This window comes from Legionella feeleii, assembly GCF_001467625.1.
Classification (GTDB): domain Bacteria; phylum Pseudomonadota; class Gammaproteobacteria; order Legionellales; family Legionellaceae; genus Tatlockia; species Tatlockia feeleii.
In genome coordinates this window covers 1-57,671 of record NZ_LNYB01000023.1, presented here as the reverse complement: position 1 = coordinate 57,671, position 57,671 = coordinate 1, and the positions used below count along the sequence as shown (strand labels likewise).

The following is a 57,671-nucleotide window of genomic DNA, read 5'->3' as shown; positions in this document are numbered from 1 at the left end:
TGATATCTGGGCGTTTAGATTGTTCTGCTGGATTAAGAATAGTTTTCATGCTTTGATTCAGTCTCTAACCTGGGTTACCATCTTTTGATTATTTATCACGGGAGAGAGCATGCAAGCTGAGGATGTTCCTGTACCTCATTTGACCACAGCACATTACGGTCCTTTACATCATGTAGAAAAAATTATCTTGAATCAGGTAGCGACAATCGAGACATGGTTCCGGCAAAAATGGCGGGAAACGCCGCCGCCACTGACTTCTTCAGTGGATTTGCGCCATGCAGGGTTTAAATTAGCACCGGTAGATACCAATTTATTTCCTGCGGGTTTTAATAATCTGAATCGTGATTTTCTGCCCTTGTGTGTCCAGGCTGCCCAATCCGTCCTGGATGACTACCTGCCCACTTGTAAAAAGATTTTGTTACTGCCGGAGAGCCACACGCGTAATCGTTTTTATTTACAGAGCCTCGCTGTCTTGCGTGATATTTTTATGAAAGCAGGTTTTATAGTACGTATAGGCAGTTTGGATCCGGAGTTAACAACACCTACAGAAATGCGTACCGATGAGGGTGTAAGCTTGCTCATTGAACCTATACAGCGACATGGCGATCGAGTTGAGTTAGCTGATTTTAATCCTTGCATGCTATTGTTAAATAATGATTTATCCTCAGGAATACCGGAAATTTTACAAGGATTAAAGCAAGCGATAAGACCAACAGCAAAATTAGGTTGGTCTTCAAGATTGAAATCCAGTCATTTCCATTTTTTTGATCAGGTCGCTACAGAGTTTGCGCAATTAGTGGATATTGATCCCTGGTTTATCAATCCTTATTTTTCTGCGGTGGATGGTGTTGATTTTATGGCTCAGGAAGGGGTGGATAATTTAGCTGAACAAGCTGATAAATTGCTCGCTTTAATCAAAGATAAATACGCAACTTACGAAATTTCAGAGAAGCCTTTCCTGGTTGTCAAAGCAGATAATGGTACCTATGGAATGAGTGTGATGATGGTGCATGATGCGGAGGAATTACGCCAACTTAATCGCAAGCAGCGTACCCGCATGGCTGTCAGTAAGGGAAGTCGAAAGGTAGACCGTGTAATGATTCAGGAAGGCGTATACACCTTTGAAACCATGCCAGATGGCGCAGTAGCAGAACCTGTTGTGTATATGATTGGCCAATTTGTGGTGGGCGGTTTTTATCGTGTCCATCAAGGGCGAGGAACGAACGAAAATCTGAATGCACCCGGTATGCATTTTGAACCATTGGCGTTTGCTCAGGCTTGCAATATGCCACGTAATGATTTGGCGGTAGTTGACTGTCCTAACCGTTTTTACGCTTATGGCGTTATAGCGCGTCTTGCTGCTCTTGCTGCAGCAAGGGAAATTGCAGCGGTCGGAGGAGAGTAGACATGAAACTTGCTGTGCTGATGGATCCTTTGCACAAATTAAAGCCCTATAAAGATTCAACCATTGCTATGCTTAAGGGCGCACAAGCTCTGGGGTGGTCTTGTGTCTATTTTACTCTTGCCGATTTGTATTGTAAGGGGGGGCGTGCCTATGGACAAATGTCTACCATTAAAGTGGGAGATGAAACCAGTGAGAATTGGGCGGAAAGCACTTCTTTGGGTGAACGCGCTTTAGCAGAGTTTGACATTATCTTAATGCGTAAAGATCCTCCATTTGATATGGAATACATCTATGCAACCTATGCCTTAGATTTAGCGGAGAATGAAGGGGTTTTGGTAGCCAATAAACCGCAAAGTTTACGTGACGCCAATGAAAAATTTTTTACACTCAATTTTCCGCAGTGCTGTCCACCTACCTTAGTTAGTCGGGATATGAATCGCTTACGTGCTTTCTGGCATGAGCATCGCAATGTTATTTTTAAACCCCTTGAAGGAATGGGAGGGAGTTCAGTTTTTCATGTTAATGAGAAAGCTCATAATTTATCGGTAATACTGGAGGTGCTGACTAAAGGGCAACAGATTAGTGTGATGGCACAGCAATACATTCCGGAAATTATTAGTTCTGGTGATAAGCGCATCCTATTAATTAACGGTGAGCCTGTGCCGTATGCACTGGCACGTATTCCTGCAAAAGGGGAGTTACGTGGTAATCTTGCTGCAGGTGCTCAGGGTAAGGTTGTAGCGATTACAGACAGAGATCGTTGGCTTTGCCAGCAAATTGCGCCAACGCTCAAAGCCAAGGGATTATATTTTGTTGGAATAGATGTGATAGGGGATTATTTAACCGAAATTAATGTTACAAGCCCTACCTGTATTAAAGAAATAGAAGCGGAAACCGGGTTAGATATTGCAGGGGATTATATGCGTTGCCTGGCTACTCTAGTTTCCTCTTAGGTTGCTATCTTGGAGGAGATGGTTTTCTCCTCTTTTTTCTAGCTTAAACGCTACCCTTAAACTGCAATTGGCGCCATGCTTCAAAAAGAATAATCGCCACAGAATTAGATAAATTTAAACTTCGGCTGTTCGCACACATTGGAATACGGATGGCTGTATAGCGCTCTCTTAAATCGGCCGGTAAGCCTCTTGTTTCAGGTCCAAAAAGTAAAAGATCCTCATCTTGATAGTCGACTGTACTATAATTTTTTTGACTTTTAGTTGTGCAGGCGAAGATCCGACGCTGTTGATTTTTTTCTATAAAGCATTGCTCATCAGGATAGTGGATTACATTGGCCCATTCGTGATAATCCAGACCAGCACGCCGCATGCGCTTGTCATCCAACTCAAATCCTAATGGATGAATGAGATGAAGCTGTGCGCCGCTGTTAGCGCACAGACGAATGATGTTACCTGTATTGGGTGGAATTTCAGGCTGGTAGAGTGCTATGTGCAGCATGGCTATTTCTTTTTAGATTCTTTTTTAGATGCTGCCGGGGCTGGCTCTTCTTCGTCATCAATATAGTCTTCCCCGCCTTCCTCATTCTCATCAACATAAAGAGAACCATTATCTTGTTCACCAGTGATGCGGAATTGACGATGCTGCAAATAGGCATCACGGATAAAGGCATATTTATCCAAGGCTTGTTCCATTAAACGCTCATTTTCAAGTAATTGCGAGCGTAGATCGACATACCTCAGTCCAGCTAATGCATAAATAATCCCATCACTGAAAAGATAGGGATAAGGAGTAAACACTGTATAATCGAAGACCATACCCATGCCATCACGGATGGTGCTGGGCCCCAAGAAAGGTATAACAATATAGGGGGATTTTTTATCGCCCCATTTGGCAAAAGTTAACCCTAAATCATTATAGTGCGGCGGCAAACTAAAGCGTTTATCCGCTACATCAAAAATACCCACTACTCCGATGGTGGAGTTTATCAAAAAGCGCCAGCTGTCCTTGATCGTATAGCGCCAGTCAGCCTGGAGTACATCATTCGCGACGGTCGGCAGCATTGCTATATTATTGTAGGCATTATTGACGCCCAGTCGCACCAGTGGAGGTACCACTGCTTTATAAAATTTTGCTGGGGGTTTTAAAAAAGTTGCATCAAACGCCATATTAAATTTGTGGACTTCGCGGTTAAGCGGCTCGTAAGGATCGTCAGGATTTGGACCTTTGTGTACACAGGCAGATAAAATGAACGAGCTGATCAAGGTCGCGAAGATACCAATTAAGCGCATGATTATTTTAATTTTTGATTGCGAGAGTTGATGTTACAACACTTTCCGTGTCTTGAAAACGATTCCTGGCAGACAAATCACAGGAATAACCGCATCTTGCTATTAATTCCAGGGTTTGTTGACATTCTGCTTGCATGAGTCGAAAAGCATTGATTTACGGGCATCGCAGCGCGGTTTACATGGTTGCATACGAGCAGCGAAGCGCAGGAAAGCAATGCTTTTCGGCCATGATAGTCGCCATGCAACAGACCCTAGAATTGCAGTAAAAAAGTGACTGGACCATCGTTACAAAGATGAACTTGCATATCAGCACCAAACTGGCCACTGGCTACCTTAGGATGCATTTTAAAAGCTAAATGCAGGAGTTGATTAAATAGTAATCGGCCTGTTTCTGGTGTTGCTGCTTTGGAAAAGCTGGGGCGTAAGCCTTTCTTTGTGTCCGCTACTAAGGTAAATTGAGGTACTAATAATAAACCACCTCCTATCTCCTTAAGGCTTAAATTCATTTTGCCTTGCTCATCACTAAAAATGCGATAATTAAGGCATTTTTCCAGCATATGAAGCAGTGTAGATTCTTGATCCGCCCTTTCAAAACCACAGAGAATTAATAGGCCTTGAGCGATTTCACCCGCAATCTGCTGATTAATAACGACTTTTGCTTCACTAACCCGTTGAACTACAACTAGCATACATCCAAACCTTGACGAGAAATTTCTTTGCTGGCAGCAATAAGCGCATCAATAATCCCTGTTTCTTGATCCGAATGACCTGCTTCTCTCACTATTCTTAAGTTGGAAGCAGGCAGAGCCTGATGTAATTCCCAAGCCCCAACCAATGGACATATCATATCGTAACGACCGTGAATGAGATAAGTAGGCAGATGTCTAATTTTATGTACATTAGCCAGAACCTGATTTTCCTCAATAAAAAAGTGATTATTAATAAAATGCGATTCCAGGGTGGCAAGTGCCAGAGCAAAATGGGGTTCGCTATAGTGCTCAATAACATTCACATGGGGTTGTAAACTACTGCAGCGTGCTTGCCACAATGCCCAGTGTTTGGCAGCGGCCATACGAGCGACTTCATTGTCGCCTTGTAGGCATCTGGCATAATAATCAGTAATGTGATTTTGCTCTTCCACGGGAACCAGGCTAATGAATTCTTGCCAATAATCCGGATAGATTAGATTTGCACCCTGGCGATAAAACCAGTCTATATCCCTTTGTCTGCCTAAGAAAACATGATGTAACAATAAGGCGTGTACCTGCTGGGGATATAATTGAGCATAGAGCAAAGCCAGCAGCGAACCCCAGCCACCACCAAATAATACAAAGCGGGTGATGTTTAAGTAATCACGAATGGTATCGATGTCATCAAGCAAATTTTGCGTGTTATTATTTTTAAGTTCAGCATGGGGCGTTGAGCGCCCGCAACCACGCTGATCAAATAAGACGATGCGATAAATTTGCGGATCAAAAAAACGACGCAGATGGTTGGCTCCCTCGGCTCCTGGCCCCGGATGTAGCACGAACACTGGTAAACCAGCTGGGTTACCGGTTTCTTCCACATAAAGTACATGTGGTTCACTAACCGGTAATTCGCTGCATTTGTAAGGCTTAATGGGAGGATAGAGAGTATGCATAATAGGCTCGCTAATTTTTACTATCATCTTATACTTGCACAGGGATATTGAAAAGATACTCTCAGGACTTACGAAAAAATCCGATCTGTTCTAAAATTTGGCGTTTTTCGTAAGTCCTGCCCCTGTGAACCGGATAAAATTAGCATAGCAAAACTTTGTCTTTGACTGCTAAATTTAAGATAATACTTTTTTTTGAAATCTAATGCGTCTACAAGAGGGGATTAATGAAAGCACTGCTTGATGGATTAAATGAGAAACAGCGTGAAGCGGTGACTGCGCCTTTAGGCAATATCCTTGTTTTGGCTGGTGCAGGAAGTGGTAAAACACAAGTACTGGTTAGTCGTATTGCCTGGCTTATTGAGCACCAGCAATTATCTCCGCATGCGATTCTGGCGGTAACTTTTACCAATAAGGCAGCCGGTGAGATGAAGGCACGGCTAAACGCCATGCTTAAAACACCCTTGTTGGGGCTTTGGGTTGGTACTTTTCATGGCTTATGCCACCGCTTACTGCGTCGGCATTACCAAGCGGCTAAATTACCTGAACAATTTCACATTCTGGATAGTGAAGATCAGGCGCGCATTATTAAGCGGGTGATTGCTGCTTTGAATCTCGATGATGAGCAGTGGCCGGTAAAACAAGCCCAGGCATTTATTAATAGTAAAAAAGATGAAGGTTTAAGGCCGCAGCATATTAATGCGCTGCCTTATGGCCCAACTCGCACGCTAATACAGATTTACAAGGCTTATGAACAAGCATGTCAGACTGCCGGAGTGATTGATTTTGCTGAGCTATTGTTACGTACCCATGAATTATTGCGCGATAACGCTGATCTCTTGGCTCATTACCGCCAACGGTTCCAAGCTATTTTGGTGGATGAATTTCAAGATTCCAATACAATACAGTACGCTTGGATTCGCTTACTTGCAGGTGAACATGCGGCGGTAATGGCAGTAGGTGATGATGATCAATCTATCTATGGCTGGCGTGGTGCTAAAGTAGAAAATATTGAGCAATTTTCGCATGATTTTAAAGGCACCCAAATTATTAAACTGGAACAAAATTATCGTTCAACAGCGACAATTCTGGATGCTGCAAATGCGTTGATTACCAACAATAATTCACGGATGGGCAAAAGTTTGTGGACTGCTGGTGCTGCTGGCGAAAAGATTGTTGTCTATAGTGCTTTCAATGAATTGGAAGAAGCGCGTTTTGTCAGTGAACGCATTACGATGGAAATTAATCAGGGTCGTGGTGCACATGAAATTGCAGTTTTGTATCGCTCCAATGCCCAATCACGTGTTATAGAAGAAGCGTTATTGCGTGCCGGTATTGCTTACCGTATTCATGGTGGTGTACGTTTTTTTGAACGGGCAGAGGTAAAAGATACACTCGCTTACCTGCGTCTCCTGGCTAATTGTGATGATGACACAGCGTTTGAGCGCATTGTGAATTTTCCTACCCGTGGTATCGGCGAAAAAACGCTGGAGGAGTTGCGTCAGCAAGCGAAAACAGAACAGATTTCTTTATGGCGCTCGGCCAAGCTTATCTTGCAAAAAGAGCTTTTGCCGCAACGTGCTGCCTCCGCTTTAGCTAATTTTATGGCACTCATTGAAAAACTGCAGACCCATACTCTCCATATGGAGTTAGACGGGCAAATCGAGGCCGTCATCGAACTCAGTGGTTTGTATGCACACTTTGCAAAAATAAAAGGTGATAAATCAGAATCACGTTTGGATAACTTGCAAGAATTGATCAATGCCGCCAAACAGTTTCGTTATGAACAAGATGCTGAGGAAGAATTGCCTTTATTGGTTGCCTTTCTGGCCCATGCTTCTTTGGAGGCAGGCGAGATGCAGGCTGAGGAGCATGAACGTTATGTGCATCTGATGACCTTGCATGCCGCCAAAGGTTTGGAATTCCCATTGGTTTTCTTGGTTGGTATGGAAGAAGGTGTTTTCCCAGGCAGACAGTCTGTAGAAGAGCCTGGCCGTTTAGAAGAGGAGCGTCGTTTGTGTTATGTGGGTATGACGCGAGCGATGGAGAAACTAGTCCTGTCATATGCCGAAGTTCGCCGTCAATATGGACGCGAAGAGTATCATCGACCCTCACGTTTTTTACGGGAATTACCCGAAGGTTTGTTAGATGAAGTACGTGTCAAATCACGTATGCAAACACCCGTATCGCCAAAAAACTTAGCCTCTGCCGTTGCAAAAGAAGCGGGCTTAAAGCTTGGCCAAAATGTAACCCATGCTAAATTTGGCCAGGGAGTGGTACTTGCTGTTGAAGGGAGTGGTGCTCAAACACGGGTGCAAATCAAATTTGCAGAGGAAGGCAGTAAATGGCTAGTTTTAGCGTATGCTAATTTGACCATACTTGAGGATTGCATGCCCTTTTAAGTAACGTAGGTTCGATATAAAAACAGATTTCTGTTTGAACGTTATCCCATAAAATGCATCGTACTTATACAAGATCAAGGGGTAGGGATGAAGCAATAGGCCGCTACAGCCCAGTTTCGAAAAAAGTCTATTGAATTTAGCGTAAGCTGGTGCTACGTTTCTGTTGTCAAAATAAAGGATAGTCCTAACGAATCTGAGTTCGATATTAACAGACTCCTTTCGAGGAGGCACGAAGCGCAGAACCGCAGCGTACATACTAGTACATGAGGATTCGAGCATCGTACCACGAAGCAATTGCTCTTTGCAGTAGAGTTTCGAAAGAGGTCTAAGCTCAGCTACGTAGGTCTGACAATCTAATCATCAATAAGGGGAAAGGTGTGAAACTTACAAGTTTATTAACAGCGGGCGCATTGATCACAGCAATGAACTCGCCGGTAGTAATGGCTGCCGATACTGATACTATGACTGACTCGCAGAAGAAAGCGATTGAAAAAGTAGTCCATGATTATTTAGTGAATAATCCTGAAGTCTTAATAGAAGCTTCACAAGCGTTACAGCAAAAGCAGCAGCAAACCATGCAACAGCAAGCACAGGCAGCGATTAAAGATAATGCCAGTCAGTTGTTTAATGATAGTATGGCTGTTGCCGGCAATCCCAAAGGTAATGTAACCCTGGTTGAATTTTTTGATTACCAATGCATTCATTGCAAGAAAATGGCCTCTGTACTGAGTGATTTAGTCAAGAAAGACAATAATGTCCGTATCGTTTATAAAGAGTTTCCTATTTTCGGTAAAAGTTCCGAACTAGCATCCAGAGCAGCTTTGGCAGCTGGCATGCAAGGAAAATATCAAGTGATGCATGATGCTTTACTCAAGCAAGAAAAGCGTTTGAATGAACAACTGATATTGAGTACCGCAAAATCACTCGGCCTGAATATGGCAAAACTTAAAACAGATATGAACAGCAAAGCAGTGACTGATGCTTTAAATGCTAATCGTGAGCTTGCAGAAAAACTGCGTTTGATGGGAACACCAGCGTTTATTGTTGCTGCTACGCCAGCCGGTAAATTCAAAGAAGGCAGTACGCCATCATTTATTCCAGGTGCTGCCAGTGAAGAAGCCTTGCAAGAATTGATTAAGAAAGCAGCTTCTAATCAATAAACCGGTTGAATTCTCTGGTTAGTAAAACAGAGTCATTGCGTTAAGGATAATTAGCAATAAACTGCTGCTAAAGCAGATACTGACTAAGCCTGTTATAATGGGATATGTAATAGGCTTAGTCCTTGGATTATCTTCCGAAACACGACTGAATTCGATGTGGCGCTCAAATCCTGTACATCATGGTTCCGCGCTCCGTGTTTTCTTTTTCTGCCTTCAATGCAGCAAGTTTCGGAAGAAGTCTACTTATTCCTTCTGGTGTGAACGGAAAGAATGATAGTATCTTGCCATTCATAAAGAGCTTTACTCGTTATTTTGAGATAAACATGACAAAACCCAGTACTTTCCAGGATATTATATTAGCCCTGCAGCAATTTTGGGCTGCAGAAGGCTGTGTACTATTACAACCTTTGGATATGGAAGTAGGGGCTGGGACTTTTCACCCGGCTACTTTTTTACGAGCTATAGGCCCTGAACCATGGTCAGTAGCCTATGTGCAACCTTCGCGACGACCAACTGATGGGCGCTACGGGGAGAACCCCAACCGGGGCCAGCATTATTATCAGTTTCAGGTAATTTTGAAACCATCTCCCCTTGATATACAAGAAAAGTATTTGAATTCTCTACGTGCCTTGGGTGTTGACCCGTTGGCGGATGATATTCGTTTTGTCGAAGATAATTGGGAATCACCCACCTTGGGGGCCTGGGGACTAGGCTGGGAAGTTTGGCAAAATGGGATGGAAGTATCGCAGTTCACCTATTTTCAACAAGTCGGTGGTTTAGTATGTAAACCAATTACCGGTGAATTGACCTATGGTCTTGAACGATTGGCCATGTACGTGTTAGGCGTGGATAATATGTTTGATTTGCCTTGGTGTGAAACGGCACAGGGTGTAGTCACCTATGGTGATGTGTTTCATCAAAACGAAGTTGAAATGTCAGCTTACAACTTCGAACACGCCAATGTGGATGCTTTGTTTAAACAGTTTGATTACTACGAAGGGGAGGCGGAAAAGCTGGTTGCTTTGAATTTGCCTTTACCGGCGTATGAAATGGTCATTAAAGCGTCTCATGCCTTTAACTTGTTAGATGCACGACGAGCGATTTCTGTAACGGAAAGGCAGCGCTATATTTTACGAGTACGCCATTTATCCCGATCGGTGGCACAAGCTTATTATGAGGCGCGCGAGGCGCTAGGATTCCCTATGCAAAAGGTGTGTGATGGCAAATGATTTTTTATTTGAATTAGGTTGTGAAGAGCTTCCTTCTGCGGCTGTTTTGCCTTTAGCTGATGCTTTGGCAAATAATTTTTTAGCTATGTTGGAAAAAGCGAAGATTCATCATGCTGGGATAAAGTCTTTCGCTACACCAAGACGTTTGGCTATTCTTGTGTCTGGTCTGCAAGATGAACAACCTAGCCAAATTATATGTCGACGTGGTCCTGCTCTGACCGCTGCTTATGATACAGAGGGCAAACCTACAGCAGCCTTATTAGGTTTCGTTAAATCTTGTGGTGTAGATGTACGTGATTTAGTCACCAGCAAAACGGATAAAGGTGAGTGGCTGGTTCATGAATCTACGGTCAAAGGGGCAAAAACAAGTGAATTGTTGCCTGCGATGATTAACCAGGTTCTAGCAACTTTACCCATTGCTAAACCCATGCGTTGGGGGAATGGTGATGCTGAGTTTGCGCGGCCAGTCCACTGGGCGGTTATGTTGTTCGGAAATGAAGTGATAGCCTGTGATATTTTAGGGGTAAAGACTGGATGTCATAGCTATGGCCACCGTTTTCATCACCCGCAAGCAATAGAAATAAAAAAACCACAAGATTATGAAGTATTATTACAAGAGGCGTTTGTAATTGCTGATTTTAGTGAGCGTCGGGCATTGATTGTTAAACAAGTAGAACAACTTGCCAAAGAACAGGGTGCGCAAGCAATCATGCCAGATGATTTGCTTGATGAAGTCACCTCAATTGTTGAATGGCCGCAAGCACTGAATGCCAGTTTTGATCAGGATTTTCTGGAGGTACCAGCAGAAGCATTGATTGCCTCCATGCAGTCACATCAAAAATGTTTTGCTTTACAAAATAGCAGTGGAAAATTGCTGGCAAATTTCATCACGGTTAGTAACATTCGCAGTACCAACCCCAAGCAGGTTATCAACGGTAATGAGAAGGTGATGCGTGCCAGGTTAAGTGATGCCGCTTTCTTCTTTCGCAAGGATAAAGAGCTGGCGTTGAGCCACCATATTGAGGCCACTAAGAAAGTTGTTTTTCAGGCACGTTTAGGTAGCCTGTATGATAAAGCCAAACGTATGCAAGGTTTAATGACTTATTTGGCTTCGCCACTTCGATTAAATGAAAAGGAAGCCCAGCGAGCAGCAGAATTAAGTAAATGTGATCTATTGACCGGGATGGTCGGTGAATTTCCTGAGTTACAAGGTTTGATGGGGTATTATTATGCTCATCATGACAAGGAAACAGAGGGCGTGGCAATTGCCTTGAATGAACAATATATGCCTCGGTTTGCAGCGGATGAATTACCTAAAACGGATTTAGGCCTTGCCTTATCCCTGGTTGAACGATTGGATACTTTGGTTGGTATTTTTGCTATTGGTCAAAAACCTTCTGGTGTTAAAGATCCGTTTAAGTTACGTCGTCACGCGCTCGCCATTGTACGATTGTTGCTTGCTACGCCAGTAAAACTTTGTTTGTCTGAGTTAATAGAAAAAGCAGTTACAATGTATGCCGATACCTTGCCGGCAGAAGCAAACGTATCTTTGGCAGAACTGCAGCCATTCATATTGGAACGGATGCAGTCTTATTATCAGAGCCACGATTTGGCTATCGATTTGGTTCACGCGGTTCGTGCCCGTCAAGATGATTGGTTGTATGACTTTGATAAACGGATTAAAGCGCTGGCAATTTTTACTAGACAACCGGAAGCAGTTGTTTTATCAGCAGCCTGTAAGCGTGTAAATAATTTGTTACAGCAAGCGGAGCAAAGTGGCTTTTCAGCCATTAATGAAGCGTTGTTGGAAGAAGGCGCTGAAAGGGCACTTTATACCCATTTACAAGCAATGGAAAATATTGTGCAGCCTCTTTACGCAACAGGTGATTATGGGGATATTCTTACCCAGCTTGCCAGTTTGCGTGAACCAGTAGACGCTTTTTTTGAACAGGTCATGGTGATGGTTGATAATAAAGACGTCAAAATGAATCGCTTGTGTTTATTGGCTCGTTTGCAAACACTGTTACAAGGTGTTGCAGATATTTCTCTCCTACAAATTGACCTATGAATAGACTTCTTTCGAAAGTAGTTCTGTTAGACAGAGATGGCGTAATTAACCAGGATTCTCTTCACTATATTAAATCAGTTGATGAGTTTATCTTTTTACCTGGTAGTGTTGAGGCGATCGCTGCTTTAACCAAGGCTGGCTATCGTATTGGTGTTGCTACGAATCAATCGGGTGTTTCCCGTGGTTATTATAATGAGGAAGCCCTTGCAGCTATTCATGAAAAACTCTTGCAACATGTACGTGCTGCAGGAGGCGAAATTGAAGCTATAGAATATTGTATCCATATGCCTGATCAAGGTTGTTTTTGTCGCAAGCCAAATCCTGGGATGTTATATGCATTAGCTAGAAAATTAGAGTGTACTTTGATTAATACGCCATTTATTGGAGACAGAGTATCTGATATTCAGGCGGCAGAAGCTGTAGGAGCAAAACCACTACTGGTTTTTTCACCCATGACCGATAGAATTGCTTTACAAGCTTATTCCCATGTCCCTGTTTTTAATTCGCTTGCGCAATGTGTCGAGCAGTTATTAGCACCATGAATGAGCAGTTGGCAATTGGCTACGAAAATGAAGCGCTGCAGGAGGAAGCTCAGCAGCTTGCTATACAATTGGGACTCGAGATAAATAATCAAGCTACCAAGCAATTGTTAGTGACCAGCGAGAGATTGGTTCTTAAAATTCCTGCTTTTTCCCCTTTGTATGCTGATTTTACCACGTCGACCTGGCAAAAACGCCGTGATGCGGGGAAACAACAGGGATTGGTACGTGCTTGCAAACCGGGTCCAGGGACGCGAATTATTGACGTAACGGCTGGGTGGGGGAGAGACGCTGCTGTACTCGCCAGTTTCGGTGCGGAAGTGCTTATGATAGAGCGCCAGCCGGTAATGGCTGTCTTACTCGCTGATGCTTTGATGCGCCGCGATGAGCATTCCAAAGAGCGCTTGAAACTCAAAATAAAACACTGTGATGCGCTTCATTATTTACAAGCTTTGCCTGTGAATGCTTACCCAGAAGTCATTTATATGGATCCCATGCATCCACAACGGCAAAAAGCGGCACTGGTCAAGAAAGACATGCAAGCTTTACAACAGCTTATTGGTACTGATGAAGATGCATTAGCGCTTTTAGAGTTAGCCAAAACCAAGGCTCTTAAAAGAGTAGTCGTTAAATGGCCGCAACATTTGCCTGCCCTTTTGCCACCGACTAGCAGTATTGCAGGCAAAACAGTTCGGTTCGATATCTATGCAAATGCTTCTGCTTTTGACAATAAAACTTAAAGGCTGTTGACAACTCTGCTATCTGAGTACTTAAACTTTGATTTTCTGTACCTCACAGATTAGCGTATATGCTCCGCTATAATTCGAAAAGCAACGCTTAGGTACCCAAGCTAGCACTATGTCTCAATGGGCCTTTAAGCCAGATCGAATTCGCCCAACTCTTCGCGCAGACGTTTTTGTTCAAAAATGTCTTCAATACGCCGACGTCGTTCCAATTTGGTACTTAGATGAGTTTCAGTGCTCATTTCCGTTGAGTTAATATTTTCTTCAAGCCCTATCTCAAAATCATCAAAACGTTGAGTACTCATGGTTGTCCTCCTTTACTGGGCTGTATTAGACCTCTTGCATAACGGTGTCTTTGCTCCCATTACAGCGTTGTAACGTTCTGCAGTACTTGTAAACTCTGCTTCTCGAAACGTTTATGCCTTGCGCAAAAACAAAATACACAGTTATGCAAGAGGTCTATTGAATTCCATAACAACATTTTGGGTTGTGGATCTTTAGCATCTTGGCAAGGCGCTCCAGACTTCAGTGTTTTATCTACTCAAGTATCAGGAGTAAAAAATCCAGTAATAATCCTCTGAATTTTCTAATAAAAATAACAGAATTCCACTGCCAGGGACAGTGGAATTTTTTAAACATTGGCATGCAAGAGGTAATCAGAGCGTGTGGGGCTAAATAGTACCGCCAAGACTAGGTGTCGTACTTGGTGTTGGTGGAGGCGTAGTCGTCCGCATTTCCTGGAGTTTTTGCTTGATGCTGACTGTTTCTGTTTTAGCGCCCGGTGAGTTAAAGACTCGTCCTTCACGTTCCTGAGCAATTTTAGCGGCTTCACTTTTAGCTTTTCGCAGCCGACCGGGTTCATCGTCAAACAATTTATCTTCTTCTTTGAGCTTTCCTTTTTCATATTTTTCGGTAAGCGATTTACCATTGACTACGATATTGATATCTCTTGGCTCAAAACCCGCCTTAATAGCGGCTTCGTAAGCTTTTTTACCTAATTCTTTTGCTTTATCAGGATCTGCGGCAGTGAGTTCCATGGTAATCGTTTCGGCACCGGTCGCTTTGACAGTATGCGCGAGACTGGCTAAATCCTTTTCAACACTCTTTGTTAGATCACGGGCTTTACGATCAAAGAAAATCCAATCCTTGGATAGTTTCATTGAATAGGAACCATCCGTATTCTTGGTAAGAGACCTGCCAGTTAAAGTATTGATTGTGTCTAAATCCTGAACTTTAATTCCTCTCAAAATCGCGGTTGACTGATCCGCCTGGATTGAAACAGTGGTACTTCGACGTGGTTCATTTGCTGCTCGTTGTGCAGCAAGCGTATCGATTGCTGCCCTCATTTGCTTATCACGCTCATAGCGATCACCGAGGAATGCAATACGATCGAATTCCTTTTGCATGGCAGAATAAAATTTTTTAACACTGTGGTTAAACTCCGCTTCAGCTCGCTTTATTTGTGAAGCATGGGATGCTTTCGTCGCTTTAAGCATATCATCCTTAACTTTGTCCACCTGTTCTTCGGTGGTGCCTGGTCCCATGGCGGCTTTTATTTTTTCGCGAAATTCATTACGAGCAGGGGGATTAGCAGGGGCAAACTTATCATTAAGCCTCTCAAGCTCTTTTGCTTGTTGAGCCTTGATTGTGGCCAATGCGTCAGATTTCTTTTCTTGTAAAACATTGGCTATTCCGGCAGCACTATATTGAGGAGGATTTGCCATCACTAACGTATGTAAGTTAGTGACATCTTTAGTAAAATCACTAATCGCTTTCTCAGTGGCTGGAGTTTTGGCAAATACTTCTTTTATACCATTGACAAGATCTGGATCCGATCCAAATTTTTCAGTAATTGATTTACCATCGGGTGTCGTGGTTTTAAGCGGTTTTTTATCGGCATCTACTATTTTATCGAAATCACTCAGATCCTTAAGCTTTTTTGATGAGTAATTTTCCATAGTAGTGCGAGCAGTGATACCTCCCTCAATACCCACGCTTTTTCTGTGTTCATCCCAATAGGCAGCCTGCTGTTCTGTGCTCATTGCTCCCAGGGTGAATGCATTCTTGATTTTTTGCCCTCTGGTCTTAATATTTGTAGGGTCAGCCATAATGTCTATCTCTGTAAAGGTAGTAATTCAGATAAGAAAAGTATAACACCTAAATAATTAAAATAGGATTAAGGCGATTCTTCTTAACTTTTTCTTAACATATACAGAATAATCGGGGGGTAAAGTATCTTATTTTTGTTTTAATAGTTAAGATTGGATTCGCGGAACCAGCGCAGTACATAGCTGCTTCCGCGAATGCAGGAGGTTACCAGGCTGGTATTGCTGCATCACCAAAAAGCTCTTGCGCTTTATTCTTTACTTCCTTGGAGTTCATTGCTTTAACAAACTCTTCCAGTTGAGCCTTTTTAGGACTGTCGCGACGAATCACAATTAAATTGGCATAGGGGGAATCTTTTCCTTCAACATAGATTGCATCGCGGGAAGGACTGAGACCTGCTGGAATTGCAAAGGTGGTATTGATAACGGCTGCATCCACATCATCTAAAATACGTGGTAATTGAGCAGCATCCAATTCTTTAATGGCGAGGTGTTTGGGATTGCTGGTAATATCACTCACACTAGCCAAGTCTGTTTTTTTCAAGGTGATTAAACCGGCTGTTTGCAGTAGTAATAAAGCCCTCGCTTCGTTGCTAGGATCATTAGGAATAGCAATGGTGGCTTTATCGGCTAACTGGTTTAGTTTTTTGATTTTTTTGCTGTAAATTCCAGTGGGGTAAACAAAGGTTTTACCTATTGCTTCGAGATCATAGCCATGTGCTTTGTTAGCGGCTTGTAAATAAGGTAAATGTTGGTAAACATTGGCATCGAGGCTACCATCTTGCAAGGCTTCATTGGGCAAATTATAGTCGTTAAATTCGACAATTTTGATGGTTAAGCCGTATTTTTGCTCCGCTACCTCTTTTGCTGTTTCAACCAAATCAGTTTCAGGACCTGCTATAGTACCGATGGTTAGGGTATTGGGTGAGGGTTTATGGCATGCTACTAAGCTGACTAACAAAACTAAGATACTAAAAAAACGCATGATGACTCCTAAATTTCTACCAAATACTCCAGGACTACTTACATTTCGCTAGCTTGAGTGCTTATGGCTTGGTTTTCGAGCATCGCAGCGGAGCATACACTAGTATGTGAGCAGCGAAGCGCAGAAAATCAAGCCATAAGCGCCTAGATAGTAGGAAGGTAAACAGTCCTACCTAATTGTGCGAAAACCGTCGTGCCAATCGATCGCCACCCATTTGGAGTAATTGGACAATTAATACCAAAATAAAGACGGTTGCCAACATGACACTCACATTAAAACGTTGATAACCGTAACGAATTGCCAAATCACCTAAACCGCCTCCGCCTACTGTACCTGCCATGGCGGAGTAATTCACCAAGGTAATCGCAGTAATAGTGACTGCATGAATTAACGCAGGGAAAGCTTCTGGAAACAAGAGATGACGAATCATTTGCCAGGTATTTGCCCCCATGGAAAAACCAGTTTCGATAAGACCATTGGGTAAACTTTGATAGATGTTATCCACTAAACGAGCAAAAAAAGGAGTGGCGCCAAGAGTAAGTGGAACCATGGCGGCATGTAAACCAATCGAGGTCCCCACAATAAAACGGGTAATTGGAATCAAGGCAACAAGCAGGATAATAAAAGGAATGGAGCGACTCATGTTGATGATTGCAGCAATGAAGCGATGCAACCCTGGATGGGGTTTTATTTTTGCAGAGGTGAAAAGAAGAGTACCTAAAGGTAACCCTAGCAAGACGGCAAATACAGTGCTGGCAATCACCATGTAGAGCGTTTCACCACTGGCTACAAGTAAATCATAAAACATCGTCAGTGACATAACCTAAAATCTCCACAGTTAAATTAGATTCTTCGCAACGTTTGATAAATTTTTGCAGCAATGCGTGATTAGCAGCTAATTCGACTATCAGCACACCGCAGGTAACTGCATCAAATCGGTCAATATTAGCAAGGAGGATATTAATATCTAAATTCAGCTCACGACTGGTTTTGCTAATAAAGGGGATAGTGGCATTATCACCCTGGAAAAAGAGGCGTAACAGGGGTTTATTATTGGCTACGCTGGATAGTGAACTCTGTAAGCAAGCTGGTAGTTGCGGGCTTAACTGATTATATAGCATGCTGCGCGCTTGACTGGCTGTATTACTGAATACGTTCGCCAAGGAGGTTATTTCAACAATCTCACCAGCCTCCATGACAGCGAGGCGATGGCAGATTCGTTTTACTACTTCCATTTCATGAGTAATTAACACAACAGTAATACCGTACAAGGTATTAATCTTCTTTAGTAATTCAAGAATGGCATTGGTTGTTTCCGGATCCAAGGCAGATGTTGCTTCATCACAGAGAAGAATTTTAGGTGAGCAGCTGAGGGCCCGTGCAATGGCAACGCGCTGCTTTTGTCCCCCGCTAAGCTGCCCTGGATAATGATGTATTTTTTCCTCAAGCTCAACAAGAGGGAGTAATTCATGAATTTTTTCATGGATAACCGATTCGGCTATTCCCTGGATACGCATAGGCAACGCAATATTGTCATAAACCGTTTTGGAATTGAGTAAATTAAAATGCTGGAAAATCATTGCCATTTTGTGGCGGGCTTTACGCAAACCCTGAGTAGACAGGTGTGTAATATTTTCATTATCAACAATGACTTCTCCACTACTCGGTCTTTCCAGTAAATTAATGGAGCGCAATAAAGTGGATTTTCCAGCACCACTTTTGCCAATGATGCCAAAAACCTCACCTTCCTGAATGAATAAATTGATATCACGCAAGGCAATGTTCGTTGCATAGGATTTGGTTAATCCATTTAATTCTATCATTACATCAACCTAAGGGTATTGCAGCATGCGGAGGCAAGGAGGGAAAATTACCCGCTTTAGCCGTATTTACAATAAAATGAGCCTAGACCAAATTACTGAGCGCCCGCAAGCTGAAGTTTCAAATCGGCGCAAGCGCGTATCATACAATATCTCTTTAGTGAAAGAAACTAAAAGCGTGTCTCTGACTCTTGATGGTTTAATTTTTTTGTTTTCTGGGCACTTTGAGTTTGTGTAATTTTCCTTTCTTTAAAAAACAATAAACCAGACCTAAAACTAAACCATAAACCAAGTGGCCAACTAACGGTTGTATATTGCTTTGCAGACCAGCAAGATTCCATTTTACAAATAGAGCGTCACCTGCAGATAAAGTCGGTAACAAGGTCATAGGGCCTGTTACCCACATGCCTATACCAAAGAGGAGTCCCCAGAAAATCGCACTAAACCAGGAATGGATTAGCCAGCCGAAGACAAAAGCGAAGACAAGTCCCGCGATAATAGTGATTATAAAGTGAACTATCATCCCGCCTAATTTATTAGGCATGCCGATGATACTGCCCAGGGTTTCAGACATACCGCCTAGAATTAAAAAAAAGGCAAAGACAATACCAGCCACTACACCCGAAAGCACGCCATTGGTAAAGCATTTACGATCGCACATCCAAATCTCCTTATAAATTTCTTTTTACCTTTTAACAGATATGGCTACGTGTTAGCTTGATTATCAGGACTTACCTGGAACTCCGATCTCCTTTGTTAAAATTTAATTTTAATGAGGGAATTTAGCGCTCACTAAATGACCGAATTAAAATCAAATTTCGCCTCGACCTCGACGTTTTTTCGTAAGTCCTGTTTATTATAGATCCGATTTTCATAATAGGAGAAGAATCAAAGATTGGAGGTTAAATTGACAAGCCTTAAATTTATTGGCAACCTCAACTCTCACTATTGATTGGATGAAGGAGCTGTGTTAGTGAAAAAGCAATTAATGTCAATTCTTGCGCTGTTATCATTCTCAGTACATGCCAGTGAGCTTAGTACTTTTGCTGAAGTAGCAGATGCTGTGGTTCAAGGGAAACAACTAAGTTTTGTAGTATCCTTCAAGGATTGTGAATCAGAGAATCCACCCCCTAATATTAAAGCATCCTTCAGGCCTCATGCGCTGATGTTAATTGCTAATAACCGAGTTACTGCCTCTGATAAGCATTTCACTTTGGATAATCTTGGAAATCCTACTATCGAGTTCGTGAAGTACAATATTCATGCAGATACTCGCGTTGAAGTACAAGTGGATGTGATGAGCGCCAAAGATTATCATCCTGTAGAGCGCCATCAAATCAATTGTCAATTAGGAAAGAGTTTTCAAGTGTTTAGCAATGAGCGCCAAATCACTTAAGACTATTTCCAGATACCGATGGCTTGGTTTTCTGTGCTTATTGCAATACCTGAAATCATAACTCTTGGTTTGGGGTTAGCCTGGTGTCGTTGCCCTCTTCATCCTTGTTTCTCGTTGTATGAATTTTCTCGGCACAGTGAGGTTTGGCTTTAGAAGGCGCAAACAGGGAGAGATAAGGTGGTGGTGGTGAAATGTCTGGCAACTCCCTATCATCTTCGACTGCCTCTTTCTGTTGTGATTTACTCAAAACATCATCCATGGCAAAAAAGGAAAACTGGCTTGTTGTAGAGGCGGCTCTTCCTCCTGTTGCTAATGTTGACGGACAGCCGTAAAACATGGGGTCATAGTCTTTGACAGGGGAGGGAGATTCAGATGGCGCTATGTAGTGAACTCTCTCGAAGGGATTACCGAAAGCAAAAAAAGAGCATGAACTCTCCCGATCAGCCTCATATCCCTTTGTTATTGCTTCCATTTCAAGCTGATTTTTTAACCGATACAGTTCTATGACAAAATGACCGAATTTATCATCCTTCTCTATATAGGGGTAACAAATTGGTATGAAAGGCTGAAAGGAATTGAGCATTGCCTCGATCAGTTGAAGTGATTTTCTTTGAGTAACAATCATTAAAATATGGGCTAAATCAACTTCTAATGAATTTTTATGTAAGGGGTTTGAGGTGTCTATGACAGTAAATTTTTTCAGAATAATGCGTTCTATAAGATTAATCCTGGCTAGAGGCGCCTTTCTGGCGAATCGTTTATCGTTGCCAAAATTAAGGGCAGCAAACATTCTTTCCTGGTTAATAAAATCAATAAAGAGAGTGTTCTTAATAAGATGGTCATCGGTAATTTTGATGTAAAGGATACTAAGACCTAAAAGATCTCGTGTAAAAGCTGCTAGATGAACCGAGTTATTGCGTCTTAAACCGTATTTGGCGTACATTTTCTCATTAACACCTAATAGCAGTTCAATAGGCAGTGGTTGATAGAGGGTGTCTAAAAAAAGAAATAATTTTTCAATAAAATAGCGGGCTGCTTTTCTCTTATGATGAAATACCTTGGATGTTAGGGACATAAGGAGTTCTTCATACCACATCAGATTGCCTATAATGTGTAAAATTTTTTTCTAGAGACGATATTTTACTTTAATCGTACTAAATTTGTCATTGTTGCTGTGAGTCTGCTTAAACGGTAGTGCCCCTGATAAGCCAGGGGCTGCTTTTTGATCCTGTCGAATTAATCATCCCGACATCCAGGGTTAGTCAGCTAGTTCCTGACGATTCTTAAAATCGTTTAAGGCTTCCGGGTTGGCAAGGGATTGGAGATTGTTAATCGTCTGCCCATGGACCGTTTGCCGTACAGCGACTTCCACTGTTTTACCACTCATCGTGCGTGGTATATCGTTCACTTGCAGGATTTTGGCTGGGACGTGGCGGGGAGATGCATTATGGCGTATGGTTTGACGAATGGTATTAATTAACTCTTCATTTAACTGTATGCCTTCTCTTAATTTAACGAATAACACCACACGAACATCTTCTTGCCAGTCTTGACCTATTACTACACTATCGATCACTTCAGGAATTTTTTCTACCTGACGATAAATTTCAGCGGTTCCTATGCGTACACCACCTGGATTTAATACAGCATCGGAACGACCATAAATAACAAGCCCCTGGTGCTTGGTCACTTCGGCAAAATCACCATGGGCCCAGACACCGTCAAAACGATCAAAATAAGCGCGTTTATAAGCTTTTTTATCTGGATCTTGCCAAAAACCCACTGGCATGGATGGAAAAGGTTTAGTGCAGACTAACTCTCCACGTTCTTCAAGGACTGGTTTCCCCTGTTCATTGAAAACCTTAACAGCCATGCCAAGCCCCAAACATTGTAATTCGCCGCGATAAACAGGCACAATCGGATTACCCAATGCAAAGCAGGAAACGATATCAGTTCCCCCTGATATGGAGCTCAATTGCACATCGGATTTCACATGTTGATAGACAAAGTCGTAGTTTTTAGGCAACAGTGGTGAGCCAGTAGAGAGAATTGTACGCAGGGTTTTTAAAGAAAATTGTTGATTTGGCTTCGTATCTGCTTTTTCTACGGCTGAGATAAATTTGGCACTAGTACCGAAGACAGTAATTTTTTCATTCTCAATTAATTGAAACAGACGACTCGCATCTGGGTAGGTCGGAGCCCCTTCATAAAGCGTCAGTGTGGCACCAAGCGCTAAAACCGACACCATCCAATTCCACATCATCCAGCCACAGGTTGTGTAAAAACAGAGGTTGTCCTCTGCTTTTATGTCGGTGTGCAAGCCCAGTTCTTTTAAATGTTGCAAGAGGGTTCCACCGGCACCATGCATGATGCATTTGGGTTTACCTGTTGTTCCTGATGAAAAGAGAATATACAGTGGATGAGCGAAGGGTAGGGCCTCAAACTCACAATCTTTAACCGGCTTAACAAACTTATCAACAGTGATCGCTTTGCTGAGGGAATCAAAGTTAGCATTAGTATGAATAACGGGACAAACAACTATTTTAACCAGTGAAGGAATCGCTTTACTCACCTCTATTATCTTGCTGGTGGCTTCATGCTTTTTACCCAGGTATTGATGACCATCACAAACGAACAAAACTTTGGGCTCTATTTGACCTAAACGATCTATAGCAGCCTGAGCACCAAAATCAGGGGAACAGGAAGACCAGATAGCGCCGATTGAAGCTGTTGCTAACATGGCGATAATGGTATAAGAGACATTCGGCATGATGGCGGCAACGCGATCACCCTTGACAACACCAACCTGCTTTAAGCCAGCTGCACAGCGAGCAACTTCTTGATACAGTTCTTGATAACTTAAAACCTGGCGTTCTCCCTCTTCATTAACGCTGATCAAGGCTGGGTGTTCATCACGTCGAGTTAATAATTTTTCAGCAAAATTAAACGTTGCTCCCTCGAACCAGCGGGCATCTAACATATGGTCATAGGTGTTTAATGCCTGTTTGGCTGAACTATTAAAGGTTAAGTGAAAGTAATCACATAGAGCCTGCCAGAAGAGGGCCGGTTCTTGCACGGACCAGGCATGCAACTGTTGATAATCAGCAAACTGTTGCTGCTGTTTTTGGGCAACGAATTGCATAAATTGCCACATTCTGCTTTTTTGGGGCTCTTTGGGTTGCCATACCGCTGTGTTCATTATTGACTTCCTTTTAACTGTAGTTTTTTTTGTCTAGAAGGGTAGAGAAGTGTGTTCAGTTGGCCGATTCCACTGCATGCCTAAATGATAACCGGCATTACTCTGAGCAACAACTTATGTCGGTTATTTTTTGTTATGTAGCAGGCGACTCATTGATATTTTGTAGAGTGGAAAATTTAATCATAAGATTAATCATTCGTCATTGTGATTTGGCTTTAACCTGCTATTATTCGGCGCATTTACTATCAGTCATCGAGTGAGATAAACAAAATGCGATTAACTACCAAAATCCAAACTTCAACTAACCAGCCAGTTAATTACAAGATTCATAAGCGCTCAGGAGAAACATTCGTTGGCCCACGCACGGACGTGAAAGTGTTTGTAAATGGTAACGAAATTGGTTATATGCAGTATTCTATCCAGAAGGATTGCCTTTATATCCATCGTATGGATAATCGTTCGATCAACTCGAAGGCTCCATTTAAACATGTTGGTTCTCTTTTGATGGAGTATGCCTTTCACAAGAGTATCCAGGCGGGTAAAGATGGCCGTATAGAGCTGGATGCCATTAAGAATTCGCCGCCAGCCTATTTTCAGATGGGGCTAAGAAAAAAGGGAACAGGGGTTATGTGGCTGCAGGAAAAAATTGCTGACTATCAGGCTACGAAATCACCAGCTATAAAACGTGAAATAGAAGAAAATGTTTTTTACCAGACCTTAAAAAAAGATGCAGAGGCAGCTGCCCGGAAAAAGGGTTTAACATCACTTTCTTTTGAACAGGTGTTAGAGTACGGTGAATATAGTGCATGGAATGATGAGTTTGCCGAGAGAATTGCCAAGGCCAGGGCTTCTGGTGAAAAGTTAACTGAGACTGACTCATTGCAATGTTATATGCACGGTATCATGTACTTGCCCCCTGAGACGATAGTCGCCAAAAAATTAGAATTCTGTCAATTTAAGCCTATTGGGAGTAATTGGTTTTTTAGTGCAGAGTATGCTCGCTCCAAGTTAAAGAATCCCAGACTAATTGAGCTGGTTAATAATGGAAAACTGGACTCATCCAATGCCGTGGAAATTGACGCAAAACTATCTGATAACCCCAAACTTGAACCACTAGTCGGACTACTCTTGTCACCGCTTGGCTTAAAAATGATGAGAAAAAATTATATTTCAGGTTGGTTTGCAATCATCTATTTTACCAAGGACTCACTGACACCTATCATATCTGCTAATGGTTTAAAGTTATTTGAAAATAACTATATTCAATCCATGAGCCAATTAGTCAATCTTCATCCTTCTTACTACCCCAAATTGTTTAGCGATACTGGATTAAGAGCCTTTGAAAGCGGGGAAGTACTGATGTCTGAGACAGGTTATTTAAAAGACTCCAACGGGACATTTTTAGATAATAGTCAATTTGAACTGTTACTTGAAAAAGTCGCAGAAAACGAGACTACTTGTGGGTTGAAAGGGTAATTCTTCTATTGAGTAAGGTCGCTTGCTGCCGCTCTTTAATGAAATTCATAATTTAAAGTTGGCGTTTAGGGTCTCTATTTCTGAACGCTTTACCTTTTTTTGTGTAGCGATAAAAGACCGAATAACAGGGGGGGATTGGATGGTATTATTCAGAGCAACAACCTTCGCCCTTACCTTTTCTTTCCAACTTACTTTAGTTTCTTTGTTGCCAAATGGATTCCCGTAAAAATGGGTTGGGCGATTTCATTTGGAAAATCTCCAGGTAATTTGGCAGCTACTTCATTGATGACAGCATCGCTTTTTTCTAACATCTCATCCAGGATGGTTTCGGCTCTTTCGGTGGAGTAATTCACCGCTTTTGCAGTATCTAAAAAATGCCTTCTTTGCATACTATGCCAGTGATAATGGGTATTTTTCCCTCTCAAAGCCATGGCCATTTTAATTTTTTGGGCTTGTAATTGCTTTTTCTCTATCAAAGGATAGGCTGATATAATGTCATAGAGCGGTGTTAGGTGATATTTTCCTTCAGGCTCGATAAACACACTAAAATTTTTTGCATGGCCATCAATTGCTGCTAATAGCCAAAATAAAACTTGTGCTCGATAAAACATATCTCGATCAGCAATAGGATTGGTAGCTCCCAGTAATAATTGCATAATTTCGCTAATACCTGCTCCTCCGTCTGATTGATATTTTAAATTAGGGGAAAGGCCGAGAACCTGGCATATATCTTCTTGCGGCAATCGCATGATCCACGAGTTGTCGCTAGCCATTTTGCGATCAAACCGCTCCACCACAAGCACTTTAGTTTCTTCAAAGTGAAGAATTTCGCACTTTGCGACGGGTAATCCAAAGGCTGCAGCAAGGTGTGAACATAACCATTCATTTTCACAACTATCTCTTAAATCCATATTTTGATGTGGAATGTAGCCAATAGGCAATTTAAAAATATGGCTGGTTGGGGTCTCTCCTAAGGGACGGCACCATTTTTTTTGATGGTATAAGAAGGCAGATTTTTCTTGTGCTCCAGCAATGGAAATTCGAAATTCCCTTGCAGGATCAGTCATCCCAAGTGGATTGTTTTGATAGCCCCGTAAAATAGCGGCTATTGTTTTTTCATCTAAGGGTTCAGCCTTTATCTCTTTTTTAAAGGCTGGTATTTCTCCATCGATAATTTGAATAGCACCCACACAATCTCTGCCGATACTAGCCAATAGATCAAAAGGTTGGTTTATTGCTACATGAAATTTAGCCTGAATTCGCGATCTAATTTGTTGATTATCAGGCAGGAGATTATCAAAAAAATTATAAACGATATCGCCAGAAAAAGGCTGTTCGGTCAAAGGTAATGATAATGAAATGGGGCGTGCACCTGGGGTATTCAGCCATTGCTGGTCATAAATAAAAATTAACCCACCTGTTGTTGTTTTCTCTAGTTTTCCGATCAAAATCCCATTCATTAATACACTAAGTATTCGATTTTTTCGTTTTGCTGTTACCATTCTTCAGTCCACTGGGTTTCATTGTTAGAAGGTTCGTGTTTTGATAACATCTTAATGTCTAAATTAAGCGCAGATAGTATGCGAAATAAGGTATCGAGTTGTGTGCCCTCAGGCCTGATTTCAAACTCTGAAATAGTTTGCTGCTTTAATCCTACCAGCTTACCAACCTTTGCCTGACTTAATTTAAGTTTTTTGCGCTGACTAATAACAAAAAAAGCTAATTCTCTGGGTGAATGGATTAGCATGGTTTAATTTCCTTAGGCCTATTGCTTACCCGCTAGAGAGGGTAAATTCAATATTACCCGCTAGAGAGGGTAAATTCAATATTACCCGCTAGAGAGGGTAATATTTGAATTTGTAAACCCGTAGAATTTGGCTTTTCAGAGTAGAAAGTTCTTAAACTATTTCCCGGAGATGGGTTGTTGTTGCGTAATACAATGAATACCACCACCGCCAGAAAAAACATCCAACGCATCAATTTGTGTAATATGATGGTTTGGAAACAACTTGCAAAACAGTTCGTAAGCGGCTTTGTCGTATTTGGCATGGCCAAAAGCGGGCATCACGATTCCCTGGTTAGCCAGATAGAAATTAATATAGGAAAGAGTTAAACGTTCCTCACCCATATACGTTGCCGGTGGCTGTTCTACGGTAAAAACCTCCAGATTTCTTCCTTTGGCATCAGTCACTGATTTCAGGATCTCGAGGTTTTCGTGCAGGGTTTGGTAATTGGCATCCTCTTTATCATGGGTAATTAAAGCCAGGACTTTACCCGGTGCAATAAAACAGGCAATTTCATCAATGTGGCCGTCGGTCTCATCGCCAAGCAGTCCTTTATTTAACCAAATAATTTTTTCTGCATTGAGATAATTGTAAAGGTAGTCTTCTATCTCGGCTTGAGAGAGGTGAGGATTACGGTTGGGATTTAACAGGCATTCACGGCTGGTTAAAATAGTACCTTCACCATCGACATGGAAGGAACCGCCTTCCATAACCAGAGGTGCTTTAAAATGGCGGGCTCCTGTTTGTTTGATAATGGCCGCAGCAATTTGATTATCCAGGGCGCAATCCTCGTAATTACCACCCCAGGCATTATGAATCCAATCAACACCGGCTAACTCTTTTTGTTCATTGAGTAAAAACGTGGGACCTGTATCACGAGTCCAGGAATCATTGAGTGCCAAAGGAACCAAGTGGATTTTCTCACCACATAATTTTTGTGCCTGCGCCATATCGGCAGGCTTAACCAGCATGGTAACAGGTTCATATTGTGCGATGGCTTGGGCAACTCGTGCGTAAGCAAGGCCCGCACGCTCCAAACCGATGGCAGCCCAACTGTCCTGGTGACAAGGCCAGGCCATCCAGCAACCAGCATGAGGATACCATTCAGGGGGCATATGAAAGCCGGCTTGTTTAGGTGTTGTCATGGCTTATCCTTTTATTTTATTACTGTCGAGGTAAGTTTGTTGTGAAAAAATACTGCGTAACTCATTGAGATAATTCTGAATTTTTTCATGGGGCAATTCACTACTTATCAATTGTTTTTCATAGGAGAGCAACAATTTTTTAGTATCAAAATGAGCGAAATTCAAGACATTGGTTACCGTATCACCGCTGACTAAATCATTGATCTCAAATTGTCCTTCGCCGGTTAATTTCACATCCAGTGAATTCGTATCACCAAATAAATTGTGCAAATTGCCAAGTATTTCCTGATAGGCGCCTACTAAAAAGAAAGCAATGGCATAGGGATCATGTTCATTAAACGGGGGTAACATTAAGGTGGTATTGATACAGGAACTACCGGTGTACTCCTTTAAAGTACCGTCGGAATCACAAGTCAAATCTTGCAAAATACTGTGCATGGTTGGTTTTTCGGTAAGCTGCGAAATCGGTGCAACTGGGAAAATCTGCCCTATTGCCCATGCATCGGGTAATGATTGAAAAAATGACAGATTACAAAATATTTTTGCTGCCAAGCGTTCATTAATATGTTTGATAAGCTCATTATCACCAGGATTGTTTTCATCCAGGCGTTCTTGAATTTCAAGGCAAATCGCAGTAAAAAATTGTTCTACTTTAGCTTTTTCCTGCAAACTAATGACGCCATGTTTAAACATGGAATGAGCCTCATCCAGTGAGTGAGCGGCATAATTATAAATTTCGCTGGGAGAATTATCAGAAATAGATTGATAAGTGTCCCAAATATCACGAATAACGTGAGAATCGTCTGCCTCAATGAAGGGCAATTCTCTGGTTTTTTTGACTAGCTCCACATCAGTGATATTGCTAATTAGAACCGCGTGATGGGCTGTGAGTGCACGCCCAGATTCAGAAATAAGATTGGGTTCCGGCATACCCGCTTCTTCACAAAGAGGACGAAGCGCCAGCAAGATATTAGTAGCATATTCTTTTACAGAATAGTTCATTGAACAACCTGTATTGGAATGTGTACCCTCATAATCCACCCCAAGACCACCACCAACATCAACGGTATTGATTGGTGCGTTCAGGCGACGCAGTTCAATATAATAGCGGGCAACTTCCTGCATGCAGTGGCGAATATCATGGATGTTGGCAATTTGTGAGCCCAAATGGCAATGCATTAATTGCAGGCAATCCAACGAATTGTGGGCCTTTAGGTGATTGACTAACTCAAGAACCTGTTCTGCATTTAAACCAAATTTGGATTTAGCCCCGCCGGTATTTTCCCATTTACCTGCGCCTTTGGTGACTAAACGGATACGCACACCAATTTTAGGTTTGATATCTAGCCGTGCAGATTCTTTCAGGATAATGTCTAATTCCGAGCGTTTTTCTATGACAATGAAGACTTCATGGCCCATTTGTTGTGCAATTAAAGCTGTGCGAATATAACTGTTATCTTTATAGCCATTACAGACAATGGTGGAAGGCGTTTGGCCCAATAACCCAATCACTGCCATTAATTCAGGTTTGCTACCGGCTTCTAAACCGACTGGGTAGCGGGGTGCTTTTAAAATTTCCCTCACTACGCAATATTCCTGGTTAACTTTAATCGGGTAGACCAGTTTATAGCTTCCTCGATAATCGTTTTCTTCAATGGCTTGCGCAAAGGCTTCATTTAATTTTACGACTCTGTCATGAAGAATATCGGTAAAACGAATCAAGAGCGGTAATTGTAAACCTGCTCGATTAGCGGCATTTACAATCGCTTGCAATTCAACGCCTTTTTCTTCCGGCGTTTTGCTGATAGCAATATTTCCTGCTGCGTTTATATTGAAATAACCTTCACCCCAGTTATTAATATTGTATAGATTTTCATCTTGGAATGCGTTGTCAGTCATTAGGGTTTTCCCACATCGGATTTACGGGCTTTGAGGAGCTCATGATACGTTTCAGGTTCTCGCTGATCTGCAAAAGGAAACAGCCGCCCCCATAATGCGCGTTGACTGAAATCCAATTCAGCGACGAGCACAGCAGGCTCATTGCGTGGCGCTTGCACTAAAATTTCACCCATTGGGTTGGAGATAAAGCTAGAGCCGTAAAATTCAAGCCCATCCTCACAACCAATACGGTTAACAGCCACGACGAAGGTGTTTGCCATAATACCTTGTGCAACCATCACTTTTTGCCACATGGGTTGGCTATCAAAACCTGGTGCAGTCGGTTCTCCACCAATGGCAGTAGGATAAACCAAAACCTCTGCTCCTTTTAAACCGTAAATGCGCGACAACTCAGGGAACCATTGATCATAACAGGTAGGTAAACCAAATTGATGTCCAACCAAGTTGTGGACTGGATAATCGGAATCACCTGGTTTGAAGTAATAATTTTCATGGTATTTTTCGCCACTGGGAATATGCTGTTTGCGGGTTACAGCAACCAATTCACCTGATTCATTAAAGGCTACGGCGGTGTTATAGCCTGCTTTTTCAAATAATGAGGACGTAATAGTGACTTTCGCTGCTTTTGCCATGGCACTTACAAATTGTGCTGTGGGGCCTGTGTGCAGCTCTTCTTGATAAGCTGTACCATCGACATCATGCCGGGTACAAAAATACGGTGACAACGTTAGTTCTTGCAGGCAGACGAGTTGAGCCCCTTGTTTAGCAGCGGCAAAAATGCCTGAGGCAAGACGGTCTTGATGTTCTTGTGGATTTTCAGACCACTTCTCCTGTACTAAGCCTACTTTTAATTTACTACTCGTCATCTTCAGCCTCACGTTTAATCTATAAAAAGAATATCAACAACTCCTGGACTAGCTGGATATCTCGAATAAAAAGTTGCTGTATGATATAACCAATTGGTTTTTATGTATACAGTTTACTTCGAGTTTTAGGTAAGATTCCAACCTTGGTAAAACCCAGTCCCGCGAAGGAGTTTAGAGTGATTTCCTGGTAAGTACAATCGTGAATTTTCAGTGGACTTCTTCAGAAACTCGCTACAGAGGAGAAGTGCGAGGAGGCACGGAGCACAGAACCGCAGTGTACGCGCCAGTACATGAGGATTCGAGCACCGTATCGACGAAGCAATTCTACTCTGTAGTAGAGTTTCCGAAGAAGTCTATTGATTTAGCTTTGATTTGCCAGCAAGGCATTCGCCACTTTCGATTGGTTCTTTTTTCCTAACAACTTACATATTTTATCGCCAGCAGCGACGATCTTGAAAATATCAACACCGGTTTCAATACCTAGTCCATGCATCAAGTATAAAACATCCTCCGTTGCAACATTTCCGCTTGCTCCTCGGGCATATGGACAGCCACCAAGACCAGCTACAGAACTGTCAAAACGATAGATACCATATTCAAGAGAGGCATAAATATTGGCAATCGCCTGGCCGTATGTATCGTGAAAATGCATGGCTAACTTGGACAAAGGTAAAAATTCCAGGACTTGTTGTAAAACTGCGTTGGTTTGTTTGGGGGTGCCAACACCAATGGTATCGCCCAGGCAAATTTCATCAACCTCCAGAGCCAGCAACTGACGTGTAACCTCAGCGACCTGTTGTGGAGCAATTTCACCTTCGTAAGGACAGCCGAGAACACAGGAAATGTAAGCACGTACGCGAATTTTGTTTGCCTTCGCCAAAGCAATAACGGGCTCAAAGCGATGAATACTCTCGCTGATTGAACAATTAATATTGCGTTGATTAAAGGCTTCACTCGCTGCTGTAAAGACTGCAATTTCTTTCACGCCTGCTTCGAGTGCTTTTAACATGCCGCGTTCGTTGGGCACTAATGCTGAATAATGAATGCCTGCCGGTTTAGTGATGCTGGTAAAGACCGTTTCATTATCAGCAAGTTGAGGAATCGCTTTTGCTGAAACAAAGCTGGTGACTTCAATGTGTTTTAAACCACTTTGGCTCAGTAAATTGATAAATTCTACTTTGCTTTCAGTAGTAACAAAGGATGATTCATTCTGTAACCCATCCCGTGGGCCTACTTCAACTATCGTGACTTGTTGTGGATAGTTCATGCTTGTCCCTAGTCAATCTTTTAAAGCTAACAATTCAGCGCCTTCACTCACTTGCGAGCCCACATCGTAAAATAATTCAGCCAGTATGCCGTCTTTGGGAGCATGAATAGTGTGTTCCATTTTCATTGCTTCCAAAACGATTAAACTCTCACCTTCTTTAACTTTATCACCTTTATTTTTCAGGATAGCCACTACGGTTGCTGGCATCGGGGCGGTGAGTTGTCCTTTTTTTGTGGCAACTTGCGGATCAAAATTCTGCCAATTAAAACGCTCAATTACCAGGGGGCCTTGCGCCAGATATAGAGTGATTTTGGGCCCCTGGTTATCAACGAGGATTTCTCTAATTTGCTGACCGTCATCGAGATATAATTTATCAGCAATCAAGCGTGGCGACAAAGTGAATTCTTCTTCGCTGATTTTTACTTTAAAGGACGTATTTGTCAGAGGAAGAATCTTGATTTCTTGTTGTTGACCGTCAATGAAGTAACGCCAATACCAATAACTGGACATATGCATTTGCCAGGCAAAACTACTGTTACGAAGCGGATCTGTTTCATTGTTTTTGAGTACCAGGTAGTCATAGCTAGCCACTGTCAGGAGTGCCAGGCGTTCGTCAGGGAGAGGAAGATTAATCGCTTCTTGAGTTAAAAAATCAGTACTTAAATCTGCTTTAGCGAAGCGGGGATGTCTACAAATAGCTTGTAAAAAAGCAATGTTAGTTTTCACACCACCTACTGCATAGTTTGCAAGCGCGTAGCGCATGCGTTGTAAAGCTTGCTCCCTTGTTTCCCCCCAGGTAATTAATTTGGCAATCATTGGATCATAATGCATGGTAATGTGCGAATGAAGTGATACGCCACTATCTATTCGGATACCCGGCCCTGTCGGTTCGTGCAAAAAACGCAGTTGGCCGATTGATGGCAGGAAGCCTTGTTGCGGATCTTCAGCATAGATCCGGCACTCAAGTGCATGGCCATGAGCTGCAATCGTTTCCTGGGGGCAGGGTAGTGGTTCATTAGCTGCTATTTTCAATTGCCATGCTACCAGGTCAAAACCTGTTATCATTTCAGTGACGGGATGTTCGACTTGTAAACGGGTATTCATTTCCATGAAATAAAAATGGTTGTCACCATCTACTAAAAACTCAACTGTGCCAGCACCACGATAGGCGATCGAACGAGCAACTTCACAGGCTGCTTCTGCCAAACCCTGTCGCATGGTAGCGGTTAAATTAGGTGCGGGTGCTTCTTCAATAATTTTTTGATGCCGTCGCTGAATGGAGCAATCCCGTTCGAAAAGATGGACAATTTGATCATAATTATCCGCCATGATCTGCACTTCTACGTGACGGGGATTGCTGATTAATTTTTCAATGAGCATGGTGTCATCTCTAAAACTGGCCATCGCTTCACGGCGAGCACCTGCTAACGCTTGAGAAAATTCAGCTTCTTTATAAACAGCACGCATACCTTTGCCACCGCCGCCACTGGCTGCTTTTAGCAAGACTGGAAAACCAATCTGCCGTGCCTCTTGTAATAAGCGCTCATCGGATTGATCGCTACCATGATAGCCTGGAGTAAGAGGTACGCCAGTTTTTTCCAATAATTGTTTGGCTACCTGTTTTGAAGCCATCGCCTCCATCGCTGCAATCGAGGGGCCAACAAATACGATTCCAGCATCGGCACAAGCTTGGGCAAATAAGGGATTTTCAGATAAAAAACCATAGCCAGGATGAATGGCTTGAGCACCACTGGTTTTAGCCGCAGCAATAATCGCTTCAATATTGAGATAACTGTTTTTGGCTGTTGCATCACCTACACAGAATGCACTATCGGCCTGTGACACATGTTGACTGTCTTTATCAGCGGTTGAATAAATAGCAACAGTGTGGATACCCATTTGTCGTGCAGTTTTAATAACCCGACAGGCAATTTCACCTCGGTTAGCGATAAGAATTTTGTTAAACATGAAAGCCCCTAATCCCAAATGGGTGTTTCTTTATTAAGAAATGCATTTAATCCCCGTTGCCCTTCTGCAGAAACCCGTTTTTTGGCAATGAGCGTTGCAGTTTGCTGCAACAATTCCTCATTAATAGGCCGAGCTGCAACTTGTGAAACCAGCGTTTTACAGGCCTTCACTGCTTCAGGAGCTAATCTGGCTATTTGTTGAGCATAATTGACCGTAAATGGCAACAATTCCTCTTCAGCTACACAGTGTTGTACTAATCGTAATTTCTTGGCTTCTTCCGCATCAAAGGTTTCTGCTGTCATAAATAGCCATTTTGCAGTTCGCTCACCTATCGCTTTTACGACATAAGGACTAATGACAGCAGGGACTAAACCCAGTTTTACTTCTGAAAAACAAAAGCGGGCAGTTGGCGAGGCAATTGCCAGATCACAAGCGGCTACTAAACCTGCACCACCACCATAAGCGGCACCTTGTACCATCGCTATAGTGGGTTTGGGGCTGATATATAGAGTGTGCATGACACGAGCAAGTACCAAGGCATCCTGTAAGTTTTCTTCTTCGCTAAAGTGAGCCATGCGTTGCATCCAGGCAAGGTCCGCGCCTGCTGAAAAATGTTTACCATTCGCTTTTAGTAAAATAACTCTTGCTTGCGGATTACTAATTGCTTCATCAAGTAACTGTTGTAATGCTGCCAGCAAGCTGTCATCAAAAGCATTATGTTTACCTGCTCGATTTAAAGTAATTATAAAAACTCGATCATGCAACTCACTCAGTAAATCAGTCATTGTTTGTCCCTATCGTACTGTTTTGGCATTTTTTCATTAGATTCTCTTACATGCGAAATACACCAAAATTGGTTGCAGCGATTGGCGCATTTAAGGCAGCAGACAAGCTTAAGCCAAGGATTTTACGAGTATCTTCCGGGGCAATAACACCATCATCCCAGAGTCTTGCACTCGCGTAATAGGGATTGCCTTGAGTCTCATACTGGTTGCGTAAATCAGCTTTAAATTTCTCTTCTTCCTCAACAGACCAGGTTGTTCCATGCTTCGAATGTTTATCGCGGTTAACTTGCGCTAAAACATTTGCGGCTTGCTCCCCTCCCATGACCGAGATACGGGCATTCGGCCAGGACCATAAAAAACGCGGCTCATAAGCGCGGCCACACATGGCATAATTACCCGCACCGAAACTACCGCCTACTATTACAGTGAATTTAGGAACGTTAGCATTGGCAACAGCTGTCACCATCTTGGCGCCGTGTTTGGCTATACCCGCTGCTTCGTATTTACTACCCACCATAAAACCAGTGATATTTTGCAGAAATAATAAAGGGATACGACGTTGAGCGCATAGCTCGATAAAATGCGCTCCTTTTAAAGCACTTTCAGCAAATAAAACACCATTATTGGCAATTATGCCAATAGGATAACCAAACAAATGGGCAAAACCACAAACCAGGGTAGTACCATAAAGTGCTTTAAATTCGTCCAACTCTGAACCATCAACAATGCGGGCAATTACTTCCCGGATATCGAAAGGTTTTCGCGGATCGGCTGGTACAACGCCATTTAATTCTTTGGGATCATAGAGAGGCTCTCTGCTGGCAATACGACAAAGGCCATCAGGTTTCTTACGGTTTAGATGACTTACCGCGACACGGGCCAAGTGTAACGCATGGGCATCGTTCTCGGCATAATGATCAGCTACACCAGATTGCCTGCAATGCACATCAGCACCACCCAATTCTTCTGCACTGATAATTTCACCGGTAGCTGCTTTTACTAGAGGGGGGCCGGCTAAAAAGATAGTAGCCTGATTTTGTACCATAATGGATTCATCAGCCATCGCCGGTACATAAGCGCCTCCTGCGGTGCAAGAGCCCATCACGACCGCAATCTGGGGAATATTGTTTGCTGATAACATTGCTTGATTATAAAAAATACGGCCGAAATGATCCCGATCCGGAAAAACTTCATCTTGGCGGGGTAGGAAAGCGCCTCCTGAATCAACTAAATAGACACAGGGAAGGTGATTGGCTTTAGCAACCTCCTGGGCTCGCAAATGTTTTTTAACAGTAAGCGGATAGTATGTTCCACCCTTAACTGTGGCATCATTCACCACAATCATACATTCAGTACCGGCAATCCATCCTATTCCGGTAATAATTCCTGCAGCAGGAACCTTATCTTCATAAACCCGGTAGGCGGCCAGCTGTGATAGTTCAAGAAAAGGACTGCCTGGATCAAGTAAGTACTGTAAGCGCTCACGGGGCAATAATTTGCCATGTTTTAAATGTCTTTGACGCGCTTTTTCATCACCACCGCGAGCAATTTCCTGGATAGTGTTCTGCAGTTCGACAAGTAATTTTTGCATAACCGCTTCATTGTCTTTGAAATCCTTGCTGGCGGGATTTAACTGACTAGTGATTTTAGCCATCGATAATCCTTAATGTATCAAGATATTACTGAGCACAATTACCAGCCATAGGCACCAGGTGAATTCGATAAGATAGGGCATGTCATTCCCTTTGATGAGCCGGTAAGTGAGCGCTGGAACGGCAGCGATGAGAACTGGGATAAATACAAGAAGAATGACTTTGCGGATCATTAATCCCAAACCACTTTGGCTAAAAATGGGTGTCAATTTGACATTAATAAAAACATAGAGCATCCCTATATAAACAATGAGCATATGGGCATATTTAGCAAAAATTACAACCAGAATACTTAACGCTAAATAAATAAGACTTTGTCTAAGCATGTACATCCTTAAGCAGTTAGTGCATCACTCTGGGTACTGAAGAGTGATGCGGACTTTATTTCTACTAGACCCAGGTAAATTCATAATACCTGGGGTTACACCATTTCGATAGCAACAGCAGTTGCTTCTCCACCACCGATACATAGGGCCGCTACACCACGTGTTTTGCGTTGTTGTTTTAGAGCATGCATTAAAGTAACAATAATGCGTGCACCAGATGCTCCAATAGGATGGCCCAGGGCACAAGCTCCACCATGAACATTGACTTTTTCATCATTGAGTTCAAGTTGTGCAATTGCTGCCATAGCTACTACAGCAAAGGCTTCATTAATCTCAAAAAGATCAACGTCACTTTGATGCCAGCCAGCCCTGTTTAATACTTTGCGAATTGCATCAACGGGAGCGGTAGTAAACCATTGTGGTGCCTGTGCATGGGTTGCATGAGCGATAACTCGAGCTAACGGCGTTAAACCACGTTTTTTTGCATTAGCTGCAGTCATTAAAATCAGGCTGGCTGCACCATCCGAGATTGAAGAAGAATTCGCAGCTGTTACAGTACCATCACTCTTGAATGCTGGGCGCAGCTGCGGAATTTTAGCCAGTTTACTGGTGTCTGGACCTTCATCCATGGAAACAACGGCATCGCCTTTACGTCCGGCAATAGTGACGGGTGCTATTTCTTCAGCGAAAGAATTATTTTGTTGTGCCTGTAGTGCCCGATTCAAGGAGCGAATAGCATAGTCATCTTGTTGCTGGCGGGTAAATTGAAAATGGCTTGCTGTTGCTTCAGCAAAACAGCCCATTAATTGGCCACGCTCGTATGCATCTTCAAGGCCGTCAAGAAACATATGATCTTTTAGTTCACCATGACCTAAACGATAACCGGCTCGTGCCTTGCTCAGTAAATAGGGCGCATTACTCATGCTTTCCATACCGCTGGCAAGAACGATGTTAGCAGAACCAACTTTCAATAAATCATGGGCTAACATGACGGCTTTCATACCCGAACCACACATTTTATTGATCGTAGTCGCACCAGCTGAATTGGGGATCCCGGCTTTGATCGCTGCTTGTCTTCCTGGCGCTTGACCTATGCCTGCTTGCAATACACAACCGGTGATCACTTCATCAATGTCTGCAGGGGAAATGCCAGCTTGTTCAATAACCGCTTGATGGGCAACAGCGCCTAACTCGGGTGCTGATAAAGCAGATAAGCTGCCAAGCATGTTACCCATTGGTGTTCTTTTGGCTGCAACAATAACAATATCATTTGGTTCCATATTCATTTTCCTTATGCAGTTTCGTTAAAAAGTTCGCGTCCAATCAACATCCGTCTGATTTCAGACGTACCAGCACCGATCTCGTAGAGTTTTGCATCGCGCAGCAAGCGCCCAGTAGGGTACTCATTAATATAACCATTCCCGCCTAAAGTTTGAATGGCCTGCAGGGCCATTTGTGTAGCTCTTTCTGCTGTATATAAAATAACGCCTGCTGCGTCTTTACGGCTAACCATGCCCTGATCACAGGCCCGAGCAACGGTGTACAGATAAGCCCGTGACGCGCTTAATTCCGTATACATGTCCGCTAACTTACCTTGAATAAATTGGAATTCGCCAATGGCTTGTTCAAATTGCTTGCGTTCATGAACATAAGGTAAGACTACATCCAGACAGGCTTGCATGATTCCAACAGGACCTGCTGCTAATACCGTGCGTTCATAGTCAAGACCACTCATTAATACTCTTACACCCTTATTCACTTCTCCTAACACGTTTTCCGCAGGTACTTCACAATGGTCAAATACTAATTCACAGGTATTTGAACCACGCATACCGAGTTTATCAAGTTTCTGTGCCGTTCGAAAACCGTTAAATCCTTTCTCAATGATGAACGCGGTGATGCCTTTGCTGGCTGCTTGTTTATCGGTTTTTGCATAAACAACCAAAACATCCGCATCTGGACCATTCGTGATCCACATCTTGGTACCATTGAGAATGAATTTGTCGCCCACAGCCTGCGCTTGAAGTTGCATGCTTACAACATCGGAGCCAGAATTTGACTCACTCATTGCCAACGCGCCAATATATTCTCCGCTTATGAGTTTAGGCAAGTAACGGTGCTTTTGCTCCGTTGTGCCATTGAGGTAAATTTGGTTCACACATAAATTGGAATGAGCCCCATAACTTAGGCCAACAGAGGCTGATGCGCGTGAAATTTCTTCCATCGCGATGGCATGCGCAAGATAACCCATGTTCGCCCCACCATATTCTTCACTGACAGTGATGCCCAATAAACCCATTTCGCCCAATTTTTGCCATAGATGATTGGGGAAAGTATTATCTGCATCGATCTGAGCTGCCAGAGGAGCGATTTCTTTTTGGGCGAATTGATAAACACTATCTCGCAAAAGATCATAGGTTTCGCCAAGTTGATGTTGTATACCGACGTGCATAGATGACTTCCTGTTACTGAAGCAAATAGGCTAGACTATACCCAATCAAATTCAAGTTGCAACATCAATTTAAATGAGAATTTGTTGCAAACGTTTGTCTTGGACTGAGCCAAGTCAATGAAGAGCACCTGTTTTGAGATAGGTAATCGACAAAGGAAGGGGGATGTATATGCGTAAACTTGTGCTGTGGGGCCATCATGCTGATGAATACCAGGAAATGTTTGATTTATCAAAAGCAGATATGGAAACTCGCCTGTTGGAATATGGTTGTGGTCCAAGTGCAGTGAACGCGGAATTAACTACCCATGCACAGCAAATAGTGAGTTGTGATCCACTGTTTAATCTGGATAAGGATACTTTATACAGCAAGGTTACTTTAGTTTTTGCTGATATGGTCAGCAGAGTGGTAAGGGATCAAGAGAAATTTGATTTTAGTCGCTATGGTAATCCTGAGGCCTTATTTGCAAAAAGACGCGAAGGAATGGCTGAGTTTTTTGCTGATTATGAAAAAGGTAAGCTCGCTAAGCGTTATATAGGAATAGGGAATTATGCCTTGCCGTTTGCTGATTTTTCCTTTGAGTTTGCTTTAAGTTCTCATTATTTATTCGCCGATCTGGATGATCAGGATGTGGAGTTTCATCTGCAAGTGATAAAAGAACTAGCCCGTGTAGCCAAAGAAGTGAGAATTTTTCCTCTGATTGATCGTTATGGGCACCCCTCTCCCTTTTTAGGCCCTGTCCTCCTCGGCTTACAACAGGATAATTTAGGGGTAGAGGTGCGAGAAGTCGCTTATCATTTGCAGCCCGGCGGGAACGCGATGCTGCGAGTCTGGGCACAACAATGCCAGCTTTAGCTGAAAACCGCTTGTCTTTAAAGATCCTGGATTTGTTGGGATAGTGCTGAGTTTAAGGTTTAGTGCCCCGGATTTATCTAAATCCCGCTTGTGAAAAAAAACGTTTCTTCATCTATACTCCCAATTATATTGTTGACTATATGGTGAAAAGCAAACTCGTCCCTATGATTTGAGAATGTCATTAGCGATTTGATATTTTGTAAAACATGTTGATACCTATCAATCAGGAGGTGAGAAATTATTTTAGATAACGTCTTTATTAATTTGGTAAAAAGATGTAAGAATGTTTTGCTAGTATTAAATTTGTTTTAATTATTAATTTTGCAAGGAAGGCCATTATGAAAAAGTCATCATTAGCTGTTGCTGCTCTGTTATCTGCACTTTCAACTGCTGCTGTAGTTCCTGTTGCTTTTGCAGACAATCAAGCTGCTGGTTCTCAAATTGCCTGTACTGGCTGTAAAGGTTGTAAAGGCTGCAATGGATGCAAGGGCTGCAAAGGTTGTAACGGTTGCAAAGGCTGCAACGGTTGCAAAGGTTGCGGTGGTTGCTCTGGTAGTTAATCGCTATTAAATAAAGAGGTAGTATGAAATTACTACCTCTTTATTATCGGTGTATTCTATGTTAACAATTCCTGAATTTAATTTACCTGCTCTGACAAAAGGTAGCAAAGAGCGATATCTGCGTTATGCGATGCAAGTGCTTGAAGCACAGCAGCAAATGACTACTAAGAAAGGTAAGAATATTCTCCACTATACGTTGGAAAAGAAACGTCGCCATGTGCGCATGAATCATTATCCTAAAGGGGATCGTATCGATCATGATACAGGTGCGCAGTATTTTTATCATTGCCATCGCGAAGATCTTGCAAGTAATGAACACGGCCATTTCCATTGTTTTTTACGCTATAAACATATTCCTAAACAGATAAAACCGACTGATTTGCCAGATTGGGATAAAAATATCGATAATCCTATGACGCATCTTGTTGCTATTGCAATGAATCGTTTTGGCCAACCTATTCGTTTATTTACAGTTAATCGCTGGATTTCATATGAAATTTGGTACGATGCCAAACACATCTCGCGTTTTATTAAACAATTCAAAATGACCTTAACTGATCCTTATTGGAAAATTCTCGATCAATGGGTGGAAGGTATGCTGCATTTATTTTCTCCGCAAATTACCTGGCTGTATCAAGCACGAGATGCTGCCGTTGCCCGGCACAAAACCCTTTTTCCCACACAGAATGCTTATGAAGATAAGCAGATTGAAGAATGGTCGGCAATTTCAATTGATCTTAACCAGCAGATACAATGGTTATTGACTACCGAAACTGCCCCAAAGAATGAAATCGTTATTTAGTGGTTCAGGATATATTTCTTAATTCTTAGCAGATATCTAATAGGTCAAAATAACACGCATGGTTATCTTTGAAATAAACTGATTTAATCACTTTCTCCACTTATGAACCTATTGTAAGATTGCTTTTTTTGGAGTCGCCATGTATTCACTTCTTCGTCCATTGCTTTTTAAACTAGATGCTGAGAAAGCGCATCAGTTGGTGCTTTCTACCCTCCATTATTTACCGAAAAACTGCTTTAAACAGCCGCAAAAAACGGTTATTAAGGCTATGGGCCTGGAGTTTCCTCATGCAGTTGGCTTAGCCGCAGGATTAGATAAAAACGGTGAGCATTTGGATGCTTTAAGCAAACTCGGATTCTCCTTCATCGAATTGGGGACAGTGACCCCTCGTGCACAGGCAGGTAATCCTAAACCTCGTCTTTTTCGCCTGCCGCAGGCTGAAGCTATCATCAATCGGATGGGGTTTAACAATCTTGGTGTTGATGCCCTAATAGCTAATGTGGCTAAAGCTCGTTACAAAGGTATCCTGGGGATTAATATTGGTAAAAATAAAGATACTCCCCTGACAAGCGCTGTTGACGATTATATTTATTGTTTACAGAAGGTGTACCAATACGCGTCCTATATCACTATCAATATTTCTTCACCTAACACACCGGATTTACGTTTATTGCAGCAAGATAAACTTTTCCGTGTATTGCTTGGCCAATTGTGCGAAGAGCAGAAACGTTTGGCCGATGAGCAACAACGCCTCGTTCCTTTAGTCATTAAATTATCACCCGATGAATCCGATGAGACATTAAAACAAATGGCTGACGTGATCCTCAAATATCAGGTAGCTGGCATTATCGCTACTAATACTACTTGCAGACGGGATACTGTCAGTGCTTTGGCTCATGGAAATGAAACAGGTGGATTAAGTGGCAAACCCCTTGCTGAGCGTTCAACCCAGTGTTTGCGTTTACTAAAGCAGGTAGTGGGTAATGAGGTAACCTTAATCGGTGTCGGGGGTATTGATAATAGTCAGGTGGCCCGTGAAAAAATACAGGCTGGCGCTTCTTTATTGCAAGTGTATACTGGTCTGATTTATAAAGGGCCTGATTTGATTAACACCCTGGCGAGAAATTTACAATAACCCTTATAAATTCATCTTTAAACTGCTTGTAGTTTGAGTAGCTTTTACGTTATTGATGACACTTGCTTGGATCTCATCCACTTTGAGGCAATTTGACCCGATAAATTGGCAGTTTCCTCTAATTACGGTACAATTCGCCCCCTGAATGCCAACCCTAGCGCTTACCCCATGCAAAAAAACACAATTGGTAAAACAGGCCTGCTTTATCGGCGGTTACTGTCTTATGTTAAGCCTTTTTGGCCTATTCTTCTGCTTGGCATTTTTGCCAATATCTTGTATTCGGCTATTGATGCTGGCCTTACGTACATGATGCGCCCTTTTCTGGATAAAGGCTTTATTGATGTCGACATGACCTTTGTAAAGAAAATTCCTCTCATCATATTACTCGGGATTACAATCCGTGGCTTGGTAAGTTCTGCTGGCAGTTACTGTATGACCTGGGTTGCCCGCTCTGTGGTCAAAGTGCTTCGTCAGCGGGTTTTTGCGCATATTATTCGTCTGCCTGCTGACTATTATGATGAGGCTACTTCAGGACAACTATTATCCAAGATCCTCTACGATGTTGAGCAGGTAGCCCAAGTCAGTGCTGACGCGTTGACTGACTTTGTCCAAAATACCTGTTTAGTGATAGGACTATTAACAGTGATGATGGTTATTTGCTGGCAACTGTCATTGATGTTTCTGTTGACCGTCCCTTTTGTGGGGCTCATTGTCAGTTATACTAATAAACGTGTGCGAAGAATTAGCCACAAAGTGCAAAAATCGATGGGAGAGGTGACTGAAATTGCTGGGGAAGCGATTGAAGGTTATCGGGTTGTAAGGATTTTTGGCGGCGAGAGCCACGAAGTGACCAAATTTAATCAGGCGACAGAAACGTCACGTAAAAATGATATGAAAGTAGCTGTAACCAAGGTAATGAATGTTGCCGGGGTACAATTTGTGATTGCTGTGGGGATTGCTTTAATCATTCTGGCGGCTATTAAGTTAGCAACCGTCATTACGATTACTGCTGGAGCCTTCCTGGCTATTATTGCAGCGATGTTCCAGCTTATCAAACCAATGAAAACACTCACGACACTAAATGCCGCGATTCAACGCGGATTGGCCGGTGCAGAGAGTGTTTTTAATTTATTGGATAAGGCTACTGAGCCTGATCAAGGTAAAAAAATAGCCCAGAAAGTGCGCGGTGATCTTGTGTTTGATAAAGTTAGTTTCGCATACCGACGGGGACAACAGGTATTGCATGAGGTCAGTTTTAGCGTCGCTGCTGGCGAAACAGTCGCTTTGGTAGGTCATTCCGGTAGTGGTAAAACAACGATTGCCAGTTTAATTCCGCGTTTTTATGAGCTTAACCAGGGCCGGATTCTGTTAGATGGCGAAAATATTCATGAGTTAACGTTAGCAAGCTTGCGGGAGCAAATTGCTTTAGTGAGTCAACATGTAACTTTGTTTAATGATACCATGGCTAACAATATTGCTTATGGTTGCTTTGATGTGAGCCGCGAGCAAATTATTCATGCAGCCAAACTGGCTTTTGCCCATGAGTTTATTGTTCGTTTACCCAGCGGCTATGATACCAAAATAGGGGAGAATGGCGTTCTACTCTCAGGCGGCCAACGCCAGCGTTTAGCTATAGCACGTGCCATACTAAAAGATGCCCCTCTTTTAATTCTCGATGAAGCAACTTCGGCCTTGGATAGTGAATCAGAGCGTTATATTCAATCTGCACTGGAACAAGTAATGAAAACAAGGACTACCTTAGTCATTGCGCATCGATTGTCAACCATTAAGCGAGCTAATAAAATTATCGTTATGAATCAAGGGCGGGTAGTTGAACAAGGCTCCCATCAGCAATTATTGGCCCTGGAAGGCCACTATGCTCAATTGTATCAACTGGGTATAGATAGTGCAGAAGAAGTTATTGGCTAATGTCACAATTTATCGAAAAGCTATGGTATAAAAAGCACTTTTTTCGTTGGTTTTTATGGCCATTTGCCCTGCTTTACCAACTGGTTATTGCTACACGCCGAATCTTTTTGCAATGTTTTTGGCAACAACAATTTTCTGTTCCCATTATTATTGTTGGCAATTTGACAGTAGGAGGAGTGGGAAAAACACCCCTGGTCATTGCGTTGGCGAAGCAGTTTCAGGCAAAAGGATTACGGGTTGGTATCGTTAGTCGTGGTTATGGTGCTACGATTACTCAATTTCCCCACGAGGTTTCTACTAGCGACCAGGCAATTTTAGTTGGTGATGAACCTTTATTACTGGCCAGGAAAACAGGTTGTCCGGTAGTCATAGCTCCGAAGAGAGTACAAGCGGTTCAATATCTGTTAGATAAGCATCAGAGTCAAATCATCATTAGTGACGACGGCTTGCAACATTATGCTATGGGGCGTGCTGTAGAAATTGTTGTGATTGATGGCCTGCGTCGATTAGGAAATGGCCTTTGTTTACCTGCAGGTCCATTGCGTGAAAATGTTAGTCGCTTGCAGAAAAGTGATTTCATTGTAGTGAATGGGGGAGAATGGCCAGGCGCTTATTCCATGGTTTTGCAACCAGGTGAATTAACTCATCTGTCTACCGGACGAAATGTTCCTATTGGCGCCCTGGAGTTTCCTGTGGCGGCTGTTGCAGCTATTGGACATCCACAACGGTTTTTCGCTACTTTGCAGAATCTTGGTGTTGCTTTTAAAAAATATCCTTTTCCAGATCATCATCATTTTTTGAAAAATGAACTACAATTCACGGAAAAAGCAGTAGTAATGACAGAAAAAGACGCGGTTAAATGTCAGGTTTTTGCCGATGATTCCTGGTATTTCTTACCTGTAGAAGCTAAATTAAGCGACTCATTTTGGGAGGCGCTATGGTCCCATGAACACTTACAAGGTTATATTTGAGATGAAACGCACACAATTATCCAAGTTATTCGTCTGTTTTGCCTTATTGGCTACCAGTTACGTTGGCGCACAACCTATAACCGAGACAGAAGTGAAACCGGAAGAAACTAAACAAGCACTTTTTTCCACTGCGCTACAAGCGGATTGGGTATTTTCTGGGATAGTGACTAATGAAAGTGGGGAACGCTACAACTATTATTTCCAAATGCAACGCGATAATACTCAATTCCACGCTATTGCGACCCTTATTGATGGGCAAAATCAAAAAGTATTGCTCTTTGAAGAGGCTATAACAACAATTGAGCAACCTGCGGTCAGTAATTGGCAGGTAGGACGAGCTTTCCTCCAATTTAATCCCATTAACAACAGCTGGGTTTTCGGTGTAAAAACAAAGGCCAAAAAAGGATTCAATTTCAAGGTTGATATGTTAAAGCAAGCAGGAAATACCCCCACTATTCAAGACTTGCGTTCTGGAATAGAGCTTTTAGTTAATCAAACTGGCCGTTTGAATGGACATCTACAAACGGGGGAGGATAGTAAAGAGCAATTTGTTACCGCACAAAAGGCCTGGTTTAGGCAAATCTGGGTTAGTAAACCCCAGGCATCTCTCCATCCTTTCATTGGAATTTTATGCCAATTCAATGATGGTAGTGGTTTTTACTCAGTGAACTTACAGGAACCTGATGCTTTAAGAGGTGCTGTAGCGGGCTGGAGAAATATAGAAGGAAAAGCAGTCTCTATGTCACAATTTGTGACTTTGCAAGAAGAGAAAGAGGGTCTCTGGCATATTCGTATTGCTTCACCGAAAGTGCGTTTATCCTTGCAGAATGCATTAGCCCAGAATGATAACAAAAATCAACTTATTGCTGGGTTGACGGATGGTATGATGCCCGGGTTTTGTACAATAAGTAAAGATAAAATTGGTCAGCAGCAACCTGGGGCAGAAGTAGTTAATTAACGGTAAGTGTGCCGGGGTCTATATATTTCGTCGTTGCCAGCCTTGGCGAAGCAATCCAAAACGATACTCCATTTGAGATTAACGGGATTGCTTCACTTTGTTCGCAATGGCGACTGTTTGGCTCTCAAAAGTAGCAGACTTCGTGAGCACTCCCAATTAATGTTCGTCTAACGATATAAAATGTGCCTTTATGTTGAACTCATGTTAGTTAATCTATTGTTATTTTAGGAAAAAAATCGGTTAACATTGAGCAAGGTAACTATTCCCATAAAGATAAAAAACACAGCAGTAATAGAACGTACCAGTTTCAGCGATAGCTTATTAGTTGTTTTGCTTACAAGCATAATCGCTGGAACGTCAGCGATTAGCATCCCCAGCGTTGTTCCCAGGACAACCATGAGAGGCGTGGCATAGTGAGCAGTGAAAGCGATCGTGGCTAACTGTGTTTTATCTCCCATTTCAACCAGAAAAAAAGTGAAGAAAGTAACCCAGAAAACGCCCATTTTACCTTTGATCATTGTTTGGTTTTCTTCTAGTTTATCGGGTACAAAGGCCCAGATTGCCATTGCAATAAAAGAGCCGGCGAGTATCCAACGTAATGTCGTATGATTGATAGTGGAAGCTAACCAGATACCAGCAGCAGCTGCCAGGCTATGGTTAATTAAGGTAGCAAATAGAATACCTAAAATAAGCGGCATAGGTCGCTTAAAATGTGCTGCTAAGATTATGGCGAGTAATTGGGTCTTATCACCTATTTCCGCAAAGGCGATTGCACCAGTTGATACAAGTAAAGATTCCATTTGGTTTGCCTCAGCTGGTGATAGACGAATGACTACTAATCTTCTCACCAGCTTCAAGAAGATAGGTAGTCAAAAGTCTTGCTAGGCCTAAGCTGCTTACACCATGGTTTGTAACCAAGGATGTTGATGTAAGCCACCTCTGGTTGAGGTGCAGCTACTCCCTATTGACCCGCGCGATTATAACACAAATTATTTATTATGCAAGAGGTCTATTGATAGTCCAGTTGTGAATCTTGTTTGGTATCTCTCATAAAAAGATAAACTAGCAGGGAGCAAGCGATACAAATCGTAACATACCAATAAAAACCGCTTTCTATCCCCTTGGATTTAAACCATAAAGCGATATATTCAGCTGTACCACCAAATAGTGAAACCGTAATGGCATAAGGTAAACCGACACCAAGAGTGCGAATTTCTACAGGGAATAATTCAGCTTTGACGACGGCATTGATTGCCGTATAACCACTGACGATGGTTAAGGCAGCCATAATCAAGAGCAATGCCCCCCACCAGGTTTCAATGGTACTGAGTAGAGAAAGAATAGGGACTGTAAAAAGGGTGCCCAGGACACCAAATGCGATTAAAATCGGTCTTCGACCAACTCGGTCCGATAATGCCCCTATAACCGGCTGTAGTAACATGAAAACAAATAGACTTGCTGCCGAAATAAGTGTCGCCTCAATTTTACTCATTCCCACGCTATTAGTGAGAAATTTCTGCATGTAGGTGCTATAAGTGTAGAAAGCCAGTGTACCACCCATAGTTAAACCGACGACTAGAAGAATTTCTTTAGGATGACGCATTAAGGCAAATAATAAATTTTCTTTTTTTGTGGTTTGCTTCTGAGTAATAAAGGAGGTGGTTTCCTCCATCCCCTTACGCAGATACAGCGCTACGATTGCTAGAAGTGCGCCTACCAGGAAAGGAATGCGCCAGCCCCAATTTTCTAACTGTTCTGTGGTAAGAAAAAACTGTTGCAGGACTATCAATAAAGATAAAGCAATTAATTGGCCTGCAATAAGTGTCACATATTGGAAACTGGAGAAAAAACCACGTCTTTCTTTCGTGGCCATTTCGCTTAAGTAAGTAGCCGAAGTGGCATATTCGCCACCTACCGAGATCCCCTGCAGCAAACGGGCGAAAACAAGTAGTACAGGTGCCAGCAGTCCAATGCTTTCATAACTAGGGGTTAATGCAATAATAAGTGAACCAACGCACATTAGTAATACAGAAGCCAACAGAGCTTTTTTACGCCCACAACGATCAGCATAGACTCCCATTAACCATCCGCCTATGGGGCGCATAAAAAAGCCAACTGCAAAAATGGCTGCTGTATTCATTAGCTGTGCTGTTAAATCACCTTGAGGAAAAAAAGATTTAGCGAAATAAATTGAAAATGCGGCGTAGGCGTACCAATCATACCATTCTATTAAATTACCTATTGAACCACGAAAGATTGATTTAAGGCGGTGAGTCGTTTTAGGCTGCTCAACGAGTCGAGCTAACCGGCTAAGATCTTTCATGTGTTTTCTCGCTTCTTGAGAACAGGGTACGTTAATGTAGCAACAGCGCAGCGTAATACAGCTTAAATCTCTTGTAAACTCCCCCCGGTTTGGAGCTTCTTGTATCTTTTTTAAATTTTGCTTTCTGGTTGATAATATTTGCTGCAATGCAGTAGAGTTTCGGCAACTGGACTGACGACGTTTAGGACGATTAAATGATTTATAACATAGAGTTCATTTCTGCTACATCTGCCCTGGAATTAATTGCCACTATTAGATCCGATTGGGTCAAACGCGATGAGGTCATAGACTTAGACGAGTTAGTTACAGAGGCAACGGATCGGCAAGTTTATCTTGCTGCGAGAGTTAATGAGAAACCAATTGGACTTCTAAATCTTAAGTTCCCTTATTCTGCAAACGCTCATATTGGTTGGTTGGGTGTTTTGCCTGATTATCAAGGGCAGGGTGTCAGGACGTCACTGATGCACGCTGCTTATGTGTATGCAAAACAGCAGCAGGTTCAAACAATGACGGTAGCCGCAGTTCCTCCAGAAAAAGAAAATAATTTTTATTCAAAAACTTATCAATTTTATCAAAAACAGGGTTTTCAACCGTTGTTGAACGGCTATTCTAAAGCGGAGATTGTTTATATGCTAAAACCATTAAGCAGTCCTTTGTATGATCTTGTTGCGCTAGAGAAAAATGCAAGATTGTTTGGTTTTGACTGGCCTAATCAAGCTATGATTATTGAACAGATTATTAGTGAATGTGGCGAGATCAAGGAGGCATTTGAGCTACAGGAACCGAAAGAACGTATTCAAGAAGAAATAGGTGATTTATTACATGGCGCCCTGTCTTTATGTCTTTTTACCGGCTTCGAGCCAGAGCAAACGTTATTAAAAACAGTAGAAAAATTTTCGGCGCGTATGCAGGCTTTAAAAGCCATTGCAAGAGAAAGAGGATTAGTAACTCTCAAAGGGCAGCCAATCGAATTGCTGCTTACGCTCTGGGCTGAGGCTAAAACTAGAACCAAGGCAGTCTGAGACTTGAGTATGGTGCTTATCTGAGCCTATATTGGTTGCTTTTAGAGATTTGAGACGATTATGCCGAGTTTTAATGACATTGTGAGTGGGGAAGTAAATTTCAACGATATTTTGTCCAAACCATTAGAGAAAGCATTGGCAAATAGTGATTTTGAGCTGCGGCTACTTGAGGAAGGTGACATTGAAGTGGCAGAGGCTGATCTTTTAATGGAAGAGATTTTTCCACCAAGAGAAGTCGATGATTATAAACCCAGTCAATTATTAAGTTATTTGAATAATGTACTTTCCATTATTTGCTTGAAGGGTGGCGTTGTCATCGGCAGTATAACGGTTAGTTGTGTTGGGGGGGATGATAAATATATGACAGTGCATTCATTAGGGGTGGACAAGGAATACCGTAATAAAAAGCTTGGCTCTGCCTTAATGCTTGTTGTGCATGATATCGCTTGTGAGTTAGAGATTAATTCTATCTCGTTAATCTCGTCAGACTATGGTAAACCGTTTTATAGAAGCTTTAATTTTACTGAAATGGCGCACCAATCGTTTGAAATAACCTTGCCTTTCGCAAAGGAAGTTATAGATAAAAAAATAGCTGATTTTCAACGGATGAATATAAAAGCTGTCGGTACAAAACCTGCTGACCATATTGCACCCAACCAAACCATAGCCAAAAGGGTAACGGCCGGATTAAATTTTTTTGATGCTGGTATTCAGAAGCAAGTGCAGCCATTGACCAGCCAAAGTTTATCACCTACTTATCCTTAATAATTTGTTGTTTTTTCTGGTAAAAATAAAACGAGGCAGCTAGAAAGGACTAAGCTAACTGGGATAATAAGAAGAGCCGTTTGGTAATTAGCAAGGGTATAGGTCTTGCTTGTATGATTGACAGTGTCGAGTATATATCCAACTAATGGTTGCATAAGAGGTGCGCTAAGCATAGCCAGTGTATTTGTGAAGCCCGCACAGGTAGAGAGGGAGTCAGCAGGAGCCAGCTCGTTAGCGATAGAAAATGCCAGCATATAAGCCCCACAACACAAGCCGATTAGAAACATTAGCCAGCCGAGAGCCACAGCGTTATCGAAGGGCAGATAAAGTACGGCGCCTATCAAAAGCGCTGTCGATAAACATGAACTTACCATAAGTGGTTTGCGGCGCTTAAAAAGGCTGGCCAACTTCCCAAAAAGAGGGCAGCTCAGTCCAGCACCTAAAAAAATCATGGCGTCAATAAAACTTGCTTGTTTTAAACTGCAGGCAAGTTTTACCTGAATAAAAGGTACAGCCCACATTGCTCCAAAAACTGTGATAACGGTAAAACTCAAACCTACAAATAATCCATTGATCCACGCTTTCCCATTGCTTAAAATACCTAAGAGTTGTTTGCTATATTTGGGTAAAGAAAATGTTTCTTGCGAAGCAACTGGAATGTACAACCAACACAGACAAGAAATAATCAGGCCTAAAAGGGCTGCACTGTTAATGAAACTTCGCCATCCCCACTCGCTAATCAAAGCGCCTAACCCTATCAAACCAAACATCGTGACCAGAAATCCCAAGGTTTCGGAAAGCCCAATCATGAAAGCAAATTGTTTGAGTGGAAAATGTTGTCTTAATAAATGCGATAAGCCAACAAAAGCAAAGGCTGAGCCAGCACCTATCAGAAGACGGCCAATAATTAGGCAAAGTAGGCTGGTGCTTTGAGCGAAAAAAACACAACCAATGGTACAGAGGACTGCATTGAGTGTGAGTAACAACCGAGTGTTTTTACGATCGAAAAGCATTCCCACAGGAATTTGCATGCTGGTATAAACATAATAAAAAGAACTACTTAAAAGTCCTGCCTGCCACGCTGACAATTGCATATCATACATAATGGCACCAATAATGACTCCCGATGATAATTGCAAGAAAAATTGGAACAGAACAAAAGACACACCAACAAGCCAGATAAGAGAGCCCTGTGTTGTTTTGGCAACAGGAATACTAATTAGAGTCATTGATTCATTAGGCTGTAAAAAAGAAGAGACTATACCCAATCGTCGTAGGAATGTGTAGATTTAAATGGCACTGTGTTTAACAAACACGGGATAGGCAGCATCAATCCAGGTTATATAAGTCGTATTATTTTTAATGTGGTTTTCATCCGAGGTATAAATTAGAGTAGTGATGGCTGGATGAACTAATACAATAACAGTGATTGTAATGGGGATAAAATGAATTTACGCGATTTGCATTATTTTGTTGTATTGGCTGACGTTATGCATTTCGGTGAGGCTGCCAGGCGCTGCCATGTAAGTCAACCTACTTTGAGTATGCAGTTAAAAAAACTGGAAGAAGAGTTGGGAGTAGCACTTTTTGAGCGGACTAACAAGCAAGTTATGTTAACAGACAGTGGACGTATGCTGCTTAGCCGAGCTCAACATATCCTGACTCAGATTGATGAAATGAAAGAAATGGCCCGTGCAGCCTCTGATCCTTATACCGGTGAGTTACGTTTGGGGGTTATCCCTACCTTAGGACCTTACTTATTACCTCATGTCATGCCAGTGATTCAAGAAAGCTTACCGAATTTACGCGTCTGGTTACTTGAAGAGAAAACCGATCGCTTAATTGCTAAATTGGCTGCAGGTCAATTGGATGCGGCTATAATGGCGACACCCGTGGAGGCTGAGTTTAGCAAGCAAATTCTTTTTAATGAGCCCTTCTATTTTGCTTGTGCAGCTAATGTTGTATCTCCGGATAAAACTGAAATGCGAGTTGATGATTTGGCGGATCGACCGGTAATGTTATTAGAAGAGGGGCATTGTTTACGTGAACAGGCAATGGCTGTATGCCAATTAGCAAAGACTGAGGTCGTGCAGGCTGATTTTACTGCAACAAGTTTGGAAACTTTACGATTAATGGTACAAGCAGGGAGGGGTGTCACTCTGTTGCCTGCTTTATCTGTTTATAAGGTTCCGCGCAGTGATTTACAAATTATTCCTTTTACCCAACCTGCGCCGTTTCGTACTATTGCCTTATATTGGCGCACAGGTACTGCCAGAATTGCTTGCTTCGAAGCCTTGGCACGATTAATTAGTATCACTATCCAGAATTTATTAAAAGAAAAGCGGCCATAATTGCTCTAGTCTTTGCTGCTTTTACGCAGCAGAGACTAGCTTTAAAACTAAGCGAGCTGATGAACCTTAATCAGCATGCCAGCTTGTGGATGATCCAGATAATAAATCGCTCCACCTTTCAGGCGTTGTTTTTGGGAGAAAACAAACGCTGCTTGGCTGCTTGGTGCTGAAAATAGAAGTTCAGTGTCAAGTAAATAATAATTGGAACGGCGAATACGTAGCGTACCTTCTATTTGCCAGCCATCTTTTGTAGTTTTGGGTAACATGATCGGGCGTTGGTTATTTAAAGGCTGTAACCAGGTGTAATGTAAAAGCACTCTATATTGCGGTTTACGGTGCAAAGCCCAATATTCCTGCCGCAGTTGTGAAGAGGAGGCGGGCAATAAATGATACGGAGTCAGGGAATTCTTGGCTTCCGTACTTAACGGAATGGCGTGAGAGCTATTTGCTGTCATATTACTTGCCAGGGATAGATCAGCAGGAAGAGAATAAGCACTCTGATGGGTAAAGACAATCAGGTCAACCTGATAAAACGAGGCGTTGTTTTTTGCTTGCCCAACACAGGTAAATAAAATAGTGATTATCAAAATAAATAGTCTAAGCATAATTTCTTCTTCTTTTTTAGGGCTATAAACTCTTAATGTGCAGTTTATCGCTCATGATTATACACACCTCTTCTCTTTTATGTCACGATTAGAAGAAATTACGCTACTGCACAACCAATTGCTCATGGGTGGTCTATTGCAGTGGTGAAATCGCTTTTTATTATTAAGTTTTTTTATGGTAAAAAATCTTGCTGAAATCAAAAAATTAAGCGTTGCATTCCAAACGCCTGAGCAGGTTATTACTGCTGTGGATGCAGTAAGCTTTACTCTTAATCCTGGTGAAACACTCGCACTGCTTGGTGAGTCGGGTTGTGGTAAATCGTTAACCTCGCTCGCATTGATGCGTCTTTTACCAGTCAATGGTGTTTATGGCAAAACGAGTGAAATTAATGTTGAAAATACGGATTTACTGAATTTACCAGAATCTGTGATGAGAGGTTTGCGCGGACGACGGTTGGCTATGATCTTCCAGGAACCAATGACCGCACTAAATCCTGTGTTAACTATCGGACAGCAATTGGCCGAGGCGATATCCAAACAGCAGAAAATACCTAAAGAACAAATGAATGAGCGTTTGCTCGCTCTTCTTGACGAAGTTGAAATGCCCAAGCCTCATTTGCGGCTACATCAGTATCCGCACCAATTATCGGGCGGCCAAAAACAACGGGTAGTGATCGCTATGGCTATAGCGAACAATCCGGAAATATTGATTGCAGATGAACCAACAACCGCACTTGATGTGACTATTCAGGCCCAAATTTTAGCGTTATTAAAAAAACTACAAGGCCAACACCAGACGAGTCTGCTTTTAATCACCCATGATCTTGGTGTGGTTAAAGCAATGGCTGATAGAGTCTGTGTTATGTACGCAGGGCAAGTTGTCGAGCAAGCAACCGTCAGAGAATTTTTCTCGCAAGTGAAACACCCTTATTCACAGCAATTACTTGCTGCTTTGCCGGCTTTTGATAAACGCCATTATCGTTTACAAACTATACCAGGAGCTGTACCAACCTTGGATTGCCTTCCCAGTGGTTGCCGTTTTCATCCGCGTTGCGCACATGCTTTTGCACCATGTGATCATCGGGAACCACAATTACAAACAATACAAAATCGAGTAGTGCGTTGTCATTTATACCCAGATCTTGACAAGCCGCCTGCTTTAGCTACTGAAGAAAGGAATTGGCTGCCTAAACCTAACCTAGGAACAGAAGAAATTCTACTGCGTGTCAGAGATTTAAGTGTCCATTTTTATACTAAACGGGGTATATTGAGGCATAATAAAGAAGTGATCAAAGCAGTGGATGGCTTGTCTTTTGATTTACACAAGGGTAGAACTCTGGCTTTGGTAGGTGAGTCAGGATGCGGCAAAACAACAGTAAGTCGTGCTGTACTAAGATTACAACCTATTACTGTTGGTGAGATAAGCTATCGTGATAAAAATATTAATACTATGCAAGGTCGTCACTTGCGAAATTACCGTAAACAGGTACAGATTATTTTTCAGGATCCTTTTTCTTCAATGAATCCACGTATGACGGTGGGTGAGATTTTAGCTGAAGGGATGTTGGCCCAGGGTTTAGCTTCGACGCTTATCAAGCGTAAGCAACAAACTTTGCTTGAACAAGTCAATTTACCCCGTAACAGTCTGCATCGTTATCCTCACCAATTTTCCGGCGGCCAACGGCAGCGTATTTGTATTGCCCGGGCTTTGGCTACCGAACCTGAATTGTTAATATGCGATGAGCCGACTAGTGCGCTGGATGTTTCTGTACAGGCACAAATCCTGAATTTGCTTAAGGAATTACAGCAAGAGAGAGGCCTATCTTATTTATTTATTACTCACAACATGGCAGTTGTTTCTTATATTGCTGATGATGTGTTAGTCATGCGTGATGGCCGTGCGATTGAAAGAGGTCTTTGTGAACAAATCTTACAGCAACCGCAACAAGACTATACGCGTCGATTATTAGCAAGTGTTCTAACAGTTTAAATGGAGCAATCCCTTTTCCACAGCATTGCTAAGGGATTGCTTACATAAAAGTAGGCTATTTATTTAATAGCTTGCTAATAAATTGATCCAGGTCTGACAAGGCAATACGAGTCACTTCTTCCTTATTGCGTGCTTTATACTCCACAGCTTGCTGTTCCAGATTGCGTTCGCTTACCACGAGGCGGTGTGGGATACCGATTAAATCATTATCAGCAAATAGAACGCCCGGGCGTTCATTACGATCATCAAGCAAAACATCAAGGCCTTGTGCACTGAGTTGTTGATAAAGGGATTCTGCTTTTTCTTTAACAAGCGCTGAGCGATGGCCATTAATGGGTACTATAACCAGCTGGAACGGGGCAATAGTTTGTGGCCAGACAATACCATGAGCATCATGGTGTTGTTCGATCGCAGCTGCAACAACACGAGTAATACCTAACCCATAACATCCCATTAACATGGTTTGTAACTGGCCTTCTTCATTGATAACTGCAGCGTTCATGGCTTTCGCGTATTTATCACCGAGTTGGAATACATGACCAACTTCAATACCACGGCAAGAATGGAGCGTACCTTTACCATCCGGGCTTGAATCACCTTCTTTGACATTACGTAGGTCAAAGGCATCTTGATATTGGGCATCTCGTCCCCAAGCAGCATGCTTATAGTGCTTATCAGCTTGATTAGCGCCACAGATGAAAGACGTTAATGCCAAGGCATGGTGATCAGCAATAACAGGGATATTAAGACCAACAGGACCAAGAGAGCCGGTTGGCGCTTTGAGTGCTTTTTCTATGGTTTGTTCATCAGCAAATCGTAGAGGTGATTTCAGCAAAGGATGTTTGCTGGCTTTTACTTCATTTAATTCATCATCACCGCGCAATACCAGCGCAACCAAGGGATGTTCTTTACCTTCAGCAATCAATGTTTTTACTGTTTGAGCAGTATCGACCTGTAAAAAATTGGCAACTTCAGTAATCGTTTTTTGCTTCGGTGTATCAACGAGCGTAATAATTTCTTGTGGCAATTCGGTTGCCTTTGGGGGCAGCAGGCTGGTTGCTTGTTCAATATTAGCTGCGTAGCTACTACCATCGCTGTAAAAAATCAAATCTTCACCAGAATCAGCTAATACTTGAAATTCGTGTGATGCCGAGCCACCAATTGCACCGGTATCCGCTTCGACTGCACGATAGCGAAGACCGAGACGATCAAAAATGCGACAATAAGCCTGATACATTGCATCATAAGTACGTTGTAGACATGCCTGGCTTAAATGAAAGGAGTAAGAATCTTTCATAATAAATTCACGCGCACGCATAACACCAAAACGTGGTCTTATTTCATCGCGAAATTTAGTTTGAATTTGGTAGAGATTAATGGGCAATTGTTTATAGGATTGCAATTCATTTCTCATTAAATCAGTAATCACTTCTTCATGAGTTGGTCCAAAGCAATAGTCTCTTCCATTGCTATCACGCATTGTTAATAACTGACCGCCAAAGGTATCCCAACGTCCTGTTTCCTGCCACAATTCAGCGGGTTGTACGGCAGGCATTAAGACTTCCATTGCATGAGCACGGTTCATCTCTTCACGTACAATTTGTTCAACTTTACGTAAAACTTTTAAACCAAGCGGCAACCAAGTGTAAAGACCGGAGCCAAGTTTGCGGATCATGCCAGCTCGTAGCATAAGTTGATGTGAAACAATTTCAGCATCACTTGGTGTTTCTTTAAGGGTAGCCGATAGCCATTGAGACGCGCGCATGCCTGCTCCTGATCATATTAGTTTTAAAAAGAGAGTCATTATATACTTCACCAGTTATAAACAAAATAATTCCTTCGCACCCGGGTGGAGAGAGAATGAACACAATTGCGCTTATTCAAACTTTTTGCAAGGTGGTGCAATGTCAAGGTTTTACCGCAGCGGCCAAGCAGTTGGATATTTCTGCTGCTGCAGTGAGCAAGCAAATAAGCCTTCTGGAATCAGAGTTAGGTGTCACCTTATTGGAACGAACAACACGCAAGATAACGCTAACTAGTATAGGTGAATCGTATTACAAAGAAGTACAGGCAGTTTTACAAGCTTTGGAACAAGCCAATAGTGTGATTGCCGCTTCACAAGCAGAACCCAAAGGCCTGCTAAGAGTAAAAAGTTCACGTTTTTTTGCTGAGAATATTATTTTACCGCGCATGCCAGAGTTTCAGATACACTATCCGCAGGTTGTTCTCGATTTACAAATTGCGGAGCAGGTACCTCATCTTTTAGAGGAAGGACTCGATATAGCATTTGGGATGTCTATGCAGGTCGCATCGAATTCAATACAAAAAAAAATTACCACTACCCGTTATGTGTTTTGCGCATCACCAGCTTATCTTGCAAATTTTGGCACTCCTGAAAAACCTATTCAACTACAACAACATCATTATTTAACTCATAGTATGCGTCAGCCAAATAATAGTTGGACTTTTGCTTCAGGAGAAACTGTCTTTTTGGAGCCCTCGCTCTATTTAAATGATGCCGCAGCACTTTGTGATTGTGCTTGCCGTGGTATAGGGATTGTTGCTTTACACCATTATCAGGTAGCGAGGGCTTTGGAAAATGGCGAGCTTGTCGAGCTTTTTCCAACCTATAAAATGCCTGTTATTCCTGTTTATCTTTTTTATCATCCAGCAAGATTTATTCAGCCCAAAGTTCGTGTTTGGATAGAAGCAATGTCAAAAAAATTAAAGGCTTTTATGTAATTTTAGTATTCTGCTTGAAGTTTGGAGTTATGCTCGAATCTGGTGTATGTGAAAAATAAATTAGGTGGCGTATCCTGTTGATTGTTCGCCAAGAACATAATCAACAAAAGGA

The 57,671-nt window shown here is 42.3% G+C and carries 52 protein-coding genes and 1 riboswitch; of the genes, 22 read left to right on the top strand and 30 right to left on the bottom strand.

Annotated features, from left to right (window positions below; genetic code table 11):
* Nucleotides 1–109: 109 nt before the first annotated feature.
* A complete protein-coding gene (gene gshA / locus Lfee_RS03980) occupies nucleotides 110–1,405 on the top strand; it encodes a glutamate--cysteine ligase (RefSeq protein ID WP_058444108.1) in 1,296 nt (431 codons plus the stop codon).
* Nucleotides 1,406–1,407: 2 nt separating this feature from the next.
* Nucleotides 1,408–2,358: a glutathione synthase gene (gene gshB / locus Lfee_RS03975; protein WP_058444106.1), complete on the top strand. Its 951-nt coding sequence runs from the start codon at nucleotides 1,408–1,410 to the stop codon at nucleotides 2,356–2,358.
* Between the two features lie 43 nt (nucleotides 2,359–2,401).
* On the opposite strand, the gene trmL is transcribed toward gshB, so the two are convergent.
* The 4 genes from trmL to pip form a co-directional block, all read right to left on the bottom strand.
* On the bottom strand, nucleotides 2,402–2,857 hold the full coding sequence (trmL, locus tag Lfee_RS03970; RefSeq protein ID WP_058444104.1) for a tRNA (uridine(34)/cytosine(34)/5-carboxymethylaminomethyluridine(34)-2'-O)-methyltransferase TrmL: 456 nt from the start codon (nucleotides 2,855–2,857) through the stop codon (nucleotides 2,402–2,404).
* A gap of 2 nt (nucleotides 2,858–2,859) precedes the next feature.
* On the bottom strand, nucleotides 2,860–3,648 hold the full coding sequence (locus tag Lfee_RS03965) for an MlaA family lipoprotein (RefSeq protein ID WP_058444102.1): 789 nt from the start codon (nucleotides 3,646–3,648) through the stop codon (nucleotides 2,860–2,862).
* Nucleotides 3,649–3,899: 251 nt separating this feature from the next.
* The gene (dtd, locus tag Lfee_RS03960) at nucleotides 3,900–4,337 is read right to left on the bottom strand and encodes a D-aminoacyl-tRNA deacylase (protein WP_058444100.1); all 438 of its coding nucleotides are present in this window, start codon (nucleotides 4,335–4,337) and stop codon (nucleotides 3,900–3,902) included.
* Entirely contained in the window at nucleotides 4,331–5,290 is a 960-nt protein-coding gene (gene pip / locus Lfee_RS03955; protein ID WP_058444098.1) for a prolyl aminopeptidase, read from the bottom strand. Before pip ends, dtd begins: the two co-directional genes overlap by 7 nt.
* 224 nt (nucleotides 5,291–5,514) lie before the next feature.
* Here pip and uvrD point away from each other — a divergent pair, with 224 nt between their 5' ends.
* The 6 genes from uvrD to Lfee_RS03925 all read left to right on the top strand — a co-directional run bounded on the left by uvrD (nucleotide 5,515) and on the right by Lfee_RS03925 (nucleotide 13,425).
* Nucleotides 5,515–7,689 (top strand): DNA helicase II, encoded by a 2,175-nt coding sequence (uvrD, locus tag Lfee_RS03950; RefSeq protein ID WP_058444096.1) that lies wholly within the window; start codon nucleotides 5,515–5,517, stop codon nucleotides 7,687–7,689.
* 377 nt (nucleotides 7,690–8,066) lie between these two features.
* Nucleotides 8,067–8,849, top strand: a complete 783-nt coding sequence (locus tag Lfee_RS03945) for a DsbA family protein (protein ID WP_058444094.1) — start codon at nucleotides 8,067–8,069, stop codon at nucleotides 8,847–8,849.
* A gap of 323 nt (nucleotides 8,850–9,172) precedes the next feature.
* The gene (gene glyQ / locus Lfee_RS03940) at nucleotides 9,173–10,078 is read left to right on the top strand and encodes a glycine--tRNA ligase subunit alpha (protein ID WP_058444092.1); all 906 of its coding nucleotides are present in this window, start codon (nucleotides 9,173–9,175) and stop codon (nucleotides 10,076–10,078) included.
* On the top strand, nucleotides 10,068–12,146 hold the full coding sequence (gene glyS / locus Lfee_RS03935; protein ID WP_058444090.1) for a glycine--tRNA ligase subunit beta: 2,079 nt from the start codon (nucleotides 10,068–10,070) through the stop codon (nucleotides 12,144–12,146). Before glyQ ends, glyS begins: the two co-directional genes overlap by 11 nt.
* On the top strand, nucleotides 12,143–12,688 hold the full coding sequence (gene gmhB, locus Lfee_RS03930) for a D-glycero-beta-D-manno-heptose 1,7-bisphosphate 7-phosphatase (protein ID WP_058444088.1): 546 nt from the start codon (nucleotides 12,143–12,145) through the stop codon (nucleotides 12,686–12,688). The genes glyS and gmhB overlap by 4 nt, the downstream gene beginning before the upstream one ends.
* A complete protein-coding gene (locus Lfee_RS03925; RefSeq protein WP_058444086.1) occupies nucleotides 12,685–13,425 on the top strand; it encodes a class I SAM-dependent methyltransferase in 741 nt (246 codons plus the stop codon). Before gmhB ends, Lfee_RS03925 begins: the two co-directional genes overlap by 4 nt.
* Nucleotides 13,426–13,559: 134 nt before the next feature.
* On the opposite strand, the gene Lfee_RS17315 is transcribed toward Lfee_RS03925, so the two are convergent.
* From Lfee_RS17315 to Lfee_RS03900, 6 genes are all read right to left on the bottom strand, one after another.
* Nucleotides 13,560–13,733: a PA3496 family putative envelope integrity protein gene (locus Lfee_RS17315; protein ID WP_165482146.1), complete on the bottom strand. Its 174-nt coding sequence runs from the start codon at nucleotides 13,731–13,733 to the stop codon at nucleotides 13,560–13,562.
* A gap of 366 nt (nucleotides 13,734–14,099) precedes the next feature.
* A complete protein-coding gene (locus tag Lfee_RS03920; RefSeq protein WP_058444084.1) occupies nucleotides 14,100–15,536 on the bottom strand; it encodes a hypothetical protein in 1,437 nt (478 codons plus the stop codon).
* Between the two features lie 205 nt (nucleotides 15,537–15,741).
* The gene (locus Lfee_RS03915; RefSeq protein ID WP_058444082.1) at nucleotides 15,742–16,518 is read right to left on the bottom strand and encodes a MetQ/NlpA family ABC transporter substrate-binding protein; all 777 of its coding nucleotides are present in this window, start codon (nucleotides 16,516–16,518) and stop codon (nucleotides 15,742–15,744) included.
* 172 nt (nucleotides 16,519–16,690) lie between these two features.
* Nucleotides 16,691–17,338, bottom strand: a complete 648-nt coding sequence (locus tag Lfee_RS03910) for a methionine ABC transporter permease (RefSeq protein ID WP_058444081.1) — start codon at nucleotides 17,336–17,338, stop codon at nucleotides 16,691–16,693.
* Nucleotides 17,316–18,341 (bottom strand): ATP-binding cassette domain-containing protein, encoded by a 1,026-nt coding sequence (locus Lfee_RS03905; protein ID WP_058444079.1) that lies wholly within the window; start codon nucleotides 18,339–18,341, stop codon nucleotides 17,316–17,318. The genes Lfee_RS03910 and Lfee_RS03905 overlap by 23 nt, the downstream gene beginning before the upstream one ends.
* Before the next feature lie 196 nt (nucleotides 18,342–18,537).
* A complete protein-coding gene (locus Lfee_RS03900) occupies nucleotides 18,538–18,999 on the bottom strand; it encodes a hypothetical protein (RefSeq protein ID WP_058444077.1) in 462 nt (153 codons plus the stop codon).
* A gap of 312 nt (nucleotides 19,000–19,311) precedes the next feature.
* Between Lfee_RS03900 and Lfee_RS03895 the strand changes: the two genes are divergently transcribed.
* Nucleotides 19,312–19,734, top strand: a complete 423-nt coding sequence (locus tag Lfee_RS03895; protein ID WP_058444075.1) for a VirK family protein — start codon at nucleotides 19,312–19,314, stop codon at nucleotides 19,732–19,734.
* A 55-nt stretch (nucleotides 19,735–19,789) separates the two neighbouring features.
* Here the strand turns inward: Lfee_RS03895 and Lfee_RS03890 are convergent, their stop codons facing one another.
* Nucleotides 19,790–20,809 (bottom strand): hypothetical protein, encoded by a 1,020-nt coding sequence (locus Lfee_RS03890; RefSeq protein WP_146751415.1) that lies wholly within the window; start codon nucleotides 20,807–20,809, stop codon nucleotides 19,790–19,792.
* Nucleotides 20,810–20,992: 183 nt separating this feature from the next.
* Nucleotides 20,993–22,933: an acetoacetate--CoA ligase gene (locus tag Lfee_RS03885; RefSeq protein ID WP_058444071.1), complete on the bottom strand. Its 1,941-nt coding sequence runs from the start codon at nucleotides 22,931–22,933 to the stop codon at nucleotides 20,993–20,995.
* A gap of 270 nt (nucleotides 22,934–23,203) precedes the next feature.
* On the opposite strand from Lfee_RS03885, the gene Lfee_RS03880 reads away from it, so the two are divergent.
* A complete protein-coding gene (locus Lfee_RS03880) occupies nucleotides 23,204–24,409 on the top strand; it encodes a hypothetical protein (RefSeq protein WP_058444068.1) in 1,206 nt (401 codons plus the stop codon).
* Nucleotides 24,410–24,597: 188 nt separating this feature from the next.
* Here the strand turns inward: Lfee_RS03880 and Lfee_RS03875 are convergent, their stop codons facing one another.
* The 12 genes from Lfee_RS03875 to Lfee_RS03820 all read right to left on the bottom strand — a co-directional run bounded on the left by Lfee_RS03875 (nucleotide 24,598) and on the right by Lfee_RS03820 (nucleotide 38,553).
* Entirely contained in the window at nucleotides 24,598–25,911 is a 1,314-nt protein-coding gene (locus Lfee_RS03875; RefSeq protein WP_058444066.1) for a type II toxin-antitoxin system HipA family toxin, read from the bottom strand.
* On the bottom strand, nucleotides 25,905–26,156 hold the full coding sequence (locus Lfee_RS03870; RefSeq protein ID WP_058444064.1) for a helix-turn-helix domain-containing protein: 252 nt from the start codon (nucleotides 26,154–26,156) through the stop codon (nucleotides 25,905–25,907). Before Lfee_RS03870 ends, Lfee_RS03875 begins: the two co-directional genes overlap by 7 nt.
* 156 nt (nucleotides 26,157–26,312) lie before the next feature.
* Nucleotides 26,313–27,338: an agmatine deiminase family protein gene (locus Lfee_RS03865; RefSeq protein WP_058444062.1), complete on the bottom strand. Its 1,026-nt coding sequence runs from the start codon at nucleotides 27,336–27,338 to the stop codon at nucleotides 26,313–26,315.
* 3 nt (nucleotides 27,339–27,341) lie between these two features.
* Nucleotides 27,342–29,237, bottom strand: coding sequence for a biosynthetic arginine decarboxylase (gene speA / locus Lfee_RS03860; RefSeq protein ID WP_058444061.1), 1,896 nt, complete (start codon nucleotides 29,235–29,237; stop codon nucleotides 27,342–27,344).
* The gene (locus tag Lfee_RS03855; RefSeq protein WP_058444059.1) at nucleotides 29,237–30,103 is read right to left on the bottom strand and encodes a carbon-nitrogen hydrolase; all 867 of its coding nucleotides are present in this window, start codon (nucleotides 30,101–30,103) and stop codon (nucleotides 29,237–29,239) included. Before Lfee_RS03855 ends, speA begins: the two co-directional genes overlap by 1 nt.
* Nucleotides 30,104–30,464: 361 nt before the next feature.
* A complete protein-coding gene (locus Lfee_RS03850) occupies nucleotides 30,465–31,370 on the bottom strand; it encodes a hydroxymethylglutaryl-CoA lyase (RefSeq protein WP_058444057.1) in 906 nt (301 codons plus the stop codon).
* Between the two features lie 12 nt (nucleotides 31,371–31,382).
* Nucleotides 31,383–33,338, bottom strand: a complete 1,956-nt coding sequence (locus Lfee_RS03845) for an acetyl/propionyl/methylcrotonyl-CoA carboxylase subunit alpha (protein WP_058444050.1) — start codon at nucleotides 33,336–33,338, stop codon at nucleotides 31,383–31,385.
* A gap of 8 nt (nucleotides 33,339–33,346) precedes the next feature.
* Nucleotides 33,347–34,123 carry an enoyl-CoA hydratase-related protein gene (locus tag Lfee_RS03840; protein ID WP_058444048.1) on the bottom strand — a complete coding sequence of 259 codons (777 nt, stop codon included), beginning with the start codon at nucleotides 34,121–34,123 and terminating at the stop codon, nucleotides 33,347–33,349.
* Between the two features lie 46 nt (nucleotides 34,124–34,169).
* Nucleotides 34,170–35,777: a carboxyl transferase domain-containing protein gene (locus Lfee_RS03835; RefSeq protein ID WP_058444045.1), complete on the bottom strand. Its 1,608-nt coding sequence runs from the start codon at nucleotides 35,775–35,777 to the stop codon at nucleotides 34,170–34,172.
* A 9-nt stretch (nucleotides 35,778–35,786) separates the two neighbouring features.
* Nucleotides 35,787–36,101, bottom strand: coding sequence for a hypothetical protein (locus tag Lfee_RS03830; protein ID WP_058444043.1), 315 nt, complete (start codon nucleotides 36,099–36,101; stop codon nucleotides 35,787–35,789).
* A gap of 95 nt (nucleotides 36,102–36,196) precedes the next feature.
* Entirely contained in the window at nucleotides 36,197–37,381 is a 1,185-nt protein-coding gene (locus tag Lfee_RS03825; protein ID WP_058444041.1) for an acetyl-CoA C-acyltransferase, read from the bottom strand.
* 11 nt (nucleotides 37,382–37,392) lie between these two features.
* Nucleotides 37,393–38,553, bottom strand: coding sequence for an isovaleryl-CoA dehydrogenase (locus tag Lfee_RS03820; protein ID WP_058444040.1), 1,161 nt, complete (start codon nucleotides 38,551–38,553; stop codon nucleotides 37,393–37,395).
* Nucleotides 38,554–38,722: 169 nt separating this feature from the next.
* On the opposite strand from Lfee_RS03820, the gene Lfee_RS03815 reads away from it, so the two are divergent.
* Nucleotides 38,723–39,406, top strand: coding sequence for a hypothetical protein (locus Lfee_RS03815; protein WP_058444163.1), 684 nt, complete (start codon nucleotides 38,723–38,725; stop codon nucleotides 39,404–39,406).
* A 259-nt stretch (nucleotides 39,407–39,665) separates the two neighbouring features.
* Here Lfee_RS03815 and Lfee_RS17575 read toward each other — a convergent pair whose 3' ends face one another.
* Nucleotides 39,666–39,827, bottom strand: coding sequence for a hypothetical protein (locus Lfee_RS17575; RefSeq protein ID WP_181874844.1), 162 nt, complete (start codon nucleotides 39,825–39,827; stop codon nucleotides 39,666–39,668).
* 20 nt (nucleotides 39,828–39,847) lie between these two features.
* Here Lfee_RS17575 and Lfee_RS17770 point away from each other — a divergent pair, with 20 nt between their 5' ends.
* The 6 genes from Lfee_RS17770 to Lfee_RS03785 all read left to right on the top strand — a co-directional run bounded on the left by Lfee_RS17770 (nucleotide 39,848) and on the right by Lfee_RS03785 (nucleotide 45,761).
* Nucleotides 39,848–39,976, top strand: coding sequence for a hypothetical protein (locus tag Lfee_RS17770; protein ID WP_256593831.1), 129 nt, complete (start codon nucleotides 39,848–39,850; stop codon nucleotides 39,974–39,976).
* Between the two features lie 48 nt (nucleotides 39,977–40,024).
* Nucleotides 40,025–40,768, top strand: coding sequence for a DUF6969 family protein (locus Lfee_RS03805; protein ID WP_058444036.1), 744 nt, complete (start codon nucleotides 40,025–40,027; stop codon nucleotides 40,766–40,768).
* A 139-nt stretch (nucleotides 40,769–40,907) separates the two neighbouring features.
* Entirely contained in the window at nucleotides 40,908–41,903 is a 996-nt protein-coding gene (locus Lfee_RS03800; protein WP_058444034.1) for a quinone-dependent dihydroorotate dehydrogenase, read from the top strand.
* A gap of 168 nt (nucleotides 41,904–42,071) precedes the next feature.
* Nucleotides 42,072–43,832, top strand: a complete 1,761-nt coding sequence (gene msbA / locus Lfee_RS03795; RefSeq protein WP_058444161.1) for a lipid A export permease/ATP-binding protein MsbA — start codon at nucleotides 42,072–42,074, stop codon at nucleotides 43,830–43,832.
* Nucleotides 43,832–44,803: a tetraacyldisaccharide 4'-kinase gene (gene lpxK / locus Lfee_RS03790; protein WP_058444031.1), complete on the top strand. Its 972-nt coding sequence runs from the start codon at nucleotides 43,832–43,834 to the stop codon at nucleotides 44,801–44,803. The genes msbA and lpxK overlap by 1 nt, the downstream gene beginning before the upstream one ends.
* A gap of 1 nt (nucleotide 44,804) precedes the next feature.
* Nucleotides 44,805–45,761, top strand: coding sequence for a hypothetical protein (locus tag Lfee_RS03785; protein ID WP_058444029.1), 957 nt, complete (start codon nucleotides 44,805–44,807; stop codon nucleotides 45,759–45,761).
* Between the two features lie 224 nt (nucleotides 45,762–45,985).
* Here Lfee_RS03785 and Lfee_RS03780 read toward each other — a convergent pair whose 3' ends face one another.
* Nucleotides 45,986–46,561 (bottom strand): TMEM165/GDT1 family protein, encoded by a 576-nt coding sequence (locus tag Lfee_RS03780; protein ID WP_058444027.1) that lies wholly within the window; start codon nucleotides 46,559–46,561, stop codon nucleotides 45,986–45,988.
* 9 nt (nucleotides 46,562–46,570) lie between these two features.
* Nucleotides 46,571–46,736, bottom strand: a riboswitch (yybP-ykoY riboswitch).
* A 34-nt stretch (nucleotides 46,737–46,770) separates the two neighbouring features.
* Nucleotides 46,771–48,084: an MFS transporter gene (locus tag Lfee_RS03775; RefSeq protein ID WP_058444025.1), complete on the bottom strand. Its 1,314-nt coding sequence runs from the start codon at nucleotides 48,082–48,084 to the stop codon at nucleotides 46,771–46,773.
* Between the two features lie 194 nt (nucleotides 48,085–48,278).
* On the opposite strand from Lfee_RS03775, the gene Lfee_RS16620 reads away from it, so the two are divergent.
* Both Lfee_RS16620 and Lfee_RS03765 read left to right on the top strand, forming a co-directional pair.
* A complete protein-coding gene (locus Lfee_RS16620; RefSeq protein WP_082646566.1) occupies nucleotides 48,279–49,106 on the top strand; it encodes a GNAT family N-acetyltransferase in 828 nt (275 codons plus the stop codon).
* 60 nt (nucleotides 49,107–49,166) lie between these two features.
* Nucleotides 49,167–49,871: a GNAT family N-acetyltransferase gene (locus Lfee_RS03765; protein WP_058444023.1), complete on the top strand. Its 705-nt coding sequence runs from the start codon at nucleotides 49,167–49,169 to the stop codon at nucleotides 49,869–49,871.
* Here Lfee_RS03765 and Lfee_RS03760 read toward each other — a convergent pair.
* On the bottom strand, nucleotides 49,868–51,100 hold the full coding sequence (locus Lfee_RS03760; RefSeq protein WP_082646565.1) for an MFS transporter: 1,233 nt from the start codon (nucleotides 51,098–51,100) through the stop codon (nucleotides 49,868–49,870). The genes Lfee_RS03765 and Lfee_RS03760 overlap by 4 nt on opposite strands.
* A 216-nt stretch (nucleotides 51,101–51,316) precedes the next feature.
* Between Lfee_RS03760 and Lfee_RS03755 the strand changes: the two genes are divergently transcribed.
* Nucleotides 51,317–52,222, top strand: coding sequence for a LysR substrate-binding domain-containing protein (locus Lfee_RS03755; RefSeq protein ID WP_058444021.1), 906 nt, complete (start codon nucleotides 51,317–51,319; stop codon nucleotides 52,220–52,222).
* A gap of 47 nt (nucleotides 52,223–52,269) precedes the next feature.
* On the opposite strand, the gene Lfee_RS03750 is transcribed toward Lfee_RS03755, so the two are convergent.
* Entirely contained in the window at nucleotides 52,270–52,827 is a 558-nt protein-coding gene (locus Lfee_RS03750; RefSeq protein ID WP_058444019.1) for a CsiV family protein, read from the bottom strand.
* Between the two features lie 175 nt (nucleotides 52,828–53,002).
* On the opposite strand from Lfee_RS03750, the gene Lfee_RS03745 reads away from it, so the two are divergent.
* Entirely contained in the window at nucleotides 53,003–54,817 is a 1,815-nt protein-coding gene (locus Lfee_RS03745) for an ABC transporter ATP-binding protein (protein ID WP_058444017.1), read from the top strand.
* Nucleotides 54,818–54,872: 55 nt separating this feature from the next.
* On the opposite strand, the gene Lfee_RS03740 is transcribed toward Lfee_RS03745, so the two are convergent.
* Nucleotides 54,873–56,582 carry a proline--tRNA ligase gene (locus Lfee_RS03740; RefSeq protein WP_058444016.1) on the bottom strand — a complete coding sequence of 570 codons (1,710 nt, stop codon included), beginning with the start codon at nucleotides 56,580–56,582 and terminating at the stop codon, nucleotides 54,873–54,875.
* Between the two features lie 95 nt (nucleotides 56,583–56,677).
* On the opposite strand from Lfee_RS03740, the gene Lfee_RS03735 reads away from it, so the two are divergent.
* Nucleotides 56,678–57,559 carry a LysR family transcriptional regulator gene (locus Lfee_RS03735; protein ID WP_058444014.1) on the top strand — a complete coding sequence of 294 codons (882 nt, stop codon included), beginning with the start codon at nucleotides 56,678–56,680 and terminating at the stop codon, nucleotides 57,557–57,559.
* The last annotated feature ends 112 nt before the right edge of the window (nucleotides 57,560–57,671 follow it).

Excerpts from the sequence above, each read along its gene's own strand:
- gshA (WP_058444108.1), top strand. The coding sequence starts at position 110 with ATGCAAGCTGAGGATGTTCCTGTACCTCATTTGACCACAGCACATTAC.
- gshB (WP_058444106.1), top strand. The coding sequence starts at position 1,408 with ATGAAACTTGCTGTGCTGATGGATCCTTTGCACAAATTAAAGCCCTAT.
- trmL (WP_058444104.1), bottom strand. The coding sequence starts at position 2,857 with ATGCTGCACATAGCACTCTACCAGCCTGAAATTCCACCCAATACAGGT.
- Lfee_RS03965 (WP_058444102.1), bottom strand. The coding sequence starts at position 3,648 with ATGCGCTTAATTGGTATCTTCGCGACCTTGATCAGCTCGTTCATTTTA.
- dtd (WP_058444100.1), bottom strand. The coding sequence starts at position 4,337 with ATGCTAGTTGTAGTTCAACGGGTTAGTGAAGCAAAAGTCGTTATTAAT.
- pip (WP_058444098.1), bottom strand. The coding sequence starts at position 5,290 with ATGCATACTCTCTATCCTCCCATTAAGCCTTACAAATGCAGCGAATTA.
- uvrD (WP_058444096.1), top strand. The coding sequence starts at position 5,515 with ATGAAAGCACTGCTTGATGGATTAAATGAGAAACAGCGTGAAGCGGTG.
- glyQ (WP_058444092.1), top strand. The coding sequence starts at position 9,173 with ATGACAAAACCCAGTACTTTCCAGGATATTATATTAGCCCTGCAGCAA.
- glyS (WP_058444090.1), top strand. The coding sequence starts at position 10,068 with ATGGCAAATGATTTTTTATTTGAATTAGGTTGTGAAGAGCTTCCTTCT.
- gmhB (WP_058444088.1), top strand. The coding sequence starts at position 12,143 with ATGAATAGACTTCTTTCGAAAGTAGTTCTGTTAGACAGAGATGGCGTA.
- Lfee_RS03925 (WP_058444086.1), top strand. The coding sequence starts at position 12,685 with ATGAATGAGCAGTTGGCAATTGGCTACGAAAATGAAGCGCTGCAGGAG.
- Lfee_RS17315 (WP_165482146.1), bottom strand. The coding sequence starts at position 13,733 with ATGAGTACTCAACGTTTTGATGATTTTGAGATAGGGCTTGAAGAAAAT.
- Lfee_RS03920 (WP_058444084.1), bottom strand. The coding sequence starts at position 15,536 with ATGGCTGACCCTACAAATATTAAGACCAGAGGGCAAAAAATCAAGAAT.
- Lfee_RS03915 (WP_058444082.1), bottom strand. The coding sequence starts at position 16,518 with ATGCGTTTTTTTAGTATCTTAGTTTTGTTAGTCAGCTTAGTAGCATGC.
- Lfee_RS03910 (WP_058444081.1), bottom strand. The coding sequence starts at position 17,338 with ATGTCACTGACGATGTTTTATGATTTACTTGTAGCCAGTGGTGAAACG.
- Lfee_RS03905 (WP_058444079.1), bottom strand. The coding sequence starts at position 18,341 with ATGATAGAATTAAATGGATTAACCAAATCCTATGCAACGAACATTGCC.
- Lfee_RS03900 (WP_058444077.1), bottom strand. The coding sequence starts at position 18,999 with ATGTGCGATCGTAAATGCTTTACCAATGGCGTGCTTTCGGGTGTAGTG.
- Lfee_RS03890 (WP_146751415.1), bottom strand. The coding sequence starts at position 20,809 with ATGTCCCTAACATCCAAGGTATTTCATCATAAGAGAAAAGCAGCCCGC.
- Lfee_RS03885 (WP_058444071.1), bottom strand. The coding sequence starts at position 22,933 with ATGAACACAGCGGTATGGCAACCCAAAGAGCCCCAAAAAAGCAGAATG.
- Lfee_RS03880 (WP_058444068.1), top strand. The coding sequence starts at position 23,204 with ATGCGATTAACTACCAAAATCCAAACTTCAACTAACCAGCCAGTTAAT.
- Lfee_RS03875 (WP_058444066.1), bottom strand. The coding sequence starts at position 25,911 with ATGGTAACAGCAAAACGAAAAAATCGAATACTTAGTGTATTAATGAAT.
- Lfee_RS03870 (WP_058444064.1), bottom strand. The coding sequence starts at position 26,156 with ATGCTAATCCATTCACCCAGAGAATTAGCTTTTTTTGTTATTAGTCAG.
- Lfee_RS03865 (WP_058444062.1), bottom strand. The coding sequence starts at position 27,338 with ATGACAACACCTAAACAAGCCGGCTTTCATATGCCCCCTGAATGGTAT.
- speA (WP_058444061.1), bottom strand. The coding sequence starts at position 29,237 with ATGACTGACAACGCATTCCAAGATGAAAATCTATACAATATTAATAAC.
- Lfee_RS03855 (WP_058444059.1), bottom strand. The coding sequence starts at position 30,103 with ATGACGAGTAGTAAATTAAAAGTAGGCTTAGTACAGGAGAAGTGGTCT.
- Lfee_RS03850 (WP_058444057.1), bottom strand. The coding sequence starts at position 31,370 with ATGAACTATCCACAACAAGTCACGATAGTTGAAGTAGGCCCACGGGAT.
- Lfee_RS03845 (WP_058444050.1), bottom strand. The coding sequence starts at position 33,338 with ATGTTTAACAAAATTCTTATCGCTAACCGAGGTGAAATTGCCTGTCGG.
- Lfee_RS03840 (WP_058444048.1), bottom strand. The coding sequence starts at position 34,123 with ATGACTGATTTACTGAGTGAGTTGCATGATCGAGTTTTTATAATTACT.
- Lfee_RS03835 (WP_058444045.1), bottom strand. The coding sequence starts at position 35,777 with ATGGCTAAAATCACTAGTCAGTTAAATCCCGCCAGCAAGGATTTCAAA.
- Lfee_RS03830 (WP_058444043.1), bottom strand. The coding sequence starts at position 36,101 with ATGCTTAGACAAAGTCTTATTTATTTAGCGTTAAGTATTCTGGTTGTA.
- Lfee_RS03825 (WP_058444041.1), bottom strand. The coding sequence starts at position 37,381 with ATGGAACCAAATGATATTGTTATTGTTGCAGCCAAAAGAACACCAATG.
- Lfee_RS03820 (WP_058444040.1), bottom strand. The coding sequence starts at position 38,553 with ATGCACGTCGGTATACAACATCAACTTGGCGAAACCTATGATCTTTTG.
- Lfee_RS03815 (WP_058444163.1), top strand. The coding sequence starts at position 38,723 with ATGCGTAAACTTGTGCTGTGGGGCCATCATGCTGATGAATACCAGGAA.
- Lfee_RS03805 (WP_058444036.1), top strand. The coding sequence starts at position 40,025 with ATGTTAACAATTCCTGAATTTAATTTACCTGCTCTGACAAAAGGTAGC.
- Lfee_RS03800 (WP_058444034.1), top strand. The coding sequence starts at position 40,908 with ATGTATTCACTTCTTCGTCCATTGCTTTTTAAACTAGATGCTGAGAAA.
- msbA (WP_058444161.1), top strand. The coding sequence starts at position 42,072 with ATGCAAAAAAACACAATTGGTAAAACAGGCCTGCTTTATCGGCGGTTA.
- lpxK (WP_058444031.1), top strand. The coding sequence starts at position 43,832 with ATGTCACAATTTATCGAAAAGCTATGGTATAAAAAGCACTTTTTTCGT.
- Lfee_RS03785 (WP_058444029.1), top strand. The coding sequence starts at position 44,805 with ATGAAACGCACACAATTATCCAAGTTATTCGTCTGTTTTGCCTTATTG.
- Lfee_RS03780 (WP_058444027.1), bottom strand. The coding sequence starts at position 46,561 with ATGGAATCTTTACTTGTATCAACTGGTGCAATCGCCTTTGCGGAAATA.
- Lfee_RS03775 (WP_058444025.1), bottom strand. The coding sequence starts at position 48,084 with ATGAAAGATCTTAGCCGGTTAGCTCGACTCGTTGAGCAGCCTAAAACG.
- Lfee_RS16620 (WP_082646566.1), top strand. The coding sequence starts at position 48,279 with ATGATTTATAACATAGAGTTCATTTCTGCTACATCTGCCCTGGAATTA.
- Lfee_RS03765 (WP_058444023.1), top strand. The coding sequence starts at position 49,167 with ATGCCGAGTTTTAATGACATTGTGAGTGGGGAAGTAAATTTCAACGAT.
- Lfee_RS03760 (WP_082646565.1), bottom strand. The coding sequence starts at position 51,100 with ATGACTCTAATTAGTATTCCTGTTGCCAAAACAACACAGGGCTCTCTT.
- Lfee_RS03755 (WP_058444021.1), top strand. The coding sequence starts at position 51,317 with ATGAATTTACGCGATTTGCATTATTTTGTTGTATTGGCTGACGTTATG.
- Lfee_RS03750 (WP_058444019.1), bottom strand. The coding sequence starts at position 52,827 with ATGCTTAGACTATTTATTTTGATAATCACTATTTTATTTACCTGTGTT.
- Lfee_RS03745 (WP_058444017.1), top strand. The coding sequence starts at position 53,003 with ATGGTAAAAAATCTTGCTGAAATCAAAAAATTAAGCGTTGCATTCCAA.
- Lfee_RS03740 (WP_058444016.1), bottom strand. The coding sequence starts at position 56,582 with ATGCGCGCGTCTCAATGGCTATCGGCTACCCTTAAAGAAACACCAAGT.
- Lfee_RS03735 (WP_058444014.1), top strand. The coding sequence starts at position 56,678 with ATGAACACAATTGCGCTTATTCAAACTTTTTGCAAGGTGGTGCAATGT.